Source organism: Marivita sp. S2033, assembly GCF_046592965.1.
Taxonomy (GTDB): Bacteria; Pseudomonadota; Alphaproteobacteria; order Rhodobacterales; family Rhodobacteraceae; genus Marivita.
Genome location: NZ_JBISBV010000002.1, coordinates 1 through 57671 on the forward strand (window position 1 = coordinate 1; position 57671 = coordinate 57671).

A 57671-nucleotide genomic window follows, 5' to 3' on the forward strand; every position below is an offset into this window, starting at 1 on the left:
GCACCCTTCCGGTCCGTTTTTGCCCCACAGAAGGCCCCGGTTTCCCGACTTGTCCGGATATGTCCAAGAAATGCATTGGATCACAGGGTTTCCTACCACCCCAGCCAAATCTTCATGACATCGTTGTTCTTGGCCGCTGCTCGCCCTGCTCAAGCACGTAAGAAACGAACCGGCGAAACCGCGTCGATATGCTGACAGTTCCCGGACGTATCCGGCACTGACGGAGGCGATGATGAGTTTCCGGGCGACACGATCCGCCAATCATGCGCATAAACGATGGCAACACACGTCATATCGAACGGAGATTTTGAATGTCTGAGCAGCAGGTGCAGTTGGACGGCGAGTATGATTACGTGATCGTCGGCGCGGGCACGGCGGGTTGTGTGCTGGCCAATCGTCTGAGCGAAGATCCGAAGACCAGGGTTCTGCTGCTGGAAGCGGGTGGCTCGGACAAGTACCACTGGGTCAACATCCCGGTGGGGTATCTTTATTGCATTGGCAACCCGCGCACTGACTGGATGATGAAGACCGCGCCCGAACCGGGGTTGAACGGCCGCAGTCTGGTCTATCCGCGTGGCAAGGTGTTGGGCGGCTGCTCGTCCGTGAACGGCATGATCTACATGCGCGGACAGGCGGCGGATTACGATCATTGGCGGCAGATGGGCAATACCGGCTGGGCTTGGGACGACGTGTTGCCCTATTTCCTGAAATCCGAAGACCATCACGGCGGTGACAGCGACATGCACCGCTCGGGCGGGGCGTGGAAAGTCTCCAGGCAGCGGTTGAAATGGGACATCCTGAAAGCCGTGCAGGAGGGCGCGAAGGAATTCGGCATCCTGCCACGCGCAGATTTCAACGATGGCAACAATGAAGGCTCCGGCTTTTTCGAGGTCAACCAGAAGAACGGCATGCGCTGGAATACGTCCAAGGGTTTCCTGCGCCCGGCCATGAAACGCGCCAACCTTCGGGTGCTGACCGGCGCACATACGGAACATCTGCTTCTTGAGGGGCGACAGGTGCGCGGCGTTCAATTCCGTCGCAACGGCCAGATGTTTCACGCAACGGCGAGAGCCGAAGTTCTCCTCGCCGCAGGCAGTATCAATTCGCCCAAGATCCTTGAACTTTCAGGCATCGGGCGGCCGGATGTGCTTGACCGCAACGGGATCGAGGTGCGCCACGAAAGCAAGGGTGTCGGCGAGAACCTACAGGATCACTTGCAGATCCGAACCGTCTTCAAGGTGCAGAACACCAAGACCCTCAACACGATGGCAAACAGTCTGTTGGGCAAAGCGAAGATCGCGGCGCAATATGGTCTGATGCGCTCCGGTCCGATGTCGATGGCGCCCAGCCAGTTCGGGATGTTCACCAAGTCCGATTCCTCGATGGAAACACCCGATCTGGAATATCATGTCCAGCCGTTGTCCACGGACAAGCTGGGCGACCCGCTGCATCCCTTTCCGGCGATTACGGTGTCGGTCTGCAACTTGCGGCCCGAAAGCATCGGCTCCAGCCATATCTCCACGCCGGATCACACCGTTCAGCCCGAGATCCGGCTGAATTATCTGTCAACCGAGAAGGACCGACGGGTTGCCACCGATTCCGTCAAGCAGGCGCGCCGGATCATGTCGGCACGCGCGTTGCAGCCCTACCACCCGGAGGAAATCCTGCCTGGACCTGCGTGTTCCGAGGATGCAGATATCGTGCGCGCTGTCGGTGATATCGCCACGACGATCTTTCACCCGGTCGGAACCTGCAAGATGGGCACTGACGACGCGGCGGTCGTGGATTCCGCGTTGCGGGTGCATGGGCTTATTGGCCTGCGGGTTGTCGACGCCTCGATCATGCCGAAAATCGTGTCGGGAAACACCGCGTCTCCGGTTGTGATGATTGCCGAAAAGGCGGCTGATCTCATCAAGGCCGGATAGCGATCGGCGGGAATTGGTGTGGCGCGTGGTGATGTATCACGCGGCGCGGTTTTTTCTATCGCGCAAATCCTTGATCGCCACGGCGAGCGCCAGCAAGACCACACAGGCGATCAAGCCGAAGCCAACGATCATCGCCATCCCCCAAGACGACACTGCCAATGTCGAGAACACGGCGGCTGTGATCAAGGCAATGCCGACCGCGGTTCCAATGCGCTGCCCGGTTTGCATGATCGCTCCCGAACTTCCGGCATAATTCAGCGGCACCTCTGCGAGCGTCAACGTCTGGTTCGGACTTATGACGGTTCCTTGTGCGATTCCGACGAATGACAGCGAGCCCATCAGCCACCAGATACTTATATGACCGGCTTCGAACATGATGACGACGACAATGCTCAGTCCAAGGCCGAAGAGGGCGACGAGAAGGCCGCCGATGACCAATACGCGCCCGAGTTGGGTGACCCGCTTCCCGGCCCAATGGGCGGCATAGGCCGAAAGCAGCGCAGCCGGAATCCCAAAGAGCGCCGATTGAAGGGCCGTTTTTCCATCCCCCTCCTGCACATAAAGCGCGACCAGGACCCACACGCTGGTGATGCCCATGAAATAAAGCGCCATGATGGTGATGCCGTTGGAGTAACTGCGCGTCGCAAAGATCTTGAGATCGACCATGGGACTGAGGCCCAGACGGACATATCGGCGTTCCCACAGAACCCACAGCCAGACCAGCACGAGGCCTGCCGGAAGCAGCGCCCAGACAATCGCGCCGCCGCTCCCTTCAACGAACGGAAACAGGATGGCCAGAACGGCCAGCCCCAAAAGCAGCGCGCCCACAGGGTCAAGCGAGCGCAGCCCGCTGCCCTTGCGCGGCAACATGACGAACAGGGGACGTGGAAACCATAGAAGGCCGAGAACGATGGCCAGCACGCCGATCGGAACATTCACCAGGAATGTCAGCCGCCAGCCCAGTTCAGGCCCACCCAATTCGATCAGGAGCCCGCCCAGCACCGGCCCGATGGCGACCGAAAGTCCGACTGTCGTGCCGAAATACCCAAAGGCCCGGCCGCGTGCGTCGCCGCGGAAATAGTGTTGGATCATGCCAAGGCCCTGCGGGTTGAGGAGACCCGAACCGATCCCCTGCACGAAGCGCGCTGCATTGAGCCATTCGGCGTTCGGGGCCAGACCAGCGGCGACGGACGATAGCGTAAAGATCCCCACGCCGGCGAGAAAAAGCGCGCCACGCCCCATGATGTCACCGGCCCGGCCCGCGGCCACCAAAACCACGCCGAATGTCAGCGCATAGCCCGACAGCACCCATTGCAGGTCAGATTGTGTCGCACCGAGTCCGATCCGGATCGACGGCAGCGCAACGTTGACGATGCTCACGCTGACGAGCGTCATGAAGATCGTGACCAGCAGAACAACCAGAATGCGCCACCTGACCGGGTCTGGCGTCAGGGCGGACTCAGTGTCTTCGGAAAGTTGCGCGTCCGCGTCTGACGACACCATGATCAAGGCCTTCTTCTTCGAACAAAGCGGGAGGTATAGCGTTGTGGCACTCGGAAGGCAAACTGAACCCCGCGATACAGCACGAGCGATTGAGCGAAGAGCTCCAGCGCCGTCTAGAAGCCTGACTTATTCTGGAACCTAGAGAGCACGCCCTGCCGTCCGGCCCTCAAAGATCGCCATTGCCGCGTTGCGGGGCGCATTAGCGTCGCCGATGGATTTCGGACTGATGCCCATCGACGTCAATTCAGTGCGCAGGGACGGATCGGCGATATTCGTCGTCGCCAGAACAAGCGTATCAGCACCAAGGTCATATGCCGCTCCGCTCAGGAGAGACTGAACGACAGCGCCGGACGCGGTCCATTCGCTCAGGACCGACTCCGTGATGAAACGAACACCCAGACGGGTCAGGGCGCGTCTCAATGGCCAGTCGGTGGCCGAGCGTTGCAGTTCCTTTCCGACCAGCGCATCAGGGGTGACGATCGTGACGTCGTGGCCGTCTTCGGCCAGTTTCAACGCGGTGCCGCAGCCGCGCCAATTACCGCCCTCGTCGAGCACCACGATCCGCTGGCCGATGCGCGCGCCGCGCATCATCACGTCTTCGCTTGACCAGACATTGCCCTGATCGACACCGGGCAGCATCGGGATGTGAGGAAGCGCCCTTTGAAATCCAGTCCCGGCGGGTAACGAGCCGGTGGCAAGGATCACATGGTCAGCACCGATTGCGGCGATCTCCCGGGCGTCGAGATACGTGTTGAAGCGCAGATTGACGCCAGAATTCGCCAGTTGCCGCGCGTACCAGGCAATCAGGTCGGTGATCTGGCCACGGCGCGGTTGCAGACCGGCCAGACGGAATTGGCCGCCAATCTCTGGCCCGGCCTCGGCAAGCGTGACGTCATGTCCTCGCTCTGCCGCAACCCGTGCAGCCTCCAGCCCGGCAGGTCCGCCGCCGACCACGAGAACCGAGCGCGCAGATTTGGCAGGTTCAAACCTGTCGCCGCCCCAAAGATATTCATGTCCGGCTGACGGATTGACGAGGCACGAGATATAATAATCGCGGCTGCGCCGGCCCCAGCATTGCTGGTTGCACGAGATACAGCCCCGAATATCGCTGGCGCGATCCTCCGCCGCTTTGGTGACAAGGTGCGGATCGGCAATCTGGCCTCGGACGATCGACACCAGATCGGCCTCGCCCGCGCCCAGGATCGTGTTGGCGTTTTCCGGCGTTCGGATATGGCTTTCGGCTGTGACCAGCGCGTGCTTGACCTTCGTTTTAAGCTGCGCGGCAAGATCGACACCAAGGTTCTCGGGGTAAAGGAAGGTTGGCATCAGCTTATAGAAATCGAAGTAACCACCGGTGCCGCAAGTGACATAATCCATCAATCGCTCGGCATCGTGCATGGCGACGATTTGAGTGGTCTCGTCGCGGCTCAGGGCGGCGTCGACGTCGGGTTCGTCATTGACGGCAAGGCCGATGATGAAGTCGTCGCCACAGGCGACGCGGATGCGGCGCAGCACCTCGCGCGATGCGCGGGTGCGATTCTTGACGCTTCCGCCCCAGCGGTCGGTGCGCTGGTTCGAGAACGGGGTCCAGAATTGATCGAGCAACCCGTGATAGGCGGCCCATATTTCGACCCCGTCAAACCCGGACTTCTGACAGCGGATCGCTGCCTGAACGAACGCTTCTATGGTTTCCTCTATCTCGGCCTCGGTCATCTCATGGCTGCCGTCGCTGTCGTGATAGCTTGGCCCACCCGACGGTGACCAATGGGCGTGCCATGAATTGTCGCCGTCGCCATGCGCGCCGATATGATACAGTTGCTGGATCATCACGGCACCATGCGCCTGACATGCTTGGGTAAGTCGGCGGAAATGCGGGATCACCGTGTCTGACCCGGAGCGAAAGTTGCCCCGCGTCAGACGCGCGGCGGGATGCACCGGCATCGGTTCGACGACGATCATCGCGGCACCACCCATCGCACGTTCGACGTAATAGGCGATGTGCTGGTCGCCCGGCAGACCGTCATGCGCCATATTGGTTGTGTGTGCGCCAAAGACGATACGGTTCTTCAGTGTCTTGTGACGAAGCCGGACAGGTTTGAAGACATGGCTGAACGGGGTCATGCGACTGGCCTCAGATGTCCTTGACCAGCCGAAGCGCGTCGTAGATCGCGGCGTGCGTGTTACGCGCGCTGACCGCGTCGCCGATGCGGAAAAGCTGAAACTTGCCGTCGGGATTGCGGCTCACGTCTTGAACCTGCCCGTCAATCAACGCGTCGTAATCGACTTCGCCCAGATTCGACGACATCGGTTTGAGGTCAAAATAGAGATCATCCAGCGGGATGGTGCCGTAGTTCACGACGATCTGATCGTACTGCGCGTCGTAGATGTGATCGCTGTAATCGGTGCCGATCACCGCTGTCAGCTTGTTGCCGTCGCGCCTGATGTCGAGCAGCCGGCGGGTGACGGTGAACGTCACGTCCTTGTCCTGAAGCGCGCGCATGTAGGGCACCAGGTTCATCGCCATGATATCCGGCGCGAACACGCGGTCCGGCGTCATCACTTCCACTTTCGACCCTTTGGCGGCCGCGATTTCTGCGGCCTGCAGCGCCGGATGGTCGCCGCTTTCATCATAGATAAGGATCGAGTCCGACGGCGCCACATCGCCGGAGATGATGTCCCAGCTTGTGACGGCATCATTCTGTTCGGTCGCGGATTCGAAAAGCTGCGTGTGCGGCAGACCGCCGGTCGCGATAATGACGGTGTCGGGATTCAGTGCGGTGACATCGTCAGCCTCGGCAAACGTGTTGAAGCGGAACTCCACGTCACGCGCCGCGCATTGCGCCATGCGCCAGTCGATGATTCCCAGCATTTCACGGCGGCGCGGGCTTTGCGCGGTCAGCCGGACCTGTCCGCCGGGGTCGGCGGCGGCCTCGAACACGGTCACGTCATGGCCACGCTCCGCAGCGACGCGCGCCGCCTCAAGCCCGCCCGGCCCGGCACCCACCACGACGACCTTGCGGCGCTTTGCAGCGGGCGCAATCCTGTGCGGCATCGACAATTCGCGACCCGTGGCCGGGTTGTGGATACACAGCGCATCGCCGGCCTGATAAATCCGGTCAAGGCAGTAGGTGGCACCGACGCAGGGGCGGATATCATCCTCGCGCCCCTCGACGATCTTTTGCACGATATGCGGATCGGCCATGTGCGCCCGTGTCATGCCGACCATGTCGAGCAGCCCCGCGCTGACCGCGTGTCGTGCGGTCGCCACATCGGGAATGCGTGCGGCATGGAATGTCGGCATTCCGGTGGCCTTGCGCACTTCGCCGGCGAAATCGAGATGCGGCGCGCTCTTCATGCCTTGCACCGGGATCACGTCGGTCAGCGCCGGATCGGTGTGGATACGGCCCCTGATCACGTTGAGGAAATCGACCTTGCCGGAGGCGGCAAAGCGGCGCGAAATCTCGATGCCTTCGTCGGCCGTCAGCCCGCCTTTTTGCGCCTCGTCGGCCGTATAGCGGAAGCCGACAATGAATTCCTCGCCGACACGCTTGCGGATCGCGTCCAGCACATCCATCGGAAAGCGCAGCCGGTTCTCCAGCGTGTCGGCGCCGTAGGGGCCAACGCAATCGTTGGTCAACGGCGACCAGAACTGGTCAAGCAAATGGCCATAGGCCTGGATTTCAATTCCATCCATGCCACCTGCCTGCATCCGTTCTGCGGCATCGGCGAAGTCCGATAGAATGCGGTCTATGTCCCAATCCTCGATCAGCTTGGGAAAGGCGCGATGCGCCGGTTCGCGGTGGCGCGTCGATGACACAGACGGCAACCAGTCACCCTTGTTCCAGCCGGTGCGGCGGCCCAGATGCGTCAGCTGGATCATCACGGCGCACCCATGCTCATGGCACGCATCGGTCAGGTTCCTGATCCACGGCACCACCTCGTCCTTATAGGCGAGCACGTTGTTGAAGACCGGCGGGCTGTCACGGCTCACCGCGGCGGACCCGGCGGTCATTGCCAAGGCGACACCTGCCTTGGCGCGCTCTGCATGATAGGCCGCGTAGCGTTCCTTTGGCATCCCGTCTTCTGGATAGGCCGGTTCATGTGCGGTGGTCATGATCCGGTTTTTCAGCGTCAGATGTTTCAACTGGAACGGCTGAAGCAACGGGTCTTTCGTCATACGGTTCCCTCAATACCATGCGTCGGGCATCGACGCTTTCTTCCTGTCCACGAATTCCTGCAACGCGCCGTCTATGCCTGGGTCAAGCGGAGGCGGCTCATAGGCGGCCAGTGTCGCTTTCCAGCGGGCGTTGGCGCGCGATGCCGCGTCGATGCCGCCCTGTTCGTCCCAGGTTTCCCACGGTTGATTGTCGTCCAACGCGCTGTCGTAATAGGCGGTCTTGTAGTGGCGCAGCGTGTGCGCGGTGCCGAACAGATGTTGCCCCGGCCCGTTCTCGGCCAGCGCCTCGAGACCCAGCGTTTCGTCATCGACCGTGACGCCCCGCATGTAGCTGTGCAGCGCGCCGCACAGATCGGTGTCGAGCATGAATTTTTCATAAGACATCGACAACAGCCCATCGAGAAACCCGGCTGAGTGCAGCACATAGTTGGCCCCGCTTTGCACGGCCGACATCATCGACATCATGCCTTGCTGCATCGCCTGCGCGTCGGGCAGTTTGGAGGTGGAAAAATTGCCGGCACAGCGCAACGGCATGTTCAAACGCCGCGCCAGTTGTCCCATGGCCAGAGACCCCAGCGCGGGTTCGGCGGTGCCAAAGGTCGGCGAGCCGGAGCGCAGAGACATTGACGACAAGAACGATCCCAGCACCGCAGGCACACCGGGACGGACCAATTGCGTCAGCGCGCAGGACACCATCGTTTCCGCCAGACATTGCGCCACCGCGCCCGCCATCGTCAGCGGCGACACTGCCCCGCCCAACAGGAACGGCAAGTGAATGGAGCCTTGCCCGGCGCCTGCGTAGGCGCGGATGCCTTGCGTGGTGATCCCGTCCAGAACAAGGGGAGAGGTGGTGTTGAAATTGCCCATGATGACACAATTCCGATCAACGAAGTCTGAACCGAACAGGATTCGACACAACTCGATACTGTCCTCAGCCCGCTCCGGTGCGGTGATCGACCCTAGAAATGCGCGATCGGAATATCGGATATGGGACAGAACCATGTCGAGATGCCGCTTGTTGACGGCGATGTCCGTGGGTTCGCAGATCGTTCCGCCGGAGTGGTGCAACCATGGACTCGACTGACCCAGTTTGATGAAATTGCGAAAGTCCTCGATTGTGCCGTAGCGGCGGCCCTTGTCCAGATCCATGACAAAGGGCGACCCGTATGCAGGCGCAAAAACCACCGCATCGCCGCCGATTTCGACTGACCGCGCAGGATTTCGGGCGTGCTGGGTAAAACGCGCAGGCGCGCTGCGCAGGATGTCCCGGATCATCCCCGGCTCGAACCGGATGTTCCAGCTGTCCTGGGTCAGGTCTGTGACGGTGCCGCCCGCCGCGCGAAACAGTGCCACGGTTTCAGGGTCTTCGCGGAACTCGATTCCGATTTCAGCCATGATCCGGTCTGCGGTTGCCTCGATCTTTATCAGGCTCTCCTCGCTCACAAGATCGTAGGGAGGAATTGCGCGCGAGATGAAGGGGACTTCAAGATGCGGGTTCTGGCCGGGTGCGGCGCTGCGCGCAGCTTCGACCGGGCGGCCGCGCCTGCGCGAGGTCCGCGCTGTTGCAACGGTCTCAGACATGTTCCCAAGCCTCCAATGTCGCCTCACTCGACATGACCGTCATCGCAATTGACACACCTGTCAAGAATTTCATACACAGCCGACATGAACCAGATCGACATTGCCGCTCCCCGTACGACCGAGGACGCATGGCTCAAAGCAGCCTATGACGTGCTCACCGAAAGCGGCGTGGAGGCAGTCAAGATCATGCCTCTCGCCAAGAGGTTGGGACTGACCCGAAGCGGTTTTTACTGGCATTTCGAGGATCGTGACGCTCTGCTCGATGCGATGATCCGGCACTGGGAAGACAAGAACACTGGCAATCTTGTCATGCAATGCGAGGCCTTTGCCGAAAACATATGTGAAGCGGTGTTCAACCTTTTCGATTGTTGGCTTGACGATAACCTGTTCGACTCCCGGCTTGATCTCGCAATCCGCAACTGGGCGCGCAACGATGCGGCATTGCAGCGGCGTCTGAACCAAGCCGATCAGCGTCGAAAGACAGCGATGCAAGAGATGTTCGTGCGGTTCGGCTATGACCCGAACGAAGCTGAAGTTCGTGCACTGACCATGATCTACACTCAGATCGGTTATATCTCGCTAGGGGTGAGCGAACCCCCTGACCAGCGCTTTGCCCGTATGCCCGACTATGTCGAGGTGTTCACCGGCCACAAACCAACCCGCGCGGATATTCAACGTTTCAGGGCACGCCACAAGGCTGTCGATGCCTGAGGTCTCAAGCCGCGCGGATGATCCCCGGTTCTTCTCCCGCCGCCTGCTCGATCCATCCCATCGCGAATGTGGGCAAATTTTGACTGCGGTTTTGCACGTTCGAACGGTGCAACTGCGGCGCGTGTCCGGCATGGACGCGTGACCGTTTGCGCAAGGCTTTGCTGAGGACGCTACGTCATGCGCGCAAACTTGCCGAATCGGCGGATTCACGCATCACCCGAAGCGGTCGAAAAAAAACAAGAGTCTGACACAAAAAATTCGCAGTTAACGATCATGTAAGATCTTGGGGCGTAAGAATTTAGGAACAGACAATGCGTTTCGGATTTCGCTGCCAAAGAGCCGGGTATCTTCGATTTCGGCAAGAGATCGCCGATTCTGACCCCGGTTCCCCCCGGGGGGTGGGCTATACAACCCGCCGCTATCAGGTCATAGGCAGTCGCGACCGGGGTTAGCTCAGTCTGTAGTGCTTGACCAGTTAAATTTTTCACATCAGCCGAACGGAATCCAATGCTTCTGAGCAAGCGGGAGATGTCTGTTCACACCAGTGTTAAACAATGAAGAAGGTTGGCTTATGCCTCAATATGACAACGTGATCGAAAACCAGGTTCTGAGCAGCACACTACGGCTGGTCGGAAGTCAGTGGGACAATACAATCGTTCGAAATGTGATCATCGAAGACGTAAATGGCGATGGCGCGATGCTCAGGGACGTCAAGAACGTCACCTTTGAAAATGTGACCATCAGGAATGTCAGCGGCGACGGTATCAAGCTCAGCACAATGGGCTCCACGTCGAACGTCGTGATCAAGGACAGTACAATCACGCAAATCGGCGAAGACGGGATCAATGCCGGTCAGCGCTATAGCGAGGGCGTGGATCATCCGGGTCTCCAGATCATCGACAACACGATCGACGGGACCGGCTTGAACGGTTCCAAGGGCGGCCTGCTGCACGGGATTTACGTTCAGAGCACAGATTTCCACATCGAAGGAAACCGCGTCACGAACTCTTATGACGGCAACGGCATCTCGGTTCGCAGCTGGGGTGTGGTGTGCGACAACGAAGTCGACAACTCCACCGATAGCGGCATCGCCTATTTCGCAGACCACATGGGGCGCAACGGATCCTTGTTGATCGAGCGCAACACCGTAACCGACAGTGGTTACAGCCGTGGCCGCAGTGACGTCGATCTGCTCTCGGTGCCGAACAAGAGCAATCTGGTTGACGACATCACCGTCCGCGACAACAATCTGGAGCGTGGCACGGAAATTGGTCGTGGCTATGACAATTGCCCGATCTATATCGACAGCGCCGCGGGTTCGCCGCCGGTCACAAGTCCTCCGCCTGTCACGCCACAGCCGCCGATCGGCGGTTCCAATGGCAACCCTATCGAAGGAGACGGGAGCGACAATGTCATCCGTGGGGACGCGGGCAACAACAACATGACCGGTCGCTCCGGCGCGGATGTGTTCGTTTTCGAGCGCAACGGCGGCTCGGACACTATTCTGGACTTCGATCCGGGCGTGGACTCGATCGCTGTGCATGGTTTCAACGGCGTGACTTCGGCGAACGATCTTGTGCCCCGAGCCAGCGAGCAGGGTGGACATACCGTGATCCTGATGGGCACGGGCGAGCGGCTTGTCATCGCCAATACTGAAATGTCGGACCTGTCCGCGAAAGACTTCGTATTCAACTTCGATGTCGACAGCGGCGGCTCCGAACCGCCCGCAGGTGGCGGAAATACAGGTGTCGACGTCGTTGGCGACAGAGGCGACAACACGATCCGTGGAGATGCTCAGGATAACAGCATGTTCGGATTGGCCGGGGCCGATGTCTTTGTGTTCGAAAAGAACGGTGGCACTGACACTGTTGAAGATTTCAACCTCGGTGCTGATCGTATCGTGCTGTATGGCTTCAACGATCTCACGTCGGTTTCAGCTCTCGCCTCCGCCGCAACCGAACGCGCGGGCGATACCATTCTGACGTCAGATACCGGTGACGTGCTCATCATCGCAAATACCGAGATTTCCGATTTCGGTGCACATCACTTCATGTTCATCTAAAGAAAAACGCCCGTTTCCGCAGTTACCTCGCGGGAACGGGCACCTTCATTCTGAGACCTGTCTGGGATGGGTCCGGTATGAACCGCGGAAAACCTCAGTAATCCTCGTCTTGATCCCCTCGCATGAAGTAGACGTCGCCCATCAGTCTCGTGACGTCCTCGGCGCACGCAGGATCGAATCCCTTGGCGGAGACCACCAGCCCGGGGCGCGGTGAGTGGAACCCGGCGCGTCGCGCGGCAAGGTCAAGTTCGTCCCTCGGCACATAGCTGATAGTAGCATATTCCGCGTCCGTCTTTGACAATCGACGATCTGCGGCAGCAAGCAAAAGCCCAAATCCCCGCGCATCCGGACGAACAGGCAGCAAATCAACGATTTGCCCAACCCGCCGGTCGTTCACAATCCCAACCCGAGTCACGACAACGCCTTGTATGCCCGAACCATCGCGCAAAACGTCGATTCCGTAGTTTTCGAAGGGAGCATCGAGATAGCGCCACTTCATGTAATCGGCATCGCGGCTCAATAGCATCGGATAATTGGCCCGTGCGCGGAGCCAAAAGTCCTCGTAATCCTCATCGAACGCTTCCAGCGGAACGATCTGTTCATCGGAACGAAGGCGAGGACCACGCACGCGTTCGACGGTCTGCCCCGCGCGAAGAACGGCATCTGCAACACCTGACAGTCCCCCGAGCCATTCCGCTCGGCGGGTCAATGGTGTTTTGCTCCGATAGAGCTTGAACCGTGTGATCCGCCGCGGTGATCTGTCCGCACCGAAACGGACGTGCAGGATATCGGAGGTTTCATTGCCCATGCCAATGGCAACACCGCGATCAAAGAGGTTGTTGTAGTAGCTCTTGACCAACATCAGGCCGCGACCGCGGTGGTCCGGATGGACACTGGTTCCTAGAATGACCCACCCCGGCTCGGTTCTACCGGCGATCCACATATCCACTCCGAGAAGCAACCCCGCGCCGACGATTTCATCATCAGCAAGCAGAACGGCGGTGAATGTGGTGCGTTCTTCACCGGGCCGCAGCGGTGCAAAGCACCAGTCCCACGCGATGCGCTTCAACTCTGCTGATCGTTCCGAGAAGTTGAGTGCGACCAAGTCAACATATTGCTTCCCGACTTCCGCACCGACTTTTTCGACTTTGTATTTAGGCACCGCATAATCCTAACCAAGATGAAACTTTTGAACGCGCAACATTGTTTCATTCAAGCGGAGATAGATGGTTTTTTCAATCACCCTGTCGTCGCATGGACACGCTTGTCAGATAACTTCAATGCTAGGCCATTGATAACTTTATGTTTTGGATGTTACCTGCGCAAACGTCATCAGGTGGATAAATGAGCAAATACAGAGTTCGACGGCGCGGTATGGAAAGCGCTGAAACATACTTGGATCTCATGCGGCTTAGCTTTGATGAGAAGTCCGTAGCTCAAAAAGCCCAAGCGCTGCCTTGGCTGTTATCGCGACATCCGAAAGGTCACCCGAGCGGGTCGTTCTTTCTGACCCTGGAATATAAAGACAAGATCGTGGGTGGTGCCATTGTCCTGGCAGAGACCGTCTGGCTCGATGGTGTTGAGCGCCCCGCCTTCCTGCCGATTGGGAACCATGTCCATCCGGATCATCGCGGGCGTGGACTAAAAATGATGAAAGCGATGTACGACCTGTCGGATACCGGCGTGAGCATGGGCATCCCGAATGACAAGAGCTTTGGCGTCCATCGCCGGTTCGAAGCGTCGATGTCCAATCTTCGCACTGTGCGATTCCGCCCGTACCGCGCTGGCACTACCCTGTCGCGACGTCGGCCAAGGCTGTCTACCTTTGAACCTGTGCTGAACGCTGTTTCCAGTGCCGGCCTCGGTCTCATGGACCTCACGGCGCCGCGTCTTGGCCGGGGCGAACGGATAGAACGGATGGATCGGTTTGAGGCCGATTTCGACGATTTCTGGAGGCGGGCACGGCAAAATTATGCGTTCCTGTGTGTGCGAAGTGCCGACCGTATGAATTGGCGATATCACCAGGCTCCGTTCAGCGACTACGTTGTTGACGTCTTGCGGCGCGATGAAGAGATTGTCGGAATGGTCGTCAGTCGAGTTGCTGAACGGGACGGACGAAAGATCGGTGAGATTTCCGACATCCTATGTTTGACGCCGGTGTCCCGCGATTATGCATTGCTATTGTCCGTTGCGAGCCGCCGTCTGGCCAAAGCCGGTGCCGAGTTCGGGGAATTTGCATTCATTGGAAAACACGCACTCAACCATGCGGGCCGTCGATCCGGCTTTTGGTTTGCGCGCCGCCAAAGGCGTGTGGTCGCCAACGGTTTCGGTCCGCGCGACGGAGAAATCGTGCCGCGTCGGATCAACGATCTGCACTTCTTGCGCGGGGACCATGACGAAGACTACTGACTGAAGGCCGTGATATTTCTCAGATTGCCGCGAACGAGTGCCTCGTCTTAAACCTAATTCCGCTCTGACCAGTGCCCGCTCGCCTCTGTCGAGGCAACTGACGTCGAGGCATATCCTGTTTCGTCATTAGAGCGAAAGCCGCCAACGCGAATTCGCTGAACTTCAAGACCTTTGCGATAGGTTGTGGAACGCTCGTTCCAGACCAACAGCTTCAACAGCCCGGCAGACACAAGCGTGGCACATGCTCCGCCAATCCAGAACACCAGAAACCCACTGAATAAGGTTCCATTGATCGCGCTAACAACGCCAAGAATGGCACCGATGCCGTACCCGGTCGCCAATGTGATTATAAGTCTATCCATCTGGCGACACTAATCGCATGAAGCTTCTGGAACAAGTGCGAAAATGCAACCTCAGATTGAAATTCCAGCCTTGGTTAATGCCGGTGTATCTGGCCAATGTGCTTCCCTGCTTTACTTTCGAGGTCAGGCCTCTGTCTTTAAACGGGAAATTTTGAAATTGACGCACAGCAGCTAAGGCTCCGCCGTTCCGGCACGGATATCGATCGCACGGCGAAATGCTGCTTGATAGGCCGCGACGGCGTTTTTCGTCTCGTAATTCTGGGCGATCTCTTGTCCGGCTGTTGCATATCTGCATCGCAAGGCGCGATCAGCAAGGACGAGGCGCATTGCCTCGGCGATTGCCTCAGGGGTGTCCTGCCGGACCAAATGGCCGCTCGCGCCGTCGCGCAGCAGTCGCTTGGGCCCGAACGGACAATCGACGCTGACCACAGGCACGCCGCGGGCCATTGCTTCGATGATCGCATTGCCAAGACCCTCACGTCGCGATGTGCACACAAACAGGTCGGCAGATCGGTGAACAGTGTTCAGATCCGATGTGAAGCCCGGCAGCGCAACTGACCCGGTGAGTTCGAGCCTTGCGATCTGCGCCTCGAGTGCAGGGCGCTCTGAACCTTCTCCGAAGATCGTCAATCGAAGGTCGGGAGTGTCGCGGACAAGAATATCAAACGCATCAATCAGGAGGTCAAAACGCTTTTCAGGCGCAAGGCGACCAACGCTGACAATATGGTGTGCGACTGCTGGTGGGGAGCGAAACGCGCCGACTTCGTCAACGACCGGATTGGGAAGAACAACATACGGCGGCGCGGCGTCATCCAGCAGCTCTTTGAATTCGTCCCCGATATCTTCGATGGGCCCGCCCGTCAGCGTCGCATGCGGATAGATCCGTTTGACAGCGGCCTTTCGCAGCACGGGCGCTTTGGCCTCGGCAAGAAACCCCGACAATGGCGTGTGCTCGGTCACCAAAGTGGCGACCGAAGAACGGGCGAGCCGGGCGGCGAGCACGGAATACAGACTGGCGGCATTCGTGAGCGTGACCACCAACGCGATGTCTTCGCGTCTGAAAAGACGCGCGAGTTCGATGACGCAGCCGGGCAACCTCGGATGTTTCAGGATCACCACTTTAACGTTATCAGGTATCCTCTCCAGAAACTCGCCACGGCCCCGTTGAAGAATGAGGACCGGAGCATAGGATGTCCTGTCGATCCCCTGCAAGAGTTTGAGGACCACTCCCTCGGCGCCACCGTGGCCAAAATGGGGAAGGAAGAAAGCAACGTTCTCTGTCATGCTTTCAGGGTAAGGCCGATGTGTCTGTCTCGATAGCTTTTTATGCTGCCGTTTTGCGAATTTACCACAGCCCAAGGTCGCTCCTAAAGAGGCGCAGCCCGAAGATCTGCGCAAGAGTGTGGCCATGTCTCCAAGCTTGCCACGCGATATGCCTCTGATCCATGCAGGAAAAGTCGAGCGTTTTTCGAGTCCTGTGCCCGACATCGGAAGGGACAGGTAACGCCTGCATCAGTTGACTTTGCGGAAGTGCTGTGGATACGATTAAGAGTATCAAATTATAAAGAGTTTCTCAGTGCGCCGACTGTCGACAATAATCGGTCTCGTGTTTTTGTCTGTCGCGTCATTCGTTGGCCCGGCGACGTCGGCAGAGCAATACGCGCTCGGTCCCGGCGATCAGATCGAGATTTCGGTGATGTCGCGTCCGGAGCTCTCGCGCGTGTATCGCGTGAGGCTGGATGGTGCCATTTCGCTTCACATCCTGGGCGAAATTCAGGCCGAGGGCAAAACGCCCGCGGACCTGGAAAAAGAGCTTGAGGAGAATTTCTCCGAAATTTTCGCAGGCTCGACCTCCATTACCCTCGAAGTGACGCGCTATCGGCCAGTGATTGTGGGCGGGCAAGTGGTCGCGCCCGGAGCGTATGATTTTTTCGCCGGGTTGGATGTTGCCGCAGCGGTTGCCTTGGCCGGTGGGTCGAACGCGGTTTCGGGCGACGATGATGTAGCCACACAGATGCGGGTAGAAGCCGAAGCGGCGCGATATGCGTCATTGCGGGCGCGTCTCGCCGGGCGGCTTCTGGAACGCGCGCGCTTGGTCGCCGAGCGTGACGGCGACGCGGCAATCGCCATGCCGGCCGAAGCACAGGATACACTTGGAGATGCAGCTGTGGAGATGCTCGAAGGCCAGGCCGCTCTGCGTGCGGTGCGCGACGAACAGTTGTCGCAGCGACTGTCCACTGGCGATGCAAGCCGAATACTGGCCGAGGAAGAGGCGGCGGCGTATAGCGAACGGCGCAATCTCATTCGTCGTCAAGTTGACGCGACGACCGAAGAACTCGAGGTTCAGAAGGGATTGGCAGAACGCGGTCTTGCACGATCCCAACGCTCATTCGATCTGAGTTTATCGGTTGATCGGTTCCGCGCCGATGAGCTTGAAGCCGTCGCCCTTGAGGCCGCTGCACGCGAAAAGGCATCTGACGCGCAAGCCGGTCAAACCTTGGCCGAGCGTCAACGTGCAGGCGAGGTGGTTCAGGCGTTGTCCGAGATCGACGCCGAAATCGCGGAAATCCGAACGGACATCGACCGCGCGCGACGGTTTGTTTCAATCTTTGGCGATCCCCAAGCCGCTGGTCTGGGCGCTGACGTCACCACGCATTATCTCATCCGCAGACGCGACAATGACAGCGTCGCGCGGATCGAAGCCACACCGGATACACCCCTGTTACCGGGCGACATGGTGGAGGTTTCGCTCGACGAAATGGCTGCCATCGGGGGCGAATAGATGTGGGCAAGCACATGAAATTCGGTCGGCTGGCAGCGATAATCGCGGCGGCGTGGCTGTCCTTACAGCCAGCGTCGCCAGTGACGGCGGAAACGATCGACCTGTCGCGAATAGCGGCTTCGCCGAACCCGAGGCTTGGCTTGGCATTTCCGGGCGGAGAGACAAAGTACTATCCGCTGATCGCCCAAGCCGGGATCGGCATAACGAGGCTCTCGGTCCAATGGTCACTGGTCGAACCCAAGCCCGGACGTTTCAGTTTCAACGGACTCGACAGCCGCGTCGCCGCGCTTGACAGGCTTGGGATCAGACCCTTTTTGACATTTGAATCCAATGCAGATTGGGCAACGGTCGCTGAAACCCGAAACGTCAAGAACGCCCGCCCGCGCGACCCTGCGACCTGGGAGCGTTTTGTGCGAACGGTCGTCGATCGCTACGACGGCGATGGTAAGAACGACATGCCCGGACTCAATCGTCCGGTTCGATATTGGCAGGCCGCCAACGAATGGATCAGCGACCGGAACAAGTCTGGCGGCTGGATCGGTTCTGCTGATCAGTTGATCGAATATATTCGGCGGACCCACGACGTGGTCAAGGCCACGGATCCGAACGCCATTTTCGTTCTCGGTGGTATCGCGGCCTTCAACCTTGATGTAATGCTGGTGGCCCGCAGCGGGCAGAACTTTCCGGTTCGCCAAAAATGGAGCGCAACATCCGAAACGGTGCTGTCCCTCGAAGAGATGCGCGGCCCGCAAATTGCCGAGATCTTCGATAGGCGGGTTCTTCCCGTTCTTCGCCAAAGCCCGTACGACGTTGCCGATGTGCACTTGTACGGGCCGGAAACACGCGATGCTGCGCGTATTTCACTGATCCGCTCATTGACCGGGAAGCCCGTTATTTCAAGTGAATGTGGAGGGCCGACGCTCGACTATGGTGGTACATATTCGCCCGAAGCGCACTTCCTCGCCGTGATCGACCGCAATTTGGGCGTCCTCGCCACCGGCGCGGGCTTTTGTCTGTGGTTCCGCTTGGGGGAAGGGCCGGGCAGCACCTACGGAAACCGGAAAACCCCGCTTTATACCAGCAATGCCCGACCGAAACCCGGCGTTTTCGCTTACCGTCTGCTGTCTCGGCTCATCGACACCGGCGCAACCGTCAAAAGGGCCGGGCCACACCTGTTCGATATCCGGCGCAGCAATGGAGAATCCATTCAAATCGGTTGGAACGACGGCGCGGAACAGGCCCGCGCGCATGCATCAAAAGTTGGTGGAGAAGCTTACTGTCTCGAAAACGCCACAAAGGGGCTGTTAAATTCCTCTCCCGATCGGTGCGCATCCAATGCTGTCGTCGTGGCCGGACGTAATCTATTTTCGATCATCTCTCGCTAGATCATCATAACTCTGCATTTAAAAAGGCATACCGCCCCATGCTGAAGCACTATCTCGACCTCGTTCGCCAGTTCTGGATGGTCATTCTAATAGGGGTCTTAACAACGGGTGCACTGGCGCTTGGCGGCAGTTTGTTGCTGCAGAAGTCCATGCCATTGTTCAAAAGCAGCGTTGTTTTGAACATGCAGCCGTCGGACGAAGCGTTGGTTTTCAACAGAGCATTTATGGGGGTCACCCAATTCAGTCCTGCTGTCATCATCACACAGACACATATTGAACGCTTGTTAAGCCGCCAGGTCGCTGAACATGCGCTGGACATTCTGCTGGAAGAGAGCGGTGGAGTTATTCCCACGCAAGTTCCCGATGCCTTTGACCGCTTCAAGGCGGCGGCTTGGAAAAACTGGAATCTATTGAATTACGGCTACTTCTCGCCGCCGGGCGAGCGCGAACGAATGGTCAACGATCTGATGGGTGCGACCGATGTTGAAATGGTCGAGGGCTCTTACATTCTGTTGGTTGAAATCACCTACAACAACGCAGAACTGGCCGCGCGTGCCGCAAACGCTCTGGCGCGCGCGTTTATCGAGACCTCAAGCCTGACCTTTGCAGACGACGCAGCCGCAGTGGATGCAACTTTGGCAGCATTGCAGGCGCAGAAAGAGGCGCAGCTGGCGCTGCAATTCGAAGAACGACGCAAACTGCAGCGTGAACTGGCGTCCGAGAGTGTCGATGATGGCAGAGCTCTTCTGTCCGCCGCGCGGATTTCGGCCAATCAGGAATTGGCGCGTGCCGAGCGCGCGGTGATGCAGCTCCAGGCTGAGCTGGAACAGACCGACACCACTGAAGAAGAGCTCATCGCCGATATCCGTGCGCGCCTGTCAGAAGCAGAACGGCTTTTGGCCGAACGTACGGTCGCGCTTGAGCGGAATGATGCAGCTTTGCAATCTCTCGATGCAACCGAGGCCGCCCTGGAAAACGTCGAAGTGGAGATCAGGGAAACCGAGAACGATCTGGAGGAATTGCGTAGCAGAAGGCTGTCGACCGAACTCGCGCGTGAGGCGCGAATGAACCAGGTCGGCATCATCAGCGAGGCGAAGGTTCCCACGTATCCGGCGTTCCCCAAGGTGTTCGTCAACACCGTGATCGGAATCATCCTCGGCGCAATCCTGATGCTGGCCCCCATTGCGATACTGGACGTGTTGAACACGCGTATCCGCACTTCCGAGGATCTGCGCCAGGCCGTCGGCGCCCGCGCCCTTCCGACGGTATCGCGCGGAATGGCGGCGCGGGCCCGTTCGTATGTGCGGAAGGGCAGACGACCGAGCCGGAACCTGAAGAATTTTGCAGAAGTCATGAGCCGCCGCTTCCTGACCGAAGGGCATCAACGCTGGCCGGACAATCGCATTTACGTCACGGCGTTCGGATCGAATAAACACGTGAACCGTCTGCATGCTGTTGTAGAGGCTGCCGTGTTGATGCTGGCACCAGACGACGATGGGGTAACGAACCAGATCGAGGTTGTGCCACTGATGGAAATCGCCCGGTTGGGAGACTGGGCTCCATATCACGACAGCACTCTTTTGATTGGTGTAGGGAATGGCGAAGCGGATGCGTCCGAAGTCGCGAGGATGAGCAACGCTCAGTTGGCGCCGGGTGCTGAAGCCTTTTTCGCAGTCGTTTTATGAAGGCGCACGAGGATCGACGACAGACCCGCAGGCGCGCCTTTATCGGTGCCGGTGGCATCGTACTGATCGGGATGGTCCTCGCAGCGCTTCTGGGTGTCTTCTTGTCAATCTGGGCCGGACTGCTGCTTGGTTTGGCGAGCCTTGTCGCGGCGTGGCTTTACTTGTCTCGACCGGGGGGTGTACCCATCCTCGTGTATCACAGCGTGTCCCCTGACGCGTCGTGGCTGCCTTGGGCAAACAATACGAGTGTTCGCCCTGAAACGTTCCGCAGTCATCTTGAAACCCTCAAGCGCGATGGTTGGACCGTCATTTCGACGATGGATTTCGTTGCGTCACGACTGGCCGACATCAGCTTGGGAAATCGCACCGTTATATTGCATTTCGACGACGGGTATCTGGACAACTTGATATTCGCCGCACCCATTTTGCGCGAATTCGCGATGCCGGCGACGATTTTTGCCTCGCTGGATTTCATTGAGCCGGGATCGGCAATCCGAGCTTCGCCCAGCAATCAAGGCCCGGATGCCTGGACAGGATATATGACGGCGGAGGAATTGCGTCTGATGGACGCCGATCCGCTCTTCGATATCGAAGCACATGGCGTGGATCATGCCCGCGTGCCAGTTTCGGAGAAACCTGTCGCGGAGTTGAATGACTCCAATTGGCGCCGTCACGCGCCGTTGGCATGGGCCTATGACAGCGAAAACAAGGCACACTGGTTCGAAGCGACAACGCCGCCTCATCCTCTGCGTTTGGGCGACACGGTGCCTGAAACCGATTCCGCTCTCGCAGGCCGTTGGTGGCGGGACGGAGTTTCGGAAACTGATGCGACTTACGAAAGCCGGGTCAGTTCCGTTTTGGCCCTAGCGCGGCAGGGGCTTGAAGAGATACTGGGTCGAAAGGTGAACGTCTTTGCCTGGCCTTATGACCGGTCGTGTCCGATCAGCGTTGGCGCCGCCAAGGCGGCAGGTTTTGCTGCCGTGACCGGCGGACGAGGTGAAAACCGTCCGCATGAAGATCCAACTGTTTTAAGCCGCGTTCATGTGCACGACAGGGCGTTCGGGGGCGGGCCGATCTGGCTGGAAAGCCTTGCACTTCGCGCGCGTGTCAATTCAGCATCGGGTCGGCTTGGCTGGCACCTTTTGGTAGTCTTGGCCGCTCGGATCAGGCGGCGTCGATTTGGACGTCCGGGATACGGAGCAGTCTCTTGAGTGCGCTGATGATCCTTATCCCGACGCTGGCACTTGCTCTTTTCGGGGCGCTTGCCGTTCTGATAGCGGGGTTGGCGGGGTTGCCAGCCTTGGCGTTGGGTGCAGGGTTTGCGCTGGCCGGTGGTGCCGTCCTTCTCATTCAACCCTTCCTCGGGGTCGCGGCACTGGCAACCTTTTCGCAGTTGGACGCAGTCGAAAAGCTGCTTTTCGGCTTCCTGCCCATTTCGTTTTTTAAACTGACGGCCGCGGCGTCCGTGTTCGCGATCCTTGCCAATTCACTTCATTACCGCGACCAGATTCGCCGGATGTTGCGCAACCCCGTCGTCGTGATGGGTATCGTCTTTCTCATGCTGACATTGGTCTCCCTGGCAGGGGCCGAAGATAAGGCGCTTGCGGTGTCCGCCATCCAAAGCTCGGTCAGTCTTGTACTGTTGCTGATCCTGGTTGTCGTTCTGGCCAATTCCCGTCGCAAGGTAGAAATACTCATCTGGATACTCGTCGGGTCCTCGCTGGTGTCGGCATTGATCCTTCTCGTGGACGTCACCCTGGGTGTCCAACTGGTCGCTCAGTCCGATGCTGCGACCACCGCGCGGACCGCGGAAGGGGTCGCGCGATCATCCGGCGGTTCCGATTACAACCCGACCACTGCGGCCTCGATGCTGCTTGTCGGGGTGGTCTTTGCTCTTGTTCATGCGTTCGAAAGCCCGGTCTGGCGCCTGCGATTGTTGACGATCGCCGGCATCGGCACGATTGCGGTGGTCTTCTCTTTTGCACGATCGGCGGCGTTGGCATATTTCGTGATCGCGCTGGCATTGGTTTGGCGTCACCGGCATTGGCGATACCTTCCACTGGGAGGGTTCGCGGTTTTCTTGGCAGGGCTGTCCATGCTTCCCTTTATCCCGGCCGAGTATTGGGAGCGGTTGGCGTCCATCGTGGGAGGAGCGGGCGACCCGACGCTCGGCAGACGGTTCACATACAACCTGATTGGCATCGACCTGTTTCTACACCACCCGATCTTCGGTGTCGGACCAAGCAATTTCGTGCATCACTTCACCAACGTCGAATATCGCTACCTCCCGGGTCGCACGTTACTGGGGCGCGAACTTCACAACATGTATCTTTCGGTTGTGGTTCAATACGGAATAGTTGGCGCCTTCGCATTCTTCGGGATGCTGGTCATGTCGATCAAACAACTGCGCGCCGTGGCAAGATCGCCGTCCTGCGACGCAATGCGCGTCTATGCCGTGGCACTGACTTACGCGTTTGCCGCCTACCTGCTGGCCAGTCTGTTCCTGCCGAACGAATATACGAAGTACACGTGGCTTCTTCCCGGAATATCAGCCGCGCTTTACATCGTGAATGAGAAGGAGCGGTCGGACAGATGAAAATTCTCGTGGTCGTCAGTGAGTTTCCAAAATTGACCGAAACTTTCGCTTATCGAAATGTCGTGGAGTATGAAGCACTGGGTCACGACGCTCGGATTTTTCACATCAAGCCATTCAGGGAAAATGAAATCGTACACGATTTCATGACCCGGCTTGTCGAGCGCGCCTTCAGTTACGGGTATCTTTCACCGCAAGCGCTTGGTGCATTCCTCAAAGAAGCGGTGACCGCGCCGCGTCGTCTTGTTCGTCTGCTGGGCGCGATTTTCAAAGCGCACAAGACGGAGCGAAAACGCGGCCTTATGGTGCTGGCCTATTTTCCGAAAGCGCTCGCGCTCGGACATTGGTGTCGCAAGACGGGTGTGGATCACATCCACGGCGAGTTTGCCGGCCATCCCGCAACAACAGCGATGATCGCAGCCGAAGTGGCCGGCGTTCCCTACAGCTTTTCGGCCCACGCCAACGATATTGTCGTCTCTCAGGCGCTTCTTGTCGAAAAGGCGCAAAAGGCGGCATTTGTGCGCTCGATAAGCCGATACAACATCGCCTTTCTTGACCGATTGGAGGGGTTCCCCACTGAAAAACTCGAACTCGTCCGCTGCGGAGTGGCGCGCGCTTCCTTGAAGGGGGACGGACCGGCTGCTCTTGGCGATGGACCGTTGCGTATTCTTTATGTCGGGTCCTTGATCGAAAAGAAGGGCGTTCAATATCTGATCGACGCGTTGGCAATGCTCCCCACGGATCTGGACTGGCAATTGCAGATTGTCGGCGGCGGCGATTTGGCCGATGATCTGGCCAAGCGGGTGCACACGCACGGGCTTTCTGATCGCGTGACGTTTGATGGCCCGCAACCTGCCGAGGTGGTGGCGCGCGCCTTTGCAAAGGCTCATGTCGTTGTCGTTCCTTCGATCGTCGGCGAACAGGGCCGGATCGAAGGGATTCCCGTGGTGATCATGGAAGCCCTTGCGAACGCCCGTCCGGTCATTGCGAGTGCACTTTCCGGCATCCCCGAATTGATCGAGGACGGCGTAACCGGCCGATTGGTTCCGCCCGAGGACGCTTCGGCCATCGCGAACGCTTTGCAAGAGATTGCGACAGACTGGCAGGCCGCGGCCGCAATGGGCATGCGTGGACGGGATCGGGTTGCGGCGGAATATGTTGTCGAAGACAATGCCGGAAAGCTCGCAGACCTGATGAAGAGGGCGGGATGATGGAACTGATTTTTTGGGTGTCGGCGATCGTACTGTTTTACAGTTTCGTCGGATACGGTCTGATATTGCTGATCATATCGCGCCTGCACCGGACGCCGACAGCTCCGGACAATTGGGCTCCGCAAAAAGTCAGCTTTCTCATCGCTGCATACAACGAAGCCGGACTGATCACCGAAAAGCTGGCAAATACCGTCTCGCTCGACTCTCACGGAGCGGAGGTAGAGATTGTCGTTGTTTCCGACGGTTCGACAGACGGCACAGCCGACGTGGCCCGCGCATTCGGCGATCCCCGCGTCACGGTTCTTGAGCCGGGTCGTGTGGGCAAGGCTGAGGCATTGGGCCTGGGGCTCGAACACTGCACGGGCGACGTGGTCATCTTTTCTGATGCCAATGCGATCCTGGCAGAGGGTACGCTGATAGCGCTGTTGCGCCACTTTTCCGATCCTGATGTCGGCGGCGTTTGCGGCCAGATCACGGTTGAAGGCGCCGATGGGAAAACCGGCGGAATCGGATTCTCGGAAGGCCTCTTCTGGAACTACGATCAGGCCTTGAAGACAGCGGAAAGTCGCGTCGGTGGCGCAGTTTCGGCGCAGGGTTCGGTCTACGCGATGCGCCGCGCACTTGCCGCGACGCCAGCACCCGGATGCACAGATGATTTCATGATCTCGGTTCAGGCCGTCAGGGCCGGCAAGCGACTGGTGTTCGAACCGGACGCCCGAACGACCGAAATTGTCACCGAAAACGTCTCGAGCGAGATGCGTCGCCGGGTGCGCTCCTCCGAGCGCGGATGGCGCAGTCTGATGACCAGTGCTGGGCTGATGAATCCATTCCAGCATGGATGGTATGCTTGGCAGCTTATTTCACACAAGCTGATCCGGCGGCTGAACCCGTTGTTCCTCATCCTGCTTTTCATCTCCAACCTTGCGCTTGTGGGGCACGGATGGTTCTACACGGTGCTGGCGCTCTGCCAGATTGCCTTCTACGCGCTTGCGGCCGCCGCACTTGCAAAGCCGTCGTTCCGGCGTTTCAAACCCGCGTCGATAGCGTCATTTTTTGTCCTGGCCCATGTTGCTATGGCCTGGGGTTTTTACCGATACGCCACCGGACGCAGAAGCGTTCTATGGACACCCTCGCGCGAAGGAACGTGACGTGGTGATGCCGGTCTTCGTCTTGGGGCTCCAACGATCAGGCACCACCTGGGTTGCCAACATGCTTGCAGGTTCAGGTGCGGTCGCGGCGGTCGCCGCCGCGGAACATCGGGGTGTGCATGAAAGCATCTTCTTTTCGCACTTCGCCCGCGCGTTCGGCAGCTTTGACGATCCGGCTGCACGGCGCCGCTTCCAGCAGGCGTTTGCACAGTCTGATTATTTTCTGCTGACGGGCTTGTCAGAGGCATTTCTGGACGAGATTGTCTCTCGGGCGCAGGACTACGCAGACGTGTTCGCCATCGTGATGGAAGAAGTCGCCACCCGCACAAACTGCGATCATTGGCTTGAGAAGTCTCCGCATCATACCCTTTTGGCCGATGAACTGGCGGCGCGGTTTCCCGCGGCGAAATTTGTCTGCATCACCCGATCAAGCATGACCCTGATCGCCTCGCGGCTCGCCGCCTATGGTCGCGTCCCGTCGCGGGGAATGGCGCGTTCCGTCGATATCCTGCGCGGCGCATTGGTCAACGCGCTTTACACCCGCTTTCTGGAGGATGTTGCCACACGTCTCAAACAGCGCGCCATGCTCGTGAGATATGATGATCTTGTCGCTGACCTTCCTTCGCACAGGCGCGGTCTGGTCGCGTTCCTTGGTTTGCAGGTCGACCCCGATCTGCTGGAGAGCAAGTTTTCAGCAAACACAAGTCACGACCGGCGCGACACGCGGCAGATGTCATCTTGGGACCGGGCGTTGATCCGGGTGGGGGATTGGCTTGGACGGGTCTTGCCGTTGTCCGTTCTTTCCAAAATCGAACAAAAGAGACGCAAGTCTCGCGGGATCGATTGGCCCGATTGGGTTTGGATGAAGAGCGGCTATAAGCCCGACTGACACCTAACGCGGTCGTAGTTTGACGCCGAATATCTTGATCCCAAGCCCCAGCGCAATAAGACCAAGCACTCCCGATCCGGCCAATTGAACAAAACTGTCGAGTTTTGACCCATCAGCCAAGGGCGCGCGGACAAGCGAAAGCACGGCAGGTGCCACTGCCGCCCCGATGAGTATTCCGGCACAGCCGAGGGCCGCTGCAGCCATGATCGGACGCGCCGCCCTCAATGCGCCGCCGCCCGAAAAGACACCGCGACGCCGGAGCACGAATGCCAGAAATACAATCGGCACAGCGGGAGCGAGAACCAGCGCTATGGGAATCCCGGCGAGTCCGAATACGGGTGTCAGGATGGTGAACAATAAGAGCCGCGACCCGAAGTCGAGCGCCATTCCCGCGCCAACCAATCGCACGATTGGCAAGTCGTCCTGTGCAAGAAGGCGAACCAGCATCATCCGCGTCACCAGCGCTCCGAAAGGTGCAAGCGCCATCCAACGCATCAGCTCGGTCATGTATTTTACGGTTTCGGCGTCCACCCGACCATGTGCGATAATCAAATCAATGACAGACCCCGCGTTGATGAAGAAGCCCAGCTGGACCGGGACCAACAACACCATTCCGATCAGCGTGGCCTGACGAAAGCGGCTTCCAAGTTCCTTGGTTTCGCCCATCGCCGCGCGCTTGGTCAGATCCGCGAAGGCGACAAGCCCAAGCGCCATCGCCAAGGTGTTGCCGCACAGCGCCCCGAGTCTTTGGCTGAAATCGAGCATCGCCACGGCACCAACGCCTTGACGTGCCGCAACAGCCGTTTCCAGCCAGATATTTGCCAATGCCCCGAAGGTCAGCAGAATTGCCGCCGTGCCTCTCCGTCCCACCGACGCCGACATCGACTGTGTGCCGGTTGCGCTGGGCCGTTCAGGACCGAGGCGTAGCGCAAGGACCAGCGTGAGCAGCGCGACCGCGAAATAGGTTATCGTGTAGGCCGCCGAAGCTTGCAGAGCGAGCGCCCCGCTTCCAACCAGAAGTGCAAGCGCGACTGATGCTCGCGGAAGTTGCCGTATGGCCGTCGGGACACCGAACCAGCCTCTGACGTTGCAGTAAGCCGCAAAGGCCATCGCCGCGACGGTCGCCGGCAGTGACATCGAAAGGATGACAACGACCTTTGACGCCAGCGCGGCGGTGTCGGGATGAAATGTCGGTGCAAGCGACGCGACGATGTCGGGTGCCGCCAGAGAAATGGCAATCGCCAGGGCCGCTCCAAGCGCCAGAGCGCTTGCTCCAGCCGATCCCAGGATCCGCACTCCGCTGACACCTGCGGCGGCCCGCGCTGCGATCAACGGAATGAAAACGACCACCATGACCTGGCTAAGGGCTTCGGTCACACTGGTGACCAGGCGGCGGCCCAGAAGAAAAGCATCGGCTTCCGCGCCGATGCCCATTCGCTTTGCAATGAGATGCGATACGAAAACGGCGATGAATATTCCCAGCGCCTGTCCTGCAAACTGTGCGGTCCCCGCAGAAATCAGGGAGGTTCCACGCGGACCGCTTCGCGCCGCCTCGTCAGCGGATGCCATTTGCTGACCAGAGGGGGGCTGCATGTTTTATGTTAGCCTTGGACTTGAGCCTCTAGCGGACCCCATTGTTCTGCCTTGTGCTCGGGTTTGCGCAGTTGCGGGGGCACCACGACAAGACCCAGGGCATAACGCTCAACGATGAACTGGCCGTATTCGTTCTTTGCAAAGTACGTGAAGACACCGGCTTTTGCCGTCTGCGTCAGTACAATCCGCGCCTTGCGCACACCGCCCGATTTCAGACGGATATGCAGCACAGCCGTTTTGTCGCCAGACGCCGCACTCAAGCTGGGCGCAACGACTTCACGCAGATTGATCGTATCTGCAATCGAGAGCAATTGGCCGGATTCCGAGGTCAGCCACATCTGACGGTCAGCGGCGGCGACCGTGTTTGTGGCAGACGCCTTGACCATACGCTTACCCAGTTTACGCCCCAGTTTGGCAAACATCGACGCAGCGATACGGCCGAGAAGCATAAGTTCGGCGCGGATCGACACTGGCCGGTTCACCAGGCTGTTGTTCATCCGAGCCCGCAATCTCTTGCTGGCGCCATGACCGAAATAAGCTTGGGTTGGACCAACCAGACCGGGTTTGACGTGAAACCGGACATCGTAATGTGGAATCCGCTGACGCTCGATCTTCGCGATCTCGGCCCGAACGGGTCGGGGGCCACACAAGTTCATATCGCCCCGGAGGATGTTCACGAGTTGCGGAAGTTCATCCAGACGCGTTTCGCGCAACATCCCACCAAGCGGCGTTTCGATATTTGTCCCGATCGGAAGGGTGCAGTTTTGCGTCAGTTCGCGCGCACGCGCACTGCACAATGTCCGGAACTTGATGATTCTGAATGGTTTCTGATTCTTGCCCAACCGGTCGGCGCTGTAAAAAATTTCGCGGCCTTGAGTGAAAAACAGCGCCACTGAAATCATGACAAGAAGCGGCAAGACCATCAACAGCAGCAGCGCCGCGAGAACAAAATTGTAGGTTCTATAAAAGGTCGGATTATTCGGCTGGAATCCAATATGACTTTTCGACAAAACTCGCATGTAGTTAACCCCACAGCATAAAACACAATACCACGGCAAGATGCCGCCTGTTACACTGCCCGAATTCTACCTACGGTTTGGTGCCCGTTGGGCACCGCGGTACGAAAGCCGATCATTGTCGCTTGCTGCGACTTAATTCGCCGGCTTATTCCTACCAGTTTGCCGCCGCACCTTAACGCCGTGCGATGGCTCATTATCTATGTTCTCCCGACCCTATCGCGACAGCATCTTTCGTGCCGCCGCACTAGAAGTCTTAATATTTGCATAATGTTGTTGGAAAAAAAACATAAATTTTACAATTTGTGACCGAAGTTGCAGTTTCTTACGAAGGCGTCAGCAGTCGCACCTATGCGGTTGTTGTGTGTAAGCGGTTACATCCTGAATCGATGCTTCCGGGCAATCCCTCATTGGTTGAGCAATACGCAGAATCATCCTCTAGCACGAGGCAGACATCTTCAGCCTTGTTCAGGCGTCTGCCGCGGTCTCGAGGTCGCGGTCCTTTTCGGGCGTGTCCAGAGTGGACCAGGTGTCATCGCGCGGAGGAGACGGGGGAGTGTCGCACGCGCGGCGATGGATGTGGACCTTGGCGATAAAGTTGGCCGAAATGGGAGCGGTCACGAACAGGAACGCCATGATGAGCGTTTCATGCATCGACGGGTCGCCCAGCAGAAACGAATGGACGATGGATGCCAGCAGAAGCATCCCGATGCCCACGGTCCCCACTTTCGTCGGAGCATGCAATCGCGTCAGCGGATCGTCGAACTTCAGCAGGCCGATCACTCCAACGAGGACGAAACCGGACCCGATGAGGAGGAATATGGCGGTGGCATAGATGATGATCAGTTGAGCGGTCATTCGATGATGTCCCCCCTCAGGATGAACCGGGCCAGCGCGACAGTCGACACGAATCCGAGCATGGCGATCAGCAGGGCCACTTCGAAATAGATGCGCACGCCCTGGTGGATGCCCAACACCACCACCAGACCCAATGCGTTGATGACCATCGTGTCGAGCGCCAGAATGCGATCCCCCGAAGTCGGCCCGAGGATCAGACGCACCATCGACAATATCTGCCCGATTGCCAGTGAGACGAAGGCAATGCCGATCGCGATCTCCATCAGCCCTTCTGCGGTCATCATGAGAAGATCTCCTTCAGGCGGCGTTCATAGCGGCTTTTGATATCGTCGCGCACCGCATCCGGGTCATCGGTATGCAACACATGCACGAGCAGGCTGTGGCCTTCGTCAGAGAGGTCGGCCGACACGGTGCCTGGTGTCAGTGTGATGGTGCCTGCCAGAACAGTGATTGCCTCGGGCTGGCGCAGCTCCAGAGGCACAACGATCCACGCCGGTTTCAGCTTGGCGTTCGGGACAGTCAACACGATCCAGGCAACCTGGATGTTGGCGATGATGATGTCCCACAACACTACCGGAATATACATTGCCATCTTGCCGAGCCTGAAGCTCTTGGGAGTGTCCGGCCACCAGATCGACGTACCCCACGGAATGATGATCCCGAGGATGATGCCGAACACGATCATTCCGGCCGACACGTCGTTTTGCAGAATGGTCCACACGATCACCAGAAGCAGCGTCAGATAGGGGTGCGGCATCAGCCAGTGGAAGGCGCGTGACATATCAGTGGTCCTCCTGAGGTGTGCTGAGCTTGCCGGGCGTGTCGACCACGGTCGAGATATAGGGCGTCGGCGCAAACAATTGCGCGGCGATCGAGGTGGTGTAGCGATGGACCTGTCCGGCAAAAACCGTGTGGGCCACCAATAGCACGATCAGGCCTCCAACCGCGACATACGACAGCGGCGTGGGGTGCGAGATTGGCGGCAGGTCCTCGGTTGGCTCGATGCTGTGGGCCTTCCAGAACAGGATGCTGCCCGCGCGCGAGAAACCAACGAGGCTGATCAGGCCTGTGCCAAGCACCGTCGCCCATATCCAGACCAGCAGGTCGGTTCCATAAGATGCATCGAGCACCAGCAGTTTGCCAAGGAACCCCGATAGCGGCGGCAGGCCCACCATCGCGATCGCACCGATAAAGAACAGCCCGGCGGTCAGTGACGTGCCAAGGATCGGCGGTTGCGGTGTGAGGTCCAGATTGGCCCGTCCGGTGCGGACGAGATCGCAGATCAGGAACAGCACGGCGCCCGCAAGGGTGGAATGCACGATATAATAAAGCGCGGCAGCAATCGCTTCGGGCGTGAACAGCGCAATCGTCACCATGACCATGCCCATCGACCCGATGATCGAAAACGCGATCAGCCGGTCAAGCCGTTTCGCGGCCAGAACTCCGACCATGCCGATGGCCAACGACACCAGCGCGGCGGGCAACAGCCAGATATCGTGAAGCCCTGCGGTCACCTCAAGATCGGGCGGGAAGATCAAGGTGTAGACGCGGATGATCGCATAGGCACCGACCTTGGTCATGATCGCAAACAACGCGGCAATGGGTGCGGGCGCTTCGGCATAGCTTGACGGAAGCCAGAAATGCAACGGCACGATGGCGGCCTTGATTGCAAAGACCAAGAGCAACAGAACAGCGGCAACGCGGATACCAACGGTTTCCTCCGGCCCGATCATTGCGACACGGTTGGCCAGATCGGCCATGTTGAGTGTGCCGGTTTCGGCATAGATCGAGCCCAGTGCAAACAGGAACAGGGTGGAGCCGATCAGGTTGAACAGCACATACTGCACACCGGCTCGGAGCCTGTCATTGCCACCTGCGTGGATCATCAACCCGTAAGACGCGATCAGCAGCACTTCGAAAAAGACGAAAAGGTTGAACAGATCGCCTGTCAGGAACGCGCCCATGAGGCCCATCAGCTGAAACTGGAACAATGCGTGGAAATGCCAGCCCCGCTTGTCCCAGTCCGAGCCAATCGCGTAAAGCAGCACGAACAGCGCAAGCAGTGCCGTCAGCAGCACCATCATGGTGGACAGCCGGTCGCCGACAAGCACAATTCCGAACGGGGCAGCCCAATCGCTCAGTTGGTAGAGGATGATGGTTCCGTCAGAGACCTGCCAGGCCAAACCGCTTGCGATGGCGATCAGCGCCAGCACTCCGGCAACGGAAAAGGCCCGTTGGATGCCGACATGAAACCGTGCCGCCAGCACGATGAAGGGGGCAAGCAGCGCCGGCAGCACGATCGGAGCGATGATCCAGTGGCTCATGACAGGCTCTCCGGCTTGTCCATGTCGCCCTCTGGCTGGTCATCGACGTGGTCATCGTCCGAGCCGAGATAGGCGCCCAGAGCGATCATCACAACAACCGCCGTCATCCCGAACGAGATCACGATGGCGGTGAGGACCAGGGCCTGCGGAAGTGGATCGGTGTAGTCCGTCACGCCGTCGCGTAATATGGGCGGTGCGCCCACGGTCAGCCGACCGGAGGCGAACAGGAAGACGTTGACCGCATAGGTCAGCAGCGACATGCCGAGGATCACCGGGAACGTGCGTTGCCGCAGGACAAGATAAAGCCCACCGGCGGTCAGGATGCCGATGGCTGTGGCGAAGAGCATTTCCACGTCACACACCCTCCTTTGTTGCCGGCGCAGACTCAGGCGGGTCGTCGCGCGACGGGTCGATATCCATCGGGTGTTCGTCCTCATCGACATGGGCCCGCCGCGCCAGCCGCGAGAAGCTTTCGAGTGACAGCATCACCGCGCCGACGACGGCAAGGAACACGCCCAGATCGAACAGTGCCGCTGTGGCCAGTTCGAATTTCTGGAACGGCGGGATGCGCACATAGGTAAAGGCCGAGGTGAGGAACGGCTTGCCCACGAACCACGATCCGATCCCGGTCAGTCCGGCGATCAGAACACCCGCGCCGATGACGCCGTGATAGGGGTATTTGAGCCGTGAGGACGCCCAATTGAAGCCGCTCGCCATGTACTGCATGACGACCGCGATGGACACGACCAGCCCGGCGATAAAGCCACCGCCCGGATCATTGTGACCGCGCAGGAAGATGTAAAAGCCGACCATCATGACAACCGGCATGATCACCCGCGTCAGCACCACCATCATCATCGGATGCTTGTCGCCCGCGCGCGGCTGGTCCGGTTTGCGATTGAGAAGGCGCGCCCGGACAGGTCCGTCCAGCAGGGTCTCGGTCAACGCAAAGATCAGCAGCGCGGCGATGCCGAGCACGATGATTTCGCCGTAGGTGTCAAATCCACGGAAATCGACAAGGATCACGTTGACCACGTTGGTGCCACCGCCGCCCTTGTAGGAATTGGCCAGATGAAACTGCGAAATCGGCGTATCGACCGCATCGCGCAGCAGGTAGTGATAGGCCAATCCAAACGTTGCCAGACCTCCAGCAACGGCCACGCCGGCATCCCGCACACGGCGCAGCACGGTGCTCTCGACCGGCGTGTAGTTCGGCAGGAAGTTCAGCGCCAGCAACAGCAGGATGATCGTGACCACCTCGACGGTGAACTGCGTCATCGCCAGATCGGGCGCGCTGAAGAACACAAACGCGACCGACACCATCAGGCCGACGATGCCGATCAGGATCAGCGACAGGAAACGGTTGCGGTGGAAAAACACCAATCCGCCCGTTGCCGCCACCAGCATCAGCCAGCCCGCGATGGGAACCGCGCCTGCCATCTGCGGCGTACGGCTCGGCGCGCCAACCGTACCGGTGACCCATGCGTGAAAACCGACCAGAAGGATCGCAACCGTGCCGATGGCAGCGTAGCGCGAGAACGCTCCGTTGTGCAGCGGCAGCGTCAGGCTTTGTGCAAGGCGAACCGATGCAGCCACGATGGAATCGAAGATCGTCTTCGCTTCGGGCCGCGGAGCCGCATCCCAGAAGCGCAGCGCCGGAGAGAAAATCAGCATCAACACAAGGCCCCCGACAACTGCGGCCAGCGACATGTAAAGCGCGGGAACCAGCCCGTGCCAGATCTTGAAATGTGCATCGGGCACCGTCAGAACTTCTCCCAGAACCGACGCGGTGACGAGTTTGACAAACGGTTCAACCAGATAGGGCGCAATACCGATCGTCACCACCAGAACCACAAGGATCGCCGGCGGCAGCCACATGCCGGCGCCGGGGTCGTGTGGTTTGGCCGGATAATCTTCGCGCACCGGGCCAAGAAACACATGACCGATCAGGCGGAAGCTGTAGGCCGCCGAGAACAGCGCGCCAATCACAGCGAAGACCGGCAACAGCCAAGGCACGCCGAACAGCACCGTGTGATACGCCTCTTCCAGCATCATTTCCTTGGACAGGAAGCCGTTGAGCAGCGGAATGCCCGCCATCGACAGGGCCGCCAGCGTGGCGATGACAAAGGTGACCGGCATGAGATAGCGCAAGCCACCCAAGCGGCGGATGTCACGGGTGTGGGTTTCGTGGTCGATGATCCCGGCCGACATGAAAAGCGCCGCCTTGAACGTCGCGTGGTTGAGGATGTGAAACACCGCCGCCATCGCGCCAAACGCGGTGCCGGTGCCCAGAAGCATCGTGATCAGCCCCAGATGGCTGACGGTGGAGAACGCCAGAAGCGCCTTGAGGTCGTGCTTGAACAGCGCGATCACCGCGCCCAGAACCATCGTCACCAGCCCGGCGGTGGTGACGATCACGAACCATTCCGGCGTGCCTGACAGCACCGGCCACATCCGCGCCATCAGGAAGATGCCGGCCTTCACCATCGTGGCCGAGTGCAGATAGGCCGACACAGGCGTCGGCGCGGCCATCGCGTGCGGCAGCCAGAAATGGAACGGGAACTGCGCCGATTTGGTAAAGCAGCCGAGCAGGATCAGGATCAGCGCCGGCAGATACAGCGGATCGGCCTGAATGAGATCCCGGTTTTGCAGGATCACCGAGAGATCGTAACTGCCGACGATCTGCCCGAGGATCAGCATTCCCGCGATCATCGCAAGCCCGCCCATGCCGGTGACCGTCAGCGCCATCCGCGCACCTTGGCGACCCTCGGGGAGATGTTTCCAATAGCCGATCAGCAGGAAGGACGAGAGCGACGTCAGCTCCCAGAAGACAAGCAAAAGCAGGATGTTATCGCTCAGAACGATGCCCACCATCGCGCCCTGGAACAGCAACAGATAGGTGAAGAACTCGCCCATGTTGTCGTCGCGGCTCAGGTAATGGCGGGCATAGGCGATGATCAAAAGACCGATGCCGAGGATCAGCATGGCAAAGAAAAAGCCCAGCCCGTCGAGCATCAGCGTGAAGTTCAGCCCAAGCAGCGGCATCCATTCGACCTGCGCCAGGACAACCTCGCCCGCCAGAACCGCCGGAAGATTGGTCAGCAATCCGACAAAGGCGGCGAGCGAAACAGTGAATGTCACGCCCGCGCAAGCGGAACGGCCCGCAGCGTTCATCAAACCCGGCAACAACGCGCCGATGAACGGCAAGGCGACGATAAAGAAAAGCGACACGCGACCTCCTGATCCGACCGGGTTTTGGCCCGCACAAACCTGCACTGCAAGCGCAAAACCTCAAGCGTAATCGACGTATTTTCTCGAGAAATCCACGTTTTAGGGTTTTCGAACGATGCGGCCCAAGGCGACAGCCGCCATCGGGGCTTGGCGGCCCATCCGAAGGACCATCGTGCGTTGCGTGAAAAAACAACGCCTTATGCGACGTGTTCGCTGTGGCCGTTTACGCTCAAGCCCATCTGCGCACCGCTCACCAGCGCAGACATGTTGCGACAGGTCTTCAGCGCGGGGCGGGAAGCCGGTTACGCTCTTGTCATGGTCCCTGGTCGGTATCCGCGTTGTGACGTATTCGGGCAAAGACCGCGAATCGTGGCAATCTGTCGTCGTTTCAGGGCTTTCTTGCCGCGCGCGGCCCCGATACCGTGCCGTCATGACAACAAGCCTGACCCCAAACTCCCGAAGGATCACAACGCTCGCAAGGCGGTTGCACGGGTGAGGCGTCAGGGGTCGCCACTGCGCATCGAGCAAAGCTCGGGTGTATTGCAGGTGTCCGGCGCGCTGACGGTTCACACGGTGACGGAGGCGCGCGCAACGTTCGACGGGATCGCGCCCGATGCCGTGAGCGAGATCGATCTGTCAGACCTCGAAAGGCTCGACACGGCCGGAGCGTGGGCGCTGGTTTTGTTGAAAACGCGGTTTTCCGACTCCGGTACAGACCTTGCCTTCACCGGCACACGCAGCGAGACCGACAGCCTTTTGCAGACCGTTGAACAGGCCATGCCCGAGCCCGACGAGGTCGCAACGACAAAGCGGTCGCTTGTCCAGATGCTCGATGCGCTCGGGCGCAAGGTGATGTCAGGCGTGGGGTTTCTGCGGGCGCTGACGGCCTATCTGGGCATGTTCTTGCATCGTCTCGCGCGCGCATTTCGGCATCCCGGCCAGTTTCCGCTGACCTCCCTGGTACATCACTGCGAAGAGGTCGGTCTGAAGGCCGTGCCGATCGTATCGCTCATGGCGTTTCTGATTGGCGTGGTGCTGGCCTTTCAAGGCTCGGTTCAGCTTCGCCAGTTTGGTGCAGAGGTGTTCGTGGTCGATCTGATCGCCATTTCGATCTTGCGCGAACTGGGCATCTTGCTGACCTCGATCATCGTTGCCGGGCGCACCGCGTCCGCGTTCACGGCGGCCATCGGCTCGATGAAGATGCGCGAAGAGATCGACGCCATGCGGACATTGGGTATCGATCCGGCGATGAACCTGTTTCTGCCGCGGATACTGGCGTTGTTCTTCATGCTGCCGATCCTTGGTCTCATCGCCAACATGGCGGGATTGTTCGGCGGCGCGCTGATGGCTTGGATCGACTTGGGCATCTCTCCGGCCATGTTCCGAACCCGGCTCGTCGAGGGCACGTCGGTCACGCATGTCTTTGTTGGTCTGATCAAAGCGCCGTTTTTCGCGCTGATCATCGGGGTGGTCGGATGCCATGCGGGGATGCAAGTGCAGAGCAATGCGGAATCGCTGGGGCGGATGACATCGAACGCCGTGGTGACGGCCATTTTCGCGGTCATCGTCGCAGACGCGGTCTTTTCCATCTTCTTTGCGAGAATCGGCATATGAGCACGGATGAGGTGGTCATAAAGATTCGCGGCGTGCGCAACCAGTTCGGCACTCAGGTCGTGCACGAGGATCTTGATCTTGACGTCTATCGCGGTGAAATTCTGGGCGTCGTCGGCGGATCGGGAACCGGCAAATCAGTGTTGCTGCGCACCATCACCGGGTTGCAGCGGCCGCGCGAAGGGACCGTCGAGGTCTTGGGAACGGACGTTCTCAATGCCGATGAAGACACCAGACAGGCGCTTGAAAACCGATGGGGCGTGATGTTTCAGGACGGCGCCTTGTTCTCGTCGCTGACCGTGCGCGAAAACGTCGAGGTTCCGATGCGCCCGGTGACAGGTATTGACCCTGCGATCCGAAGCGCGCTTGCCGACCTCAAGATTTCGATGGTGGGCCTGCCCTATCTGGCAGGCGACAAATACCCGTCAGAGCTGTCCGGCGGCATGCGCAAACGGGCCGGGCTGGCGCGCGCGTTGGCGCTTGATCCCGACATCGTCTTTCTTGACGAGCCGACAGCGGGGCTTGACCCGATCGGCGCTTCGGCTTTCGACGAACTGATCCAGGATCTCAGCCACTCGCTTGGCTTGACGGTGTTTCTGGTGACGCATGATCTGGACACGCTGCACGCAACATGCGACCGCATCGCCGTGCTGGCGGAAAGAAAGGTGCTGGTGACCGGCACCATGAAGGATATGCTGGCGGTCGATCACCCATGGGTGCACGAGTATTTCCACGGCCCGCGTGCCCGCGCCGCCATATCCGAGACCCAGCCCGACACCGGGCGGAAAGGCGACTGAATTGGAAACCAAGGCAAAATTCGTACTGATAGGCGCATTCACGCTTGCGGGCATGTTTGGCATTCTGGCGTTTTTCGTCTGGTTCGCACAGGTCGAGCTTGACCGGCAATTCGATTATTACGACATCCGGTTCTCCTCCGTCGCGGGGTTGAGCAATGCGTCCGATGTCCGCTTTGCCGGATTGCCGGTCGGTCAGGTTGTCGATGTGCGCCTGTCGCCGGATCATGACGGCTCGGTCGTCGTGCGGGTTGAGGTGAATGCCGAAACGCCGGTGCGCACGGACAGTGTCGCCACAATCGACGCGCAGGGCGTGACGGGGGTGTCTTTTGTCGGCATCGACGCGGGCTCGCCGTCCGCGCCCTTGCTCGAACGCGAGGAGGACGGCCCGATTCCGGAGATCGCAGCCGGTCGCTCCACTCTGCAAAGCCTTTCCGAAGACGCGCCCCGGCTGCTGGAGGAATCTCTCAAGGTGGTGGAAGAGCTGGGCGCGCTTCTCGGAGAAGACAACAGGCAACAGATCGACCGTATCCTTGCCAATGTGGAAACCGCGTCCGAAGGGTTCGCCGCCACGCTCGAGGACTTTACCTCGGTGACGACTACCGTGTCGGATTTCGCCAGGCAGATGGACCAGTTCAATGACACGCTCGCGACGCTCACCGGGGATCTGACCGGTGTTCTGGCGACTGCCGATACAGCGCTGGTGTCTATCGGCGAATTGTCCGAGCAGGGAAAGGGGCTGCTGACGTCGGGTTCCGAAACACTGCAAGTCGCGCAAGGCGCGATCACCCGAACAGAAAATTTCGTGGCCGAGGATTTAAGCCAGACCACCGAAGAACTTCGTCTCGCCACTGCCGAAATCCGCGCGCAGGTGAGCTCGTTAAGCGAGGATGCCAGCGCGCTGATGGAAACGCTTGGCACGACCGGAGAAACCGCGACCGCCCGCCTTCAGGAAGCCCAATCAACGCTCGCCGCAACCGACGCCCTGATCGCGCGGCTGGACGAGGCGACACTTGCCGTGGGCGGCGCCGCTAGCCGTATCGACACGCTGATCGAAGAGGACGGCGCGCCGCTGCTGGCCGAAACCCGTGCCATGATAGCCGAGGCGGATCGCGCCATCGCGTCCGTCGCCACCATCGCGGATCAGGACTTGCCGACCATCGTGGCCGATATCCGCAACGCGACCGAAACGTTCCGCACGGTAACGACCGAAATCGGCACCAACCTGACAGCATCGAGTGAGACCGTCGAGGACGTGCTACAAACCGCGCGCACGACGCTCGAAGATGCAAGCACCAGTTTTGCCAATGCCAACACGACGCTCGCCGCCATCAACTCTGCTCTGGATACCGGCGAACGGGCGCTTGGCGCGGCGGAACGCGCGTTTGACGGCGCTGACCGCGTCATCAACGAAGACATCTCGGGCATCATAACCGGGCTTGAAGGCACGTTGGACGCGTTGAACGGTGCCATCGCCGGTGTGGCCGATGACTTGCCGGGCATCTCGGCCGATCTGCGCACCGCCAGTCAGTCCGCCGTCGAGACGTTTGCCGAGCTGCGCCGGATCACGGACGCATCCTCGCCTGCGATCAGGGAGTTCACGACCAACGCATTGCCGATGTTTTCCCGACTGGCGCAGGAGACCCGGACGCTGGTGGCCAATCTCGATCGCCTCACCAACACAATCCAGCGTGATCCCACACGCTTTTTCCTAGACCGTGGAACCCCGGAGTTCAGACGATGACCCATTCGCGCCTCACTTTCCGTTTCGCTCGTGCAAGCCTTGCTGTCGGGGCGTTGGCCGTGGTGACTGGCTGCTCCGCGCTGTCCGCGTTCAGCGACGCGGCGACACCGCTGGACGTCTATGAAATTCCCGCACCTTCGGGCATCTCGCCAACGACACGCGGCGCGGTTGCGCGCGATGTGATCGTCGAATTGCCGACGACAAGCGGTGCCCTGGAAACCGACCGCATCATGATCCGGCCGAACCCCCTGCAAGCGCAATACTTGCCAGAGGTGCGCTGGAGCGAGCCTGTGCCGGTGATGGTGCAGACCCTGATGCTGCGCGCCATCGAGTCGACCGGTGCGGTGCGCTATGTGGGCCGTCAGCCTTTGGGTGTCAGCGGCGATTATGCCATTGTCACCGAAGTGATGGATTTTCACGCCGAGCAGATCGCCGGCGGCGACGGGGCAATGGTCGAGGTGAGACTCCTGTCGCGTCTGGTTCGGGAACGGGATGCGCGTATCGTGTCCAGCCGTACGTTCAGCGCCGAGGCACTGTCCGGCTCTACCGATACGTTGCCCTTGGTGGAAGCGTTCAGCGCCGCGTCCGATCAGGTGTTTACCGAGGTCGCGCAGTGGATTCGCACTTCGGTTGCTGGCGGCTAGGGTCGTTGCGAAAATTTACCTTCCGGTTCTTTCGGGGACGGATGAGGCCAGCGCCCCGAACCGAAAATAATCGCGTATCTACGCGCAATTATTGCGAAAATCACAACCGTGCAAAGTTGCGTCTTCGGTCGCGGCGGGCTGTTTTCTCTCGAAAGCCACCGCGGTCCAGGCGAACCGCTCGCGTTGTCGTGATTGACTCGCAAGGACATGGAAAGCAATGATTTCCCCCGAGTGCAGAGGGAAGGGCTGACGATCATCACATTCAGGTTCCGACCGGTGCCGGGTGGTTCAATACAAGCGATCTCGAACGTGCGAAAATTTTCGGTGTGACGCGAAGCGGACACCGCCACGAAAACAACAAGCGGCAAAGCCGCAAACCTTGGGAGGAAGACAATGAAACTGGATATCAAACTACTGTTGGGCGCATCCGCAATCGCGATGCTGTCGATGGGCGGCGCGGCATCCGCGCAGGAGTGCGAGCGCGGCGATCTTGACGCGCGGTTCTGTGATGAAGACGGGGATATGCTGGCCGATACCCCGACCGATCCCGCCGATCAGATCGATCCTGACACGCTGATCTTTGCCTACACCCCGGTCGAGGATCCGGCGGTTTATGCCGAAGCATGGGCCGATTTCCTGTCCCATTTGGAATCCGAGACAGGCAAGAAGGTGACGTTCTTCCCGGTGCAAAACAACGCCGCGCAGATCGAGGCGATGCGTTCGGGGCGTCTGCACATCGCGGGCTTCAACACCGGATCGAACCCGCTGGCGGTGAATTGCGCAGGCTTCAAGCCGTTCACCATCATGGCCTCCGAGGATGGCTCTTTTGGTTACGAGATGGAGATCATCACCTATCCCGGATCGGGGATCGAAAGCATTGAGGACATCAAGGGCAAAAAACTTGCCTTCACCGCGCCGACGTCCAATTCGGGGTTCAAGGCTCCAAGCGCGATCCTGAAAGCCGATTACGATCTGCTGCCCGACCGCGACTTCGAGCCGGTCTTTTCAGGCAAGCATGACAACTCGGTTCTGGGCGTTGCCAACAAGGACTATCCGGCAGCCGCCATCGCAAACTCGGTCATGGGCCGCATGTTCGAGCGTGATGTGGTAGACCGTGACCAGATCGTATCGCTTTACAAATCGCAAACCTTCCCGACCACGGCCTATGGCGTGGCCTACAACCTCAAGCCCGAGCTTCAGGACAAAATCCGCGGCGCGTTCGAGAATTTCGAATGGGAAGGCACGTCGCTCAAGGAAGAGTTCGAAAAGAACGGCGAGGGGCAGTTCATCCCGATCACCTACAAGGAATTCTGGGACGTGATCCGCAAGATCGACGCGGCCAACGGCGTCAGCTACGCTTGCGAATGATTTGATGATCGGGCGGGGGTTTTTTCCTCCGCCCATCCAATAAGAACACGATTGGGGAGGGGCGCATGCTGCGGCTTGAGAAATTGGTCAAGACCTACAAGACCGGCGATCAGGCGCTGAAAGCGGTCGATCTCGACATGCCGGAAGGTCAGGTTCTGGCCCTGATCGGCCCGTCAGGCGCTGGCAAATCGACCCTGATCCGCTGCATCAACCGGTTGGTGGAGCCGACCTCCGGCAAGGTCTATCTGGGTGATACCGAACTGACACATCTCTCCTCCGGTGCACTGCGACGCGAACGGCGGCGCATGGGAATGATCTTTCAGGAATACGCGCTGGTCGAACGACTGACGGTGATGGAAAACGTGCTGTCGGGGCGTCTGGGCTATGTCGGGTTCTGGCGCAGTTTTCTGCGCAGATACCCGCAAAAGGATGTGGATGAGGCGTTCCGTCTTCTGGACCGCGTCGGACTGGTGCACATGGCCGACAAACGCGCCGACGAACTGTCGGGCGGTCAGCGCCAGCGTGTGGGCATCTGCCGCGCGCTCATCCAGAATCCCGATGTGTTGCTGGTGGACGAGCCGACGGCCTCGCTCGATCCCAAGACATCACGCCAGATCATGCGGCTCATTTGCGAATTGTGCCGAGAGCGCGGGCTGGCGGCGATCATCAACATCCATGACGTCGCGCTGGCGCAGATGTTCGTGCAGCGCGTCATCGGCCTACGCGCGGGGGCGATCGAATTCGACGGTCCACCAGATGCCCTGACGCCCGACGTCCTGACAACGATCTACGGTGAGGAAGATTGGGAAGCGACGATCGAACCGGTCGAGGATGACGACGATATCGAGGCGGCGGAATGAGCACACATCGCGAACTTGACGACATGCTGGGCAAGGGCTGGCGCAAGCCGCATTTCATCAGGCGCAAATGGCTGCGCTACGCGTTGATCCTCGGGTTTCTGGCCTATCTCGTCGCCGCCTTCCTGACCATCGAGGTCAACTGGTCTCGCGTTTATGAGGGGCTGGAGCGTGGCAGGCAGTTCATTCTGGCCTTCACCAGCCCCGATTTCACTTCGCGGTCCGGCGATATCTGGGGCGGGATGCTGGAGAGCATCATCATGACGGTGGCCGCGTCGGTTGTCGGCATCGCCATCTCGATCCCCATCGCGCTGGGCGCGGCGCGCAACGTGGCCCCGTTGCCGGTCTACATGATCTGCCGGGCGATCATCGCGGTCAGCCGCGCGTTGCAGGAAATCATCGTCGCGATCCTGCTGGTCGCGATCTTCGGCTTCGGCCCGCTGGCCGGCTTCCTGACGCTCAGCTTTGCCACCATCGGGTTTTTGTCGAAACTGCTGGCCGAGGATATCGAGAGCATGGACCGCGTGCAGGCCGAGGCGATCCGCGCATCCGGAGCGAAATGGATGCAGTGGATCAATTACGGCGTTCAGCCACAGGTCATGCCGCGCCTGATTGGCCTGTCGATGTACCGCATCGACATCAACTTCCGCGAAAGCGCCATTCTGGGCCTTGTCGGCGCGGGCGGTATCGGGGCCACGCTCAACACGTCCTTTGATCGCTATGAATACGACACCGCCGCCGCGATCCTGCTTCTCATCATCGGCATCGTGATGGCGCTGGAATACCTGTCAGGCATCGTCCGGGCGAGGGTGCAATAATGCCGGTGACAGACGCGAACGGCCAGAAGATCTGGCAGCGCCGCTCGGGCCGGGAAAGCCTTGCTCATTGGGTGATGTGGCTGATCGGCGTGGCGGTCTTCGCCTATTGCTGGCAGCAGATTTCCGAAGCGACGACATGGTTCTTCGTCGAGGACGCGCCGCGCATCGCCGGCGACATCTGGCGACGTGCCACGCCGCCGAAATGGGAATACATCACGCAACTGGGCAAGCCGATCTGGGACACCCTCAACATCGCGACGCTCGGCACGCTGATCGCGTTGGTCTTCGCTGTGCCGGTGGCGTTTCTGGCGGCGCGCAACACCACGCCGTCACGATTCCTGATCCGTCCCATCGCTCTGCTCATCATCGTCTCCACCCGGTCGATCAATTCGCTGATCTGGGCGCTGCTGCTGATCGCGATCATCGGCCCCGGCGTCTTTGCCGGTGTCATCGCCATCGCCATCCGCTCCATCGGGTTCTGTGCCAAGCTGCTTTACGAGGCCATCGAGGAAATTGACGAGACACAGGTCGAGGCGATCACCGCAACGGGTGCGTCGCGCTGGCAGGTCATGGCCTATGGCATCGTACCGCAAATCATGCCGGCCTTTGCCGGTATCGCGGTCTTTCGATGGGACATCAATATCCGCGAATCCACCGTGCTTGGCCTTGTCGGCGCCGGCGGGATCGGTTTGCAGCTGTCGGCATCGCTCAACACGCTGGCTTGGCCGCAGGTCAGCCTGATCCTGCTGGTCATCCTGGCCGCCGTCGTGATCAGCGAATGGGTCTCGGCCAAGGTGCGGGGCGCGATCATCTGATGCAAATGACCGCTGAAACCGCGTTTGCCGCCTATGAAGCCGTGCGCCACCGCCTTCCAGCGGTGACTGCGACCGAAACGGCGCACCAACAGGTCGGCACGATTGCCGACATCGCGGATCGCTTTGACGTTTTTCTGCTGGACGCGTTTGGCGTGCTCAACATCGGCGAAACCGCTATCGCCGGGACGCGCGAACGGATTGATGATCTGAGGGCGGCGGGAAAACGCGTCATCGTGGTGTCAAACGCCGCCAGCGTTCCGGTGTCCGATCTGGTCGCGAAATACCGTCGGCTTGGCTATGATTTCGCGGCAGAGGATATCCTCACCAGCCGCATGGCGATGGTCACGGGGCTCGCCCGAAAAAAACCGTGCCGCTGGGGCGTCATGGCCGGAGAGATGCCGCAGTTCGCGGATCTGGGGGCGCTTGATCTGACATTGCTTGAGAGTGAGCCTGACACCTATGATGCGGTCGATGGCTTTCTTCTAGTCGGCAGCGCAACCTGGACGCATGCGCAGCAACAGCTGTTGGAAAAATCAATGTCATCCAATCCGCGCCCGATGCTGGTTGCCAACCCCGATATCGTCGCCCCGCGAGAGACCGGCTTTTCCACCGAACCCGGCCATTTTGCACATCTGTTGGCAGACCGGACGGGCGTTTCGCCGGAGTTCTTCGGCAAGCCTTTCGCCAACATCTATGACATGGCTTTCGCCAAATTGCGCAATAGCGACAGATCGCGGGTGCTGATGGTGGGCGATAGCCTGCACACCGATATTCTGGGCGCGCAGACCGCCGGGATCGCGTCGGCGCTTGTGACGGATTTCGGGTTCTTCGCCGGTCACGACGTGGAGTCTGCAATCCGCCGATCCGGAATCGTTCCGACCTTTACCATCACCCGCCCCTAGATTTCGCCCACATCAAGATCGGCAGCGCGGCTGTGCTGGACGCAAATCCGCTGGTTCGGCAGGTCGTTCCCCTCTGTCTTCTGACGTGCCGCGCTTTCGGTGAACCCGTGATCCCGCCAGCGCTTCAACAGCCGTTGCCGCAATACCTGCTCTGGAACGTTGAGCTTTATGGTGAAATCCCAGAGCGCGCCAAGACGGGCCCATTCGCCGGTATCAAGCAGAAGATAGTTCCCTTCCACGATGACTGTCTCAGTGTCCGCCCCTACCAGACCGACACCGGCAATTGCCTTATCGAGGCTGCGGTCGAACACAGGGTAAACCACCTCGCGCTCGTTCTTCAGCCGGCTCAGAAGGTGGGCAAAGCCAGCAACGTCAAACGTCTCGGGCGCGCCCTTGCGCTCGATCAACCCGCGTTTGTTGAGTAGTGTGTTGTCGAGGTGAAACCCGTCCATCGGAACGACCGCGCAGCCAGAAAGTTGCGCGGCTATGGACTGTGAAAGTGTGGATTTGCCGCTCGCCGGTGGCCCGGCAAGCGCCACAATACGGCGCCGTCCTTGAAACGGACTTTTCGCTATGCGCTTCGCAATTTCGGTCGGGGTCACTTTTCAACATCCATGCTCGGTATCCCATCAAGCGATGCGCGAGAGGCGGCTGTCAACATTGGGGCGCAAGTGGAACCACTGTGGCGGCTTTGAGTTTGTCATGTGAAACCTGCAAACATGAGGTGCGACATGACAGACAAGAATGAACGCTTTTGGGAAATCCTGGACGACATGCGGGTGTGCATGGTCACCACCGAAGACGATGGCAGCCTGCGGTCGCGGCCGATGGCTCCGAATGTCGATGCCAAAGCGCGCACGATCTCCTTCATCACCGACCGCGACAGCGCAAAGGTGCACGAACTCCGATCCGATCGTGACCTGAACCTCAGCTTTGCCGACCCTGACAACAACGTCTACGCGTCGGTGTCGGGCCGGGGTCTTGTCAGCTACGACAAGGAAAAGCTGCGTGAGATGTGGGGGCCATATGCCAAGGCCTTTTTCGGCGATGACCCCGACAGTGCGGACGCCGCCGTCATCACGGTGAATCCCAGTCAGGCGGAATACTGGGACAGTGACAAGGGCAAAATCGCTTCGGCCATCGAGCTGACCCGCGCCTATTTCGGCGATTCAGCTCCGGATTTGGGCGAGAACAAGAAGCTTGATCTCTGACACCGCGAACGCGAAACCGAAACGGGGCCCGCCAGAATTGGCGGGCTTTTTTCGTGGAGCCATCACAGCTTCTTTCCGGGCGACAGATACGCCGGATCGGCGGGCACATGAATGAGGCACACGCCACCGCGTGCGCGGGCCGTTTCCAAGGCCGACGAAAAGCTTTGCAGATCATCTGCCCTTTCGGAATGGGCCCCGAACGAGCGCGCGAAATCGCAGAAATCCGGATTGGTCAGCGCAGTGCCGGACACGCGCTCGGGGTATTCGCGTTCCTGATGCGCGCGAATGGTGCCAAAGCGGGCATTGTCGATCACGATGACGATCAGGTTCAGGCCGTGATGCACCGCTGTTGCCAGTTCTTGACAGGTCATCATCAGACAGCCGTCCCCCGCGATCGCGACAACCGTGCGGCCCGGCGCGCATATCGCGGCCCCAATCGCTGCCGGCAGGCCGTAGCCCATCGACCCGGATGTCGGCGCCAATTGCGAGCCGGGTGCGCGGTAGCGATAGAAGCGGTGCAGCCATCCGGCATAATTGCCCGCGCCGTTGCACACGATCGCGTCGACGGGAAGCACGTCGGCAAGATGCGCAAACATGGGCGCCAGCGGATCATCCGGGACCGAGGCGGGATCGTTGAAGGTTTCGTACTGTTGGCGCAGGTCTTTCGTACGGTTCGCACTACCGGATCGCGCGATCTGGTCCCATTCGGCGGCGGCGACGCAAAAGCTCTGCAAGTCCGACACCAGCGCGATGTCCGGCTCATAGACCCGGCCGATCTCTTCGGATTGGGGAAACACGTGAACCAGCGATTGATCCGGCACAGGCGGCTTGAGAAGGCTGTACCCCCCCGTGGTCATCTCTCCCAATCTTGGGCCGACGGCGATCAGAAGATCGGTGTCTGCCAGAGCGTCCGCGAGGTAGGGCGTGGCTCCGACACCGAAATGGCCGATATAGTTGGGGTGGTCGTTGTCAAATACCGCCTGACTGCGCAGTGACACGGCCACCGGCACACCCTGAATTTCGGCAAAGCGTTGCAGGGCTGCAATCCCTTCAGCCGTCCATCCGCCGCCACCGGCCAGCACCAGCGGTCGTTCTGCGTTGCGCAGCCGCTCTTTCAAGGCATCCATCGCTGCGGGCGCGGGCGAAAAGCGTGGTGTTTCGATGCGCGCCGGAGCGGGCGGCGGGGTGATCTCGTCGTAAAGCATGTCTTCGGGCAGGGCGAGCACGACCGGCCCCGGGCGCCCCGACATCGCTGTGCGGTATGCGCGGCTGACATATTCCTGAATCCGCGACGCGTCGTCGATCTGCGCCACCCATTTGGCCATCTGGCCGAACATGCGCCGGTAGTCTATTTCCTGAAATGCCTCGCGGTCGATCATGTCGCGGGCGACCTGACCGATGAACAGGATCATCGGGGTGGAGTCCTGAAACGCGACATGCACTCCGGCGCTCGCATTGGTGGCACCGGGACCACGCGTGACAAAGCAGATACCCGGACGCACGGTCAGCTTGCCATAAGCATCCGCCGCCATCGCAGCACCGCCTTCCTGACGGCAGGTGACAAAGCGGATACTCTGTTCGCGGCCGTAGAAGGCATCCAGTACCGGCAGATAGCTTTCGCCGGGAACACCGAAGACGGCGTCGGTGCCTTGGGCCTGAAGTTGATCGACAAGATGGTCCGCGGCGCGGCGGGGCGTTTGGGATGACATGGCGTTTCCAGAAGTTGTATCGGTTTTCGAGACGCTAGACGCGTTCCGGGCGAAGGGCAAACCCAAGCGCGGGTGTGACGCGGCCGTAAGTCTTCCATAATTTTCGGGAATTTTCGCTTTTCCCGCGCTTGCATTCCTTTTTGCCGCATGTATCGTCATGGCACGACGAACCAAGGCGGGGAGATGACCCGCCGCAAGACAGCACCGAATTTGGTGCGCGGGAGGATATAATGAAAAAATTCATGCTTGGTGCACTAGCTGCCGGATCCACGGCGTTGACGCCGATCGTGGCCAGCGCGCAGACCGAGATTCAGTTCTGGCACGCCTTTACGGGCCGGCTTGGCGAACTGGTTGCGGCGCAGGTCGAAGACTTCAACGAGATGCAGGACGATTACGAGGTCGTCGCCAGCCACAAGGGGAACTACTCCGAAACCCTGAACGCCGGTATCGCAGCGTTTCGCGCCGGTGAACAACCCCACATCCTGATGGTGTTCGAGGTCGGAACCGCGACGATGATGGGCGCCAAGGGGGCGATCCGTCCGGTTTACGAAGTGATGGAGGAAAGCGGCGCGGAATTCGATCCCGATGCCTATATCGGCTCGGTCAAGGGCTACTACACAACGACTGACGGACAGATGCTGTCGCTGCCCTTCAACTCCTCGACGCCGGTTCTCTGGGTGAACCGCGACGCGATGGAAGCGGCGGGTGTGGATCCTGACACGGATCTGTCAACATGGCAGAAGGTCGACGAGGTTCTGACGCAACTCAAGGAAGGTGGGGAGGAATGTCCGCTTGTCACCGCATGGCAGAGCTGGATTCATCTCGAAAACCTTTCGGCCTATCACGATGTGCCTTTCGCAACGCAAGACAACGGCTTTGTCGGCACAGATACCGAACTGGCTCTGAACGGCGAGACGCAGGTCAAGCATATCGAGAAGATGGGTGAGTGGGCCAAGGACGGCAAGTTTGTCTACACCGGACGTCGCAACGAGGGCGGCGCGAATTTCCGCTCTGGTGAATGCGCGCTCTTTACCGAAAGCTCCGCCGGATATGCCGGGATCAAGGCCGAGGCCGAGTTTGATTTCGATGTACGCCCGCTGCCCTATTGGGAAGGCGAAGGCAACGCGCCGCAAAACACAATCATCGGCGGTGCATCGCTTTGGGTGATGGAGGGGCACGAGCCGGAAGAGTACAAGGGCGTGGGCGAGTTCCTGTCCTACCTGTCTTCCACTCCGGTGCAGGCGCAATGGCACCAGGATACGGGCTATCTGCCGATCACAACCGCCGCTGGTGAAGCCACACGCGAAGCAGGGTTCTATGAAGAGAATCCGGGCACCGATGTGGCGGTGACGCAGATGACCGCGAAAGAGCCGACGGCCAATTCCAAGGGCATCCGTCTCGGGTCTTTCGATCAGATCCGCGGCATCATCGACGAAGAGCTCGAAGGTGTGTGGGCCGGTGACAAGACGGCCCAAGAAGCTTTGGACAGTGCAAAGGAGCGCGGCGACCAGCTGCTGCGCCGCTTTGAGCAAGCCAACCGCTAAACCATGATATAAAAACCGGGCGGCCTTTCGAGGCCGTCCTTTTGACTCTGAAAGGCTGCCGATGGAAAAGCGCGTCACGTTCAAAGGCTGGCTTTTGCCGTTTCTGCTGATTGCGCCGCAGGTTCTGATTTCGGCGGTGTTCTTCTTCTACCCGGCGGGGCAGGCGATCTGGCAATCGCTGTTCATTCCCGATCCGTTCGGCCTGTCCTCGCAATTCGTAGGACTGGGAAATTTCGAATACCTGCTGGGCGACAGGTTCTACCGCGCCTCATTCCTGACCACCGCGATTTTTTCCATCCTTGTGACACTGGTGTCGATGGTGCCCGCGCTGTTTCTGGCGGTGATCGCCGACCGGTTGGTGAAGGGCGCCGGCGTTTATCGCACGTTGCTGATCTGGCCCTACGCCGTCGCGCCGGCCGTGGCCGGGGTGCTGTGGCTCTTCATGTTCAACACGCGCGTCGGTGTGGTGTCGTGGTATCTGGGCCAGCTTGGCTATGACTGGAACCATGTCCTCAACGGCACCGAGGCAATGGGGCTGGTTGTCGTGGCATCCGCCTGGGGCCGCATCAGCTATAACTTCCTGTTCTTCTTTGCGGCGCTACAGGCGGTGCCGAAATCGGTGATCGAAGCGGCCGCGATCGACGGCGCACGCTTCTGGCGGCGGTTCTTCACCATCGTGTTGCCGCTCTTGTCTCCGACCACGTTCTTCCTGCTGGTCGTCAATATCGTCTATTCCTTCTTTGAAACCTTCGGCGTGATCCACACCATCACCTCGGGTGGGCCGCAGCAGGCGACGACGATCCTGGTCTACAAGGTGTTCTCGGACGGGTTCGTGGGGCAGGATCTCGGCTCGTCCTCGGCGCAATCGGTGATCCTGCTGATCGTGGTCGGCCTGCTCACGGTGCTTCAGTTCAAATTCATCGAAAAACGGGTGCATTACTGATGGCCAATGCAGATCCCCTCGCAGCCGCCGTGCCGCCGAAGACACGCAAGGCCCAGCCCGACGGCATGGTCGAAAAGCGCGGCGCCGGGTTGTGGCTCACACATGTGCTGATGATCCTTGGCATCTTGATCATCTTCTTCCCGATCTGGCTGGCCTTCGTCGCTTCGACGGTCACACAGCAGGACATCATCCGCCCGCCAATGCCGATCTGGCCGGGCGACCAGTTCTTCATCAACTACAAGAACGCACTGTTCTCCGGGGTGAACGTGCCGGTGGCGACGATGCTGTTCAACTCGCTGGTGATGGCGGTTGGCATCGCGGTGGGCAAGATCGTCATCTCGCTTCTGTCGGCCTTTGCCATCGTCTATTTCCGGTTCCCGGCGCGCACGCTGTTCTTCTGGCTGATCTTCCTGACGCTGATGCTGCCGGTCGAAGTGCGGATCGTGCCCACCTACGAGGTCGTCGCCGGGTTCGGGATGCTCAACTCCTATTCAGGGCTGATCTTTCCGCTCATCGCATCGGCGACGGCGACGTTCCTTTTCCGGCAGTTCTTCATGACGATCCCGGACGAACTGGCGGAAGCGGCGCGCGTCGATGGCGCTCGGCCGATGCAGTTTTTTCTGCACATCGTCGTTCCGATGAGCCGCACCAATATCGCGGCGCTGTTCGTGATCCTGTTCATCTATGGCTGGAACCAGTACCTCTGGCCGCTGCTCATCACCACCGATCCCGAGATGAATACCATCGTCATGGGGATCAAGCAGATGTTCCCCTCGGGCGATGATTTCGCCCATTGGCCGACCATCCTGGCCACCTCGATCCTGGCGATGATCCCGCCGGTGATCATCGTTGTGAGCATGCAGAAGCTGTTCATCCGCGGCCTTGTAGACAGCGAGAAATAACACATGGCGACAGTAACTCTCAAAGACGTCAAGAAGAGCTTTGGTCCGGTGGACGTGATCCACGGCATCAGCGCGGAAATCGAGGATGGCGAGTTCATCGTCATCGTCGGCCCCTCCGGCTGCGGCAAGTCCACGCTTTTGCGCATGGTTGCTGGGCTTGAAACGGTGACGGATGGCGAGGTTCTGATCGGCGGTCAGCGCGCCAACGAGAAAGAGCCGATGGACCGCGACATCGCGATGGTGTTCCAGAACTACGCGCTTTATCCGCATATGTCGGTGCGCCAGAACATGGGCTACGGGCTTAGGATCGCCAAACTGCCCAAGGCCGAGATCGAGCGGAAGGTGCTGGAGGCGGCAAAGCTCTTGCAACTCGAACCGCTCTTGGATCGCAAGCCCAAGCAGCTTTCGGGCGGGCAACGCCAGCGCGTCGCCATGGGGCGCGCCATCGTGCGCGAACCGGCGGTGTTCCTGTTCGACGAGCCGCTATCGAACCTCGATGCCAAGCTGCGCGTGCAGATGCGGCTGGAAATCCGCGAGTTGCAATCCACGCTCGGCATCACTGCGTTGTATGTCACCCACGATCAGGTGGAGGCGATGACGATGGCCGATCGGATGATCGTGATGAACGCAGGCGTCGCGGAACAGATCGGCACTCCGCTCGAAGTCTACGAGACACCGCGCACACTTTTCGCCGCGCAGTTCATCGGCAGTCCGGCGATGAACATTCTGGATGCAGAGGTGCGAGGCGGCAAGGTGATGCTTGGAGATGTGCCCGTCGCTAACGCGATCGGCGCGGACGGGCCGGTCAAACTCGGGGTGCGGCCCGAACACCTGGAACCGGATGAAAACGGCCCGCTCAACGTGGCGGTGCAGATGACCGAACCGCTTGGGGCGAACACGCTCTTTCACGGACGTCTGGTTGATATTGGCAGCGAGTTCACCGCCAGCCTGCAAGGTGTGCATCCAATGTCCGAGGTCGGCCAAAGTATGAAATTTGCCATTCAATCCGGGCAGGCGCATATCTTTGACGTCGATACGGGCCTGCGGCGTGAAGCTTGAGGCAGGGAGCTGAAAATTTCCGGGTTTCTTGACCTGCCGGATGCTTGACCTCCGCCAGCTTGTATCATAGGTCAATCCGCACAAAGCGGGCGTTGTGTAATGGTAAGACCTCAGCCTTCCAAGCTGATGATACGGGTTCGATTCCCGTCGCCCGCTCCAAATCTCTTTCCATTCTCGCGACGAATGAGCGCCGAACTGTTCCCAGCGCGGCAAATCGGCCTTTTCCGTGCGCTTCGGCTTGACCCTTGCGGGCCACCCAAGGTTTAAGCGGGCCAACAAAAAAGCAGGTTTCCCGATGGCGGACGCGACGATCAAGCCGGTCAAGAATGAAGAGCGGGAGAAGTCCAAGAAACTGGGCTCTCTGGCGGCGCTCTGGCCGTTTTTGAAACCCTATAGAACGCTGATGGTTGCAGCGCTTCTGGCGCTCACGGCAACGGCGACGATCTCGTTGATCCTGCCACTGGCGGTGCGTCGCGTGGTGGACAATTTCAACACCTCCGACGGGGCATTGCTCGATCGGTATTTTGCCGCAGCGCTCGGAATTGCCGCACTTCTGGCGGTGGGCACCGCACTGCGCTACGCGCTGGTGACCCGCCTGGGGGAGCGTGTTGTCGCGGATATCCGCAAAGCGGTGTTTGCGCGGGTCGTCAGTCTCAGCCCGTCGTTTTATGAAAAAATCATGACCGGCGAAGTGCTAAGCCGGATCACGACCGACACGACCCTCATTCTGAGCGTCATCGGTTCGTCGATCTCGATTGCGCTGCGCAACGTGCTGATCTTCTTTGGTGGCATCGTGTTGATGCTGTTCACCTCAGCGAAACTGACCGGAATGGTGCTTTTGATCGTTCCGCTGGTCGTGGTGCCGATCCTCGTTCTGGGCCGCAAGATGCGCAAGCTCAGCCGCGAGAACCAAGACTGGATCGCCGCCTCGTCGGGAAGCGCATCCGAGGTGTTGCTTGCCGTGCAGACAGTCCAGGCCTTCACGCATGAGAAACTGTCGCAACAGGCGTTCTCTGACGTCACCGAAAAGAGCTTTGACGCCGCGCGCCGCCGTATCTGGACGCGGGCGCAAATGACGGCGATCGTGATCTTCCTTGTCTTTACGGGCATCGTCGGAGTGCTCTGGATCGGTGCCACGGATGTGCGCAACGGCGCGATGAGTGCCGGCGCGCTGGTGCAGTTCGTGATTTATTCCGTCATGGTTGCCGGCGGTGTCGCCGCGCTCTCGGAGATCTTCGGCGAATTGCAACGCGCAGCGGGGGCCACCGAACGCCTGATCGAATTGCTGCATGCCGAGGATACGGTCAACGATCCCGAAGTGCCGGTCACGCTGCCGGAACCGGTCAGGGGCGAGATCACGTTCGAGGATGTGTATTTCGCCTATCCAAGCCGTCCTGACATTGCCGCGCTTGATGGGGTGAACCTCAATATCGCACCGGGCGAGACGGTGGCCGTTGTCGGGCCAAGCGGAGCCGGAAAGACAACGATCATCCAGCTGATCCAGCGATTTTATGATCCGGATTCGGGCGCGGTCTGTCTTGACGGCATGCGGCTCGATGCGCTCAACCGGGATGCCTTCCGTCGCCATATCGCCCTGGTGCCTCAGGATCCGGTGATCTTTGCCGCTTCGGCGCGGGACAATATCCGGTTTGGCCGTCCCGACGCGAGCGATGCCGAAGTCGAATCAGCCGCGCGGGCCGCTGCTGCACATGACTTCATCACCGCGCTGCCGGATGGCTATGACAGCGGTCTGGGTGAACGCGGTGTGATGTTGTCGGGAGGCCAGAAACAACGCATCGCCATCGCGCGCGCGATCCTGCGCGACGCGCCGGTTTTGTTGCTGGACGAGGCGACAAGCGCGCTGGATGCCGAAAGTGAACGCGCCGTGCAGCGGGCGGTGGACGAATTGTCCGAAGGGCGTACCACGATCATCGTCGCGCACCGGCTGGCGACCGTGAAAAAGGCGGACCGCATCATCGTGATGGATCAAGGCCGCATCGTCGCCACCGGCGCGCATGATGCATTGGTGTCCGAAGACGGGCTTTACGCGCGTCTGGCGCGTCTGCAATTTACCGATGGCATCGCGGCCGAGTGATTTCTCCGCTCTGCGATCCGTGTGACCCGGTGACGCTCGCCATGCGTGGTTGAATGCGGTATCGGCGGTTCTGCACGACACAAGGGATGCGCATGGAAAACGACGTTATTGCCGAGGTTGATCCAACGGGTCCACGCCGCTGGATCGCAATTTCGACGCTGCTCATGCTGGGCGGACTTCTGGTCTACGTCGCTTTGGTGCAAGAGCAATCGCATTTCGGATGGACAGCGCTTCTTGTGGTGCTGGGCACAGGGGCACTTTGGTTTGCGCAAAAATTGCACGTTGCCACGGCGCGGAAGCTCTATTTGACCGATGTCGCGCTGATCGACAGTGATGGTACCGTTCTGGCGCGCACCGACGATATCGTCTCGGTTGAGCGTGGCATGTTGTCGATCAAGCCATCCAACGGATTTATGCTGAAATTGAAAAACCCGGCGCCACGAGCGTGGCAGCCGGGTCTGTGGTGGCGTATCGGGCGCCGGGTGGCTGTGGGCGGGGTCACGCCGGGTGTGCAAACCCGCCCAATGGCCGACATCATCGCGACGATGATTGCCAGGGAACGTTAGCCCTCAGACGCTGTTCTTTTTACCCTTGCCGTTGCCGCCTTTGCTGGAGCCGGTACAGCTTGCCGATGCAGCACCTTCGTCAGCGTTTTCGGCATTGTTGTTGCAAAGCGATCCACCGGGAGCATCCTGATCCCCATTCCCCCAGCCGTTATTCTGGAATTGCTTTTGCGACCCGTCATTGACGCCTTCAAAGATGATCTGCGGCGAAAACCGTGGGCGTGTAAATGAATACACCTCGATGTCAAAGTCAGAGAGACCGATATTGCTGAAAATCGGCAGATAAAGATCACGCGTTTCTACGTAGATAAATTGATCGCCGGCGGCCATTATCGGGAGTTGATCGGCTAGGGCGCTTACATCCGATTCGGTAAGACCGGACCAATCTCCGCGAGCCTCTGACCATACGAGATCGTACGTTCCATTGGTTGATTTCCCTTTTTCGTTGTACTGTATAGCGGTAACGCGCAGATCAACATAATCCCCCCGAGCCTTGGTGAGGTGGAACAGCAGTTCCCTGGCGTTGTCTATATAGGAATCATCAATCATATCGGTTTCACGTGAGAGCATGTCTGCAATCGTGTAGTTGGCTTTATGATTGATTGATACTTGGCGCAACATATCGAAATAAAGCCAAGCAGCTGCGAATATCACCATAAGTGCGGGAAAAACAATTACGGCTTCCAAGGGAATGTTCCCATCGGTGCGGCGCGTAAAGCGACGTAGGAAGTGAAGCGATTTGGTCATCATGACGACGGCTCCTGAACAAAGGCCGAGAAAGAGACAATCTTCGTGTATCCGTTTTCGTCAGAGAAAAGGGAGTCTGCGAAGGGTCGCGAAATCTTGGGAATATACTTGTAGCAGGCACGCAAATACATGAGTTCGTTGTCTCGACCCGGTTCGAAGGTTCGCAACGGATTCACGGCAGCGGAAGTATCGACGCAATCTGCAAGAGCTGACGGGTCGTTCCAATCGCGAAGGTCGAGCTTGATCATCTCAAGCTTGAGCGTTTCCTCGCATTTTTCAAGTGCCGTCGTTTGTGAACAGATCTTTGTTTTCAGTGCGTCATGAGTGAGGGTGTTGTCCCCCGTGTTCAAACGCACCTCGCGGACAGTGGTATCAAGAGCGCGTTCGAGTTGGTTGTAGCGAATTGTAAGCATGCCAAGCTCGATTGTGGCGAGGATCATGCTCATAAAGAACGGCAAGAGGATCAGGAACGGAACCGTCATCGTACCATCATCACTCTGTAGAAACCGGCGAAAGCGGTATGTCGAAAAGCGGGTCATTGTGTCAGCCTCAATTGGTTGATGGTGCGAGCGATTGCCTTGAACGCATCGCTGATTTCCAGGCCTTCAACAGGGAAGTAGTGGGCAGGTGACGATGCACAATTGCGCATCGCGGCCTGTCCTTCCTCGGGGGCTTCAAAGCCGATGGAAAACACCGTGATCCCGGTATCGCGAGCTTTTTCGCAGATGTTGGACAACCGCGCATCCGCTTGGCTTCCGGAGACGATAGAACCATATGAGTAATACGCGTTGTAGTATTCGGAATAGCTTACCCGACCGTCCTGATAGGGTTTGCGGAAAAACTTGTTTCCGAAGGCGCGTGTGCCCCAACGCTGAAATACTTCGGCGTTCGACATACGGCGTGCATTCGAACCGCCATCAGGCTCGTTGGCGTATCTGTCAGATGAGCTGCCATTCTTGAAGCGTTCCAAGTAATAGACATCGTTCGATGTGCCGCTCGCATTGCTGACACGGTGCGAAAAACGATCGTTGTAAGGATCATTGTCGCCGCGGTCGTCAATCCAGATATCAGAATCGCCACCGTTATATTTCGGTTTGAGATCGTATTGCGTGGTGTTCATTCCGTCTGTCATGACCACCGCGATCTTGAGCACGTCAATCGCATCGTACGCGCCTGGTCGACCGGATGCCTCGCTGACAACGTGACCATCGCCGATTAGACCGGAAACGACTGGTCGTGCGGCGGGGTCAAGTAGAGCTACACCCCATTTCATGCCCAGATCAATTGCTGTATTGCCACCAGCTCCGAGCGTTTCGATGTGAGCCACGAGTTCGTCGAGATCATTGCTGTGAGGCAGAATCGCGCCATAATCATCCGTTGGGCACCACGAACTTGTGGTTTGCACCGAGTTTTCGTCGAGCGAATACGGATCGAAATGGGCGAGCCGCTGCAATTCGCTCGATGGCGAGATACCGGTTTGCAAGAAGTCAGCATCGTACATCCGCACGCAGGACGACGCTTCGTGTTCATCGGTAAGCGTGAAATGCGGAGCGAGACGCGGACCGAGGTTTACGGTCGCGTTGTAGGGAACGATGCTGATTGTCGTCAGACCGGAGTTTTGACCATTGAGAACGGTTGTGACGAATTCTTTGGCCGACGACCGAAGGTTTTCGATCTTTTGATTTGACCCCATGGAGCCGGATATGTCGAGGATGAGCGAGATTTCGATGTTCTGAATTCGCTCTTCGGCCTGGGATGTTCCTCCAGCCTGTAAAACGTCAACGTTTAACAACTTGAGAAAGTTCGCAGGAAAGTTTCGGTGAGCTTCGACCGTGACGGTGCGGTAGTTCAAGCCTTCGTTCACGTCGATGCTTGTCAAAGTGTCCCCAAGCAGCATCTT

Annotated in this window: 48 protein-coding genes and 1 tRNA gene (1 of these 49 running past the window's edge); 29 read left to right on the top strand and 20 right to left on the bottom strand. The window is 59.3% G+C overall.

From position 1 onward, the window contains the following. Positions 1–311 precede the first annotated feature (311 nt). Positions 312–1925 (top strand): GMC family oxidoreductase, encoded by a 1614-nt coding sequence (locus ACGKZZ_RS04145; RefSeq protein WP_411222206.1) that lies wholly within the window; start codon positions 312–314, stop codon positions 1923–1925. A 36-nt stretch (positions 1926–1961) separates the two neighbouring features. Here the strand turns inward: ACGKZZ_RS04145 and ACGKZZ_RS04150 are convergent, their stop codons facing one another. The 4 genes from ACGKZZ_RS04150 to ACGKZZ_RS04165 form a co-directional block, all read right to left on the bottom strand. After that, a complete protein-coding gene (locus tag ACGKZZ_RS04150; protein WP_411222207.1) occupies positions 1962–3428 on the bottom strand; it encodes an MFS transporter in 1467 nt (488 codons plus the stop codon). 138 nt (positions 3429–3566) lie between these two features. Then, positions 3567–5549, bottom strand: a complete 1983-nt coding sequence (locus ACGKZZ_RS04155) for an FAD-dependent oxidoreductase (RefSeq protein WP_411222208.1) — start codon at positions 5547–5549, stop codon at positions 3567–3569. A 10-nt stretch (positions 5550–5559) separates the two neighbouring features. Beyond that, a complete protein-coding gene (locus tag ACGKZZ_RS04160) occupies positions 5560–7605 on the bottom strand; it encodes an FAD-dependent oxidoreductase (RefSeq protein ID WP_411222209.1) in 2046 nt (681 codons plus the stop codon). A gap of 9 nt (positions 7606–7614) precedes the next feature. Then, positions 7615–9186, bottom strand: coding sequence for a trimethylamine methyltransferase family protein (locus tag ACGKZZ_RS04165; protein ID WP_411222210.1), 1572 nt, complete (start codon positions 9184–9186; stop codon positions 7615–7617). Positions 9187–9270: 84 nt separating this feature from the next. Between ACGKZZ_RS04165 and ACGKZZ_RS04170 the strand changes: the two genes are divergently transcribed. Together ACGKZZ_RS04170 and ACGKZZ_RS04175 are read left to right on the top strand one after the other, a co-directional pair. Then, positions 9271–9897, top strand: coding sequence for a TetR/AcrR family transcriptional regulator (locus ACGKZZ_RS04170; RefSeq protein WP_411222211.1), 627 nt, complete (start codon positions 9271–9273; stop codon positions 9895–9897). A 571-nt stretch (positions 9898–10468) separates the two neighbouring features. Then, complete coding sequence (locus ACGKZZ_RS04175) at positions 10469–11959, top strand: right-handed parallel beta-helix repeat-containing protein (RefSeq protein ID WP_411222212.1); 1491 nt, start codon at positions 10469–10471, stop codon at positions 11957–11959. 94 nt (positions 11960–12053) lie between these two features. On the opposite strand, the gene ACGKZZ_RS04180 is transcribed toward ACGKZZ_RS04175, so the two are convergent. Then, positions 12054–13121, bottom strand: a complete 1068-nt coding sequence (locus tag ACGKZZ_RS04180; protein WP_411222213.1) for a hypothetical protein — start codon at positions 13119–13121, stop codon at positions 12054–12056. 182 nt (positions 13122–13303) lie between these two features. Between ACGKZZ_RS04180 and ACGKZZ_RS04185 the strand changes: the two genes are divergently transcribed. Beyond that, a complete protein-coding gene (locus ACGKZZ_RS04185) occupies positions 13304–14368 on the top strand; it encodes a hypothetical protein (RefSeq protein WP_411222214.1) in 1065 nt (354 codons plus the stop codon). A 53-nt stretch (positions 14369–14421) separates the two neighbouring features. On the opposite strand, the gene ACGKZZ_RS04190 is transcribed toward ACGKZZ_RS04185, so the two are convergent. Next, complete coding sequence (locus ACGKZZ_RS04190) at positions 14422–14730, bottom strand: hypothetical protein (RefSeq protein WP_411222215.1); 309 nt, start codon at positions 14728–14730, stop codon at positions 14422–14424. 171 nt (positions 14731–14901) lie between these two features. Beyond that, the gene (locus ACGKZZ_RS04195; RefSeq protein WP_411222216.1) at positions 14902–16014 is read right to left on the bottom strand and encodes a glycosyltransferase; all 1113 of its coding nucleotides are present in this window, start codon (positions 16012–16014) and stop codon (positions 14902–14904) included. 322 nt (positions 16015–16336) lie between these two features. Between ACGKZZ_RS04195 and ACGKZZ_RS04200 the strand changes: the two genes are divergently transcribed. The 8 genes from ACGKZZ_RS04200 (at position 16337) to ACGKZZ_RS04235 (ending at position 26423) form a co-directional block, all read left to right on the top strand. Continuing rightward, positions 16337–17512, top strand: coding sequence for a polysaccharide biosynthesis/export family protein (locus ACGKZZ_RS04200; protein WP_411222217.1), 1176 nt, complete (start codon positions 16337–16339; stop codon positions 17510–17512). Positions 17513–17514: 2 nt separating this feature from the next. Next, positions 17515–18897, top strand: coding sequence for a hypothetical protein (locus ACGKZZ_RS04205; protein WP_411222218.1), 1383 nt, complete (start codon positions 17515–17517; stop codon positions 18895–18897). A 38-nt stretch (positions 18898–18935) separates the two neighbouring features. After that, a complete protein-coding gene (locus tag ACGKZZ_RS04210) occupies positions 18936–20582 on the top strand; it encodes a hypothetical protein (RefSeq protein ID WP_411222219.1) in 1647 nt (548 codons plus the stop codon). Continuing rightward, complete coding sequence (locus ACGKZZ_RS04215; RefSeq protein ID WP_411222220.1) at positions 20579–21793, top strand: polysaccharide deacetylase family protein; 1215 nt, start codon at positions 20579–20581, stop codon at positions 21791–21793. The genes ACGKZZ_RS04210 and ACGKZZ_RS04215 overlap by 4 nt, the downstream gene beginning before the upstream one ends. Continuing rightward, on the top strand, positions 21790–23178 hold the full coding sequence (locus tag ACGKZZ_RS04220) for an O-antigen ligase family protein (protein WP_411222221.1): 1389 nt from the start codon (positions 21790–21792) through the stop codon (positions 23176–23178). The genes ACGKZZ_RS04215 and ACGKZZ_RS04220 overlap by 4 nt, the downstream gene beginning before the upstream one ends. 143 nt (positions 23179–23321) lie before the next feature. Continuing rightward, positions 23322–24386, top strand: a complete 1065-nt coding sequence (locus ACGKZZ_RS04225; protein ID WP_411222222.1) for a glycosyltransferase family 4 protein — start codon at positions 23322–23324, stop codon at positions 24384–24386. Continuing rightward, positions 24383–25534 carry a glycosyltransferase family 2 protein gene (locus ACGKZZ_RS04230; protein WP_411222223.1) on the top strand — a complete coding sequence of 384 codons (1152 nt, stop codon included), beginning with the start codon at positions 24383–24385 and terminating at the stop codon, positions 25532–25534. Before ACGKZZ_RS04225 ends, ACGKZZ_RS04230 begins: the two co-directional genes overlap by 4 nt. A 7-nt stretch (positions 25535–25541) precedes the next feature. Then, the gene (locus ACGKZZ_RS04235; RefSeq protein WP_411222715.1) at positions 25542–26423 is read left to right on the top strand and encodes a sulfotransferase family protein; all 882 of its coding nucleotides are present in this window, start codon (positions 25542–25544) and stop codon (positions 26421–26423) included. Between the two features lie 3 nt (positions 26424–26426). Here the strand turns inward: ACGKZZ_RS04235 and ACGKZZ_RS04240 are convergent, their stop codons facing one another. From ACGKZZ_RS04240 to ACGKZZ_RS04275, 8 genes are all read right to left on the bottom strand, one after another. Then, complete coding sequence (locus ACGKZZ_RS04240; protein WP_411222224.1) at positions 26427–27992, bottom strand: lipid II flippase MurJ; 1566 nt, start codon at positions 27990–27992, stop codon at positions 26427–26429. 32 nt (positions 27993–28024) lie between these two features. Then, positions 28025–29074: a sugar transferase gene (locus ACGKZZ_RS04245; RefSeq protein ID WP_411222225.1), complete on the bottom strand. Its 1050-nt coding sequence runs from the start codon at positions 29072–29074 to the stop codon at positions 28025–28027. A 426-nt stretch (positions 29075–29500) separates the two neighbouring features. Beyond that, positions 29501–29890, bottom strand: a complete 390-nt coding sequence (gene mnhG, locus ACGKZZ_RS04250; RefSeq protein WP_411222226.1) for a monovalent cation/H(+) antiporter subunit G — start codon at positions 29888–29890, stop codon at positions 29501–29503. After that, the gene (locus ACGKZZ_RS04255; RefSeq protein ID WP_411222227.1) at positions 29887–30174 is read right to left on the bottom strand and encodes a K+/H+ antiporter subunit F; all 288 of its coding nucleotides are present in this window, start codon (positions 30172–30174) and stop codon (positions 29887–29889) included. Before ACGKZZ_RS04255 ends, mnhG begins: the two co-directional genes overlap by 4 nt. Next, positions 30171–30671, bottom strand: a complete 501-nt coding sequence (locus ACGKZZ_RS04260) for a Na+/H+ antiporter subunit E (RefSeq protein WP_411222228.1) — start codon at positions 30669–30671, stop codon at positions 30171–30173. The genes ACGKZZ_RS04255 and ACGKZZ_RS04260 overlap by 4 nt, the downstream gene beginning before the upstream one ends. A 1-nt stretch (position 30672) precedes the next feature. Next, positions 30673–32214, bottom strand: a complete 1542-nt coding sequence (locus ACGKZZ_RS04265) for a monovalent cation/H+ antiporter subunit D (protein ID WP_411222229.1) — start codon at positions 32212–32214, stop codon at positions 30673–30675. After that, complete coding sequence (locus ACGKZZ_RS04270) at positions 32211–32567, bottom strand: Na+/H+ antiporter subunit C (protein ID WP_411222230.1); 357 nt, start codon at positions 32565–32567, stop codon at positions 32211–32213. The genes ACGKZZ_RS04265 and ACGKZZ_RS04270 overlap by 4 nt, the downstream gene beginning before the upstream one ends. 1 nt (position 32568) lies before the next feature. Beyond that, entirely contained in the window at positions 32569–35445 is a 2877-nt protein-coding gene (locus ACGKZZ_RS04275; RefSeq protein ID WP_411222231.1) for a monovalent cation/H+ antiporter subunit A, read from the bottom strand. Between the two features lie 492 nt (positions 35446–35937). Here ACGKZZ_RS04275 and ACGKZZ_RS04280 point away from each other — a divergent pair, with 492 nt between their 5' ends. The 9 genes from ACGKZZ_RS04280 (at position 35938) to ACGKZZ_RS04320 (ending at position 44998) form a co-directional block, all read left to right on the top strand. Continuing rightward, the gene (locus ACGKZZ_RS04280) at positions 35938–37059 is read left to right on the top strand and encodes an ABC transporter permease (protein WP_411222232.1); all 1122 of its coding nucleotides are present in this window, start codon (positions 35938–35940) and stop codon (positions 37057–37059) included. Continuing rightward, positions 37056–37853: an ABC transporter ATP-binding protein gene (locus tag ACGKZZ_RS04285; protein WP_411222234.1), complete on the top strand. Its 798-nt coding sequence runs from the start codon at positions 37056–37058 to the stop codon at positions 37851–37853. Before ACGKZZ_RS04280 ends, ACGKZZ_RS04285 begins: the two co-directional genes overlap by 4 nt. A gap of 1 nt (position 37854) precedes the next feature. Continuing rightward, entirely contained in the window at positions 37855–39594 is a 1740-nt protein-coding gene (locus ACGKZZ_RS04290; protein WP_411222235.1) for an MlaD family protein, read from the top strand. Further along, a complete protein-coding gene (locus ACGKZZ_RS04295; protein WP_411222236.1) occupies positions 39591–40238 on the top strand; it encodes an ABC-type transport auxiliary lipoprotein family protein in 648 nt (215 codons plus the stop codon). Before ACGKZZ_RS04290 ends, ACGKZZ_RS04295 begins: the two co-directional genes overlap by 4 nt. 393 nt (positions 40239–40631) lie before the next feature. Continuing rightward, complete coding sequence (phnD, locus tag ACGKZZ_RS04300) at positions 40632–41606, top strand: phosphate/phosphite/phosphonate ABC transporter substrate-binding protein (protein ID WP_411222237.1); 975 nt, start codon at positions 40632–40634, stop codon at positions 41604–41606. 65 nt (positions 41607–41671) lie between these two features. Continuing rightward, a complete protein-coding gene (gene phnC / locus ACGKZZ_RS04305; protein WP_411222238.1) occupies positions 41672–42466 on the top strand; it encodes a phosphonate ABC transporter ATP-binding protein in 795 nt (264 codons plus the stop codon). Beyond that, positions 42463–43281: a phosphonate ABC transporter, permease protein PhnE gene (gene phnE, locus ACGKZZ_RS04310; RefSeq protein ID WP_411222240.1), complete on the top strand. Its 819-nt coding sequence runs from the start codon at positions 42463–42465 to the stop codon at positions 43279–43281. Before phnC ends, phnE (ACGKZZ_RS04310) begins: the two co-directional genes overlap by 4 nt. After that, positions 43281–44096, top strand: coding sequence for a phosphonate ABC transporter, permease protein PhnE (phnE, locus tag ACGKZZ_RS04315; RefSeq protein WP_411222241.1), 816 nt, complete (start codon positions 43281–43283; stop codon positions 44094–44096). Before phnE (ACGKZZ_RS04310) ends, phnE (ACGKZZ_RS04315) begins: the two co-directional genes overlap by 1 nt. Before the next feature lie 5 nt (positions 44097–44101). After that, positions 44102–44998: an HAD-IIA family hydrolase gene (locus tag ACGKZZ_RS04320; protein WP_411222242.1), complete on the top strand. Its 897-nt coding sequence runs from the start codon at positions 44102–44104 to the stop codon at positions 44996–44998. Here the strand turns inward: ACGKZZ_RS04320 and ACGKZZ_RS04325 are convergent. Next, complete coding sequence (locus ACGKZZ_RS04325; protein ID WP_411222243.1) at positions 44995–45537, bottom strand: nucleoside/nucleotide kinase family protein; 543 nt, start codon at positions 45535–45537, stop codon at positions 44995–44997. The two genes, ACGKZZ_RS04320 and ACGKZZ_RS04325, sit on opposite strands and share 4 nt — an antisense overlap. Before the next feature lie 192 nt (positions 45538–45729). On the opposite strand from ACGKZZ_RS04325, the gene ACGKZZ_RS04330 reads away from it, so the two are divergent. After that, positions 45730–46209, top strand: a complete 480-nt coding sequence (locus ACGKZZ_RS04330; RefSeq protein WP_411222244.1) for a pyridoxamine 5'-phosphate oxidase family protein — start codon at positions 45730–45732, stop codon at positions 46207–46209. 62 nt (positions 46210–46271) lie between these two features. Here the strand turns inward: ACGKZZ_RS04330 and ACGKZZ_RS04335 are convergent, their stop codons facing one another. Continuing rightward, positions 46272–47918 (bottom strand): thiamine pyrophosphate-binding protein, encoded by a 1647-nt coding sequence (locus ACGKZZ_RS04335; RefSeq protein ID WP_411222245.1) that lies wholly within the window; start codon positions 47916–47918, stop codon positions 46272–46274. Between the two features lie 230 nt (positions 47919–48148). Here ACGKZZ_RS04335 and ugpB point away from each other — a divergent pair, with 230 nt between their 5' ends. The 7 genes from ugpB (at position 48149) to ACGKZZ_RS04370 (ending at position 55027) form a co-directional block, all read left to right on the top strand. Then, positions 48149–49462 carry a sn-glycerol-3-phosphate ABC transporter substrate-binding protein UgpB gene (gene ugpB / locus ACGKZZ_RS04340; protein WP_411222246.1) on the top strand — a complete coding sequence of 438 codons (1314 nt, stop codon included), beginning with the start codon at positions 48149–48151 and terminating at the stop codon, positions 49460–49462. A 61-nt stretch (positions 49463–49523) separates the two neighbouring features. After that, the gene (gene ugpA / locus ACGKZZ_RS04345) at positions 49524–50405 is read left to right on the top strand and encodes a sn-glycerol-3-phosphate ABC transporter permease UgpA (RefSeq protein ID WP_411222247.1); all 882 of its coding nucleotides are present in this window, start codon (positions 49524–49526) and stop codon (positions 50403–50405) included. Between the two features lie 65 nt (positions 50406–50470). Continuing rightward, positions 50471–51307: a sn-glycerol-3-phosphate ABC transporter permease UgpE gene (gene ugpE, locus ACGKZZ_RS04350; RefSeq protein WP_411222716.1), complete on the top strand. Its 837-nt coding sequence runs from the start codon at positions 50471–50473 to the stop codon at positions 51305–51307. Between the two features lie 3 nt (positions 51308–51310). Further along, the gene (gene ugpC / locus ACGKZZ_RS04355) at positions 51311–52366 is read left to right on the top strand and encodes a sn-glycerol-3-phosphate ABC transporter ATP-binding protein UgpC (RefSeq protein WP_411222248.1); all 1056 of its coding nucleotides are present in this window, start codon (positions 51311–51313) and stop codon (positions 52364–52366) included. 85 nt (positions 52367–52451) lie between these two features. Continuing rightward, a tRNA-Gly gene (locus ACGKZZ_RS04360) sits at positions 52452–52525 on the top strand. A 136-nt stretch (positions 52526–52661) separates the two neighbouring features. Beyond that, positions 52662–54461 (top strand): ABC transporter transmembrane domain-containing protein, encoded by a 1800-nt coding sequence (locus ACGKZZ_RS04365; protein ID WP_411222250.1) that lies wholly within the window; start codon positions 52662–52664, stop codon positions 54459–54461. A 92-nt stretch (positions 54462–54553) separates the two neighbouring features. After that, on the top strand, positions 54554–55027 hold the full coding sequence (locus tag ACGKZZ_RS04370) for a hypothetical protein (RefSeq protein ID WP_411222251.1): 474 nt from the start codon (positions 54554–54556) through the stop codon (positions 55025–55027). Between the two features lie 3 nt (positions 55028–55030). Here the strand turns inward: ACGKZZ_RS04370 and ACGKZZ_RS04375 are convergent, their stop codons facing one another. The 3 genes in view from ACGKZZ_RS04375 to ACGKZZ_RS04385 are tightly spaced (each overlapping or abutting the next) and all read right to left on the bottom strand, a layout consistent with a single transcriptional unit that may run on beyond the window. Further along, positions 55031–55774 carry a TadE/TadG family type IV pilus assembly protein gene (locus tag ACGKZZ_RS04375; RefSeq protein ID WP_411222253.1) on the bottom strand — a complete coding sequence of 248 codons (744 nt, stop codon included), beginning with the start codon at positions 55772–55774 and terminating at the stop codon, positions 55031–55033. Next, positions 55771–56310 carry a TadE/TadG family type IV pilus assembly protein gene (locus ACGKZZ_RS04380; protein ID WP_411222254.1) on the bottom strand — a complete coding sequence of 180 codons (540 nt, stop codon included), beginning with the start codon at positions 56308–56310 and terminating at the stop codon, positions 55771–55773. The genes ACGKZZ_RS04375 and ACGKZZ_RS04380 overlap by 4 nt, the downstream gene beginning before the upstream one ends. Beyond that, on the bottom strand, positions 56307–57671 hold the 3' portion of the coding sequence (locus ACGKZZ_RS04385; protein WP_411222255.1) for a pilus assembly protein TadG-related protein. 300 nt of this gene lie beyond the right edge of the window; only the last 1365 of its 1665 coding nucleotides appear in the window; the start codon falls outside the window, past its right edge — the gene reads right to left on this strand; the stop codon is at positions 56307–56309. The genes ACGKZZ_RS04380 and ACGKZZ_RS04385 overlap by 4 nt, the downstream gene beginning before the upstream one ends.

What these genes read in the sequence shown, in the direction of transcription:
- ACGKZZ_RS04295 (WP_411222236.1), top strand. Translation starts at nt 39,591, where the DNA reads ATGACCCATTCGCGCCTCACTTTCCGTTTCGCTCGTGCAAGCCTTGCT.
- ACGKZZ_RS04195 (WP_411222216.1), bottom strand. Translation starts at nt 16,014, where the DNA reads ATGACAGAGAACGTTGCTTTCTTCCTTCCCCATTTTGGCCACGGTGGC.
- ACGKZZ_RS04210 (WP_411222219.1), top strand. Translation starts at nt 18,936, where the DNA reads ATGCTGAAGCACTATCTCGACCTCGTTCGCCAGTTCTGGATGGTCATT.
- ACGKZZ_RS04175 (WP_411222212.1), top strand. Translation starts at nt 10,469, where the DNA reads ATGCCTCAATATGACAACGTGATCGAAAACCAGGTTCTGAGCAGCACA.
- ACGKZZ_RS04260 (WP_411222228.1), bottom strand. Translation starts at nt 30,671, where the DNA reads ATGTCACGCGCCTTCCACTGGCTGATGCCGCACCCCTATCTGACGCTG.
- ACGKZZ_RS04380 (WP_411222254.1), bottom strand. Translation starts at nt 56,310, where the DNA reads ATGACCCGCTTTTCGACATACCGCTTTCGCCGGTTTCTACAGAGTGAT.
- ACGKZZ_RS04150 (WP_411222207.1), bottom strand. Translation starts at nt 3,428, where the DNA reads ATGGTGTCGTCAGACGCGGACGCGCAACTTTCCGAAGACACTGAGTCC.
- ACGKZZ_RS04225 (WP_411222222.1), top strand. Translation starts at nt 23,322, where the DNA reads ATGACCCGGCTTGTCGAGCGCGCCTTCAGTTACGGGTATCTTTCACCG.
- ACGKZZ_RS04235 (WP_411222715.1), top strand. Translation starts at nt 25,542, where the DNA reads ATGCCGGTCTTCGTCTTGGGGCTCCAACGATCAGGCACCACCTGGGTT.
- ACGKZZ_RS04160 (WP_411222209.1), bottom strand. Translation starts at nt 7,605, where the DNA reads ATGACGAAAGACCCGTTGCTTCAGCCGTTCCAGTTGAAACATCTGACG.
- ACGKZZ_RS04155 (WP_411222208.1), bottom strand. Translation starts at nt 5,549, where the DNA reads ATGACCCCGTTCAGCCATGTCTTCAAACCTGTCCGGCTTCGTCACAAG.
- ACGKZZ_RS04165 (WP_411222210.1), bottom strand. Translation starts at nt 9,186, where the DNA reads ATGTCTGAGACCGTTGCAACAGCGCGGACCTCGCGCAGGCGCGGCCGC.
- phnE (WP_411222240.1), top strand. Translation starts at nt 42,463, where the DNA reads ATGAGCACACATCGCGAACTTGACGACATGCTGGGCAAGGGCTGGCGC.
- ACGKZZ_RS04370 (WP_411222251.1), top strand. Translation starts at nt 54,554, where the DNA reads ATGGAAAACGACGTTATTGCCGAGGTTGATCCAACGGGTCCACGCCGC.
- ACGKZZ_RS04215 (WP_411222220.1), top strand. Translation starts at nt 20,579, where the DNA reads ATGAAGGCGCACGAGGATCGACGACAGACCCGCAGGCGCGCCTTTATC.
- mnhG (WP_411222226.1), bottom strand. Translation starts at nt 29,890, where the DNA reads ATGACCGCTCAACTGATCATCATCTATGCCACCGCCATATTCCTCCTC.
- ACGKZZ_RS04230 (WP_411222223.1), top strand. Translation starts at nt 24,383, where the DNA reads ATGATGGAACTGATTTTTTGGGTGTCGGCGATCGTACTGTTTTACAGT.
- ACGKZZ_RS04320 (WP_411222242.1), top strand. Translation starts at nt 44,102, where the DNA reads ATGACCGCTGAAACCGCGTTTGCCGCCTATGAAGCCGTGCGCCACCGC.
- ACGKZZ_RS04285 (WP_411222234.1), top strand. Translation starts at nt 37,056, where the DNA reads ATGAGCACGGATGAGGTGGTCATAAAGATTCGCGGCGTGCGCAACCAG.
- ACGKZZ_RS04170 (WP_411222211.1), top strand. Translation starts at nt 9,271, where the DNA reads ATGAACCAGATCGACATTGCCGCTCCCCGTACGACCGAGGACGCATGG.
- ugpA (WP_411222247.1), top strand. Translation starts at nt 49,524, where the DNA reads ATGGAAAAGCGCGTCACGTTCAAAGGCTGGCTTTTGCCGTTTCTGCTG.
- ACGKZZ_RS04240 (WP_411222224.1), bottom strand. Translation starts at nt 27,992, where the DNA reads ATGGCATCCGCTGACGAGGCGGCGCGAAGCGGTCCGCGTGGAACCTCC.
- phnC (WP_411222238.1), top strand. Translation starts at nt 41,672, where the DNA reads ATGCTGCGGCTTGAGAAATTGGTCAAGACCTACAAGACCGGCGATCAG.
- ugpC (WP_411222248.1), top strand. Translation starts at nt 51,311, where the DNA reads ATGGCGACAGTAACTCTCAAAGACGTCAAGAAGAGCTTTGGTCCGGTG.
- ACGKZZ_RS04145 (WP_411222206.1), top strand. Translation starts at nt 312, where the DNA reads ATGTCTGAGCAGCAGGTGCAGTTGGACGGCGAGTATGATTACGTGATC.
- ugpE (WP_411222716.1), top strand. Translation starts at nt 50,471, where the DNA reads ATGGTCGAAAAGCGCGGCGCCGGGTTGTGGCTCACACATGTGCTGATG.
- ACGKZZ_RS04265 (WP_411222229.1), bottom strand. Translation starts at nt 32,214, where the DNA reads ATGAGCCACTGGATCATCGCTCCGATCGTGCTGCCGGCGCTGCTTGCC.
- ACGKZZ_RS04335 (WP_411222245.1), bottom strand. Translation starts at nt 47,918, where the DNA reads ATGTCATCCCAAACGCCCCGCCGCGCCGCGGACCATCTTGTCGATCAA.
- phnD (WP_411222237.1), top strand. Translation starts at nt 40,632, where the DNA reads ATGAAACTGGATATCAAACTACTGTTGGGCGCATCCGCAATCGCGATG.
- ACGKZZ_RS04375 (WP_411222253.1), bottom strand. Translation starts at nt 55,774, where the DNA reads ATGATGACCAAATCGCTTCACTTCCTACGTCGCTTTACGCGCCGCACC.
- ugpB (WP_411222246.1), top strand. Translation starts at nt 48,149, where the DNA reads ATGAAAAAATTCATGCTTGGTGCACTAGCTGCCGGATCCACGGCGTTG.
- ACGKZZ_RS04365 (WP_411222250.1), top strand. Translation starts at nt 52,662, where the DNA reads ATGGCGGACGCGACGATCAAGCCGGTCAAGAATGAAGAGCGGGAGAAG.
- phnE (WP_411222241.1), top strand. Translation starts at nt 43,281, where the DNA reads ATGCCGGTGACAGACGCGAACGGCCAGAAGATCTGGCAGCGCCGCTCG.
- ACGKZZ_RS04330 (WP_411222244.1), top strand. Translation starts at nt 45,730, where the DNA reads ATGACAGACAAGAATGAACGCTTTTGGGAAATCCTGGACGACATGCGG.
- ACGKZZ_RS04185 (WP_411222214.1), top strand. Translation starts at nt 13,304, where the DNA reads ATGAGCAAATACAGAGTTCGACGGCGCGGTATGGAAAGCGCTGAAACA.
- ACGKZZ_RS04255 (WP_411222227.1), bottom strand. Translation starts at nt 30,174, where the DNA reads ATGATGACCGCAGAAGGGCTGATGGAGATCGCGATCGGCATTGCCTTC.
- ACGKZZ_RS04190 (WP_411222215.1), bottom strand. Translation starts at nt 14,730, where the DNA reads ATGGATAGACTTATAATCACATTGGCGACCGGGTACGGCATCGGTGCC.